Raw genomic sequence first — 57,671 nt, forward strand, 5'->3', positions numbered from 1 at the left:
AGATTTATTTGCCAGTGCTGTACTTTACTGTTTTGAGCAAGCCGATTGAGTTTATTGTAAAAAATTAAGCGATCGCTTTCTGCTACGAACACAGCAAAAGGTTTCCCGATTAAATATCGTTGAGGTACATTCAACATTTGTGCGATCGCCTGATTTGCTTCTAAAATGACTCCACTAGCATTGGTGACTATATAGGCGATCGGTGAAGAGTAAAATAAGTCATAGTAGTAATAATAGCGTGCATTGATTCGCTGATTCTGCCGGAAAAGCTCCTCCTCAACAACCTCTGCTGCTTCCAAACTCGTCTGCATCTCATCATAAATTAGTTGCAGTTCGTCAAGGGCAATCATGATTTCCTGCAAGGGTATTAACATCTGTTTTTGTTGCAGGGTTGCGATTTGCTGTTGGATCGCTTGAAAATATTGTTGAACCTGCTCGTCACTCATAAATTGTGCTTAGTGTAATGCTTATCTACTGGCTCTATACCAAGCTTCACTTCTAAGAGTTGCTATCTTGGAAAGCAGCATAGAAGTTCAGTAGAAACGGATAGTATCAATCTACAGTCTAGTAAATTTCAACAAGATCAACTATATTGAGATTGCTTTTTTTGACTTAGAAAGCAAAATTTGATCCCATTTCCCCAATTGGCACAAGCTGCAAGAAAGTTTTCCGTTTCTTTAATCGTTTGTTCATAGCAACTCTATCTAAGCTTTAGATTGTCACTCTCAGTTGAGAAATACAAGTTTTTATATTTTTGCTTTAATTTAATGTAATAACCGTATCAGTGTAAGTTTACTTACATAGAAGTATGCCTTTAATTAAAGTTCAAACATCGATTGACAAGCTAGAACAATCTCAAGTTCAAGCTTTACTTCAGAATCTTTCTTCAACTTTAGCAAAGCATTTGGGTAAACCTGAGTCTTATGTCATGACAGCATTAGAATCTGGAATACCAATGACTTTTGCAGGCACTTTAGAACCTGTTTGCTACATTGAAATTAAAAGTGTTGGTGCAATGAAGCCTGAGCAGACCCAAAAAATGAGTCAAGAGTTTTGTCAATATATTAATCAAATGTTGGGAGTAAATAAAAACCGAATCTATATCGAGTTCGCTGATGCAAAAGGTTATATGTGGGGTTGGAATAGTTCTACTTTTGGTTAAACTTATTCAACTTTTATAGGTGCAACTGGTCGAGTAAAGCGAACTTCAATGCGCCGTCTAGTAGCATCAGGGTTACGATTGACATTTGCAAAGTTACCATTTGGTAAAATTAACTGTGCTGCTGAATAAGCTCTAAAGTTTAAGCCTTGCAATCGGTTGCTCGTGCTTTGAATGTTACGTAGTACTTGAACAATAGCAAGTGCCCGCATCAAGCCTAAGTCAGCATTAGAACCTGCTTTCAGTTGATTCACAGCTATTGTTGCACTTGCGACTTTTTCTAAGTTTTGGTCAAGATTACTAGTAACACTTCCATTTCCTTGACCGTCAGTATGACCAATAATTTCTACTACATTAATTTTATACTGCTGCGTGTGTTGTTCAATTTGTGGAACAATCTTATATTTAACGGTTATAGGAGGACTGGTACTATAGTTGTTATCTGATAGAAGCTGTTTTTCTAAAAGCTTATTTAGACGATAGTTCTCGTGTTTTGTATCGCTGAGATGTTTCGTACAGTGAGCTAAGTTCTCTAAGAAAACTTGCATTTGTTGTTGATTTTTTGATTGATTGCTGATGCTTTTAATTAGGCGATCGCTTAAGTTTTTCAAGCCAACATTTACTACTTGGTTATACTTATTAAGAGACTCGGCTAAAGTTTTTAGTTCATTCTCTATACGTTCAAAACCATCTGCTTTATCTAGATTCTTCTGTTGAAGTTTATCAAGTATTTCTACAGCAGATTGTAGCTTTCCACTACCTTAATATAATTGCGGTATGATTTCATTCAAAGATTACTGATTACTCCAATGCAGTTCTAAAGCTTGAACTGTCTTTTGATTGTGATGACTAATCTGATCGGCTACATTTTGTATTTTATGATTAGAATTGACTACTTCAAATACTGCTGATTCAATTGTTGACACTGAGTTAGATAAAACTTTAGTTGAATGATTAAAGTTCCTTTGGATAATATATAAATCTTTCGTAGCATCGGCAAGAAGTTGAGCAAAATTACTGCGCTCAAATACCTGGGCTGTTTGTGCAAACTTAATTGTAGTTGTTTGAAAATCATCAACACTTTTTGCCAGAGTTCCAGATGATTCTTGAAATCCACTGTAGACACGACAAGCAAGTTCGTTAGCCTGTTTATTAACATCCACGATTTCTTGAATTTTAGCTCCAAGTGAAGATTCTACTGCATCACGTACTGTGGTACCAAATCTACCTAAAAAGTCTTTGAATTCAAAGACTAAACGATCTACCGCTTGATCTAATCGATAATTTCCTTGAATCTCAGGCAGATAAATATTATCTAAGTAATCTTCAATTGAATTAAACAGAAATTTAACTTGTATTTAACTACATATATAATCAAAATCACCTTGGAAAAACTTATATCAGATTTAACTTCAGTAGGATTACTGAAGTCATTCTTTGGGTAGCTTATTTGTAAAGATAAGTGTGTTTTAATATTTATTAAATAGCTATAATTAAGTTATATTGTTTTTCCACAAGTTTTAAGATTTCGTGGATGTCAAGCTTAATATTGGCTTAAAGAAATATTAAGAGTTGATTAGATTGTGAAAAACTTACAGATTTCTGGGGAAAACTTTGGGAAAATCTGTGGAAAACTATTTACTTTACTAGGAAAACTGATAGTGAGTAAAAATACTGTGTGAAAAACTATTCAGCTTTTCCACAAGTTTTCCACAGCAAATATGAGATGAAATTGAACCAGATAAAGGGTTGTTGAAGTTTTTCCACAGTTTCCACAGCACCTACTACTACTACATATAAAAATTAAAAATATCTTCAGTAGTCTTTATGCAACAGATACAGGCAGCAAATGCTACGATAGTGCTTCTGAGCTAAATGAAACTCAAGACGCATCTAAACCCTTTAGCAAACTCACAAATCTCCTGATGAAATTCGTTTGCAATCAAAGTGATATCAGCACAAACTTGTCACTCGTAAGCCGTGCAGTGCCATCACGTCCGACACATCCGATTTTAGCAAACGTACTGTTAACGGCAGATGCGCAAACAGGACAAGTTAGTCTTACTGCGTTCGATCTAAGCTTAGGTATTCGGACAAGCTTTTTGGCTGTAGTAGAAACAGGAGGAGAAATAACCCTTCCTGCTAAGCTTTTGAATGATATTATTTCGCGAATGCCACAAGGGGAACTTGCCATTGATGATGAAGGAGAAACCCCATTAGGTGCTACGATTACTTCTACTTCAGGAAAGTATCAAGTTAGGGGTATGGGGGTAGAAGAATTCCCTGAATTGCCAGTAATAGAAAATGGCGAAGCTATTCATTTGCCAGTAGAAGCATTGACTGAAGGACTACGAGGTTCTTTATTTGCAACAAGTGCTGATGAAACTAAGCAAATTTTGTCAGGACTGCATTTGAGTATAGAGCAAGAGACTTTAGAATTTGCGGCTACTGATGGACATCGCTTAGCAGTTGTGCAAACTATCAACGAAAATGCACCTATAGAGGCAGATACAGCGCAATTAGAGGTAACATTGCCAGCAAAAGCGTTGCGCGAACTAGAACGAATGCTAGGGATGCTGAATGATGGTGCGGTGTTGTCATTGCATTGCGATCGCGGACAAGTTGTTTTTGAATGGGAAAACCACCGTTTAACTAGCCGTACTTTAGAAGGACAATATCCAGCCTATCGTCAACTTATCCCCCGTCAATTTGAAATTCAAGTGTCACTCGAACGTAAGTTTTTACTCAGTGCGATCGAACGAATTGCGGTTTTAGCAGATCAGAAAAATAATATTGTGAAGTTTACGCTTGATAGCGCCAACCAAGAATTAGCTTTGTCGGTTGATGCACAAGATATTGGTAGTGGTAGAGAATCAATGCCTGCACAAATTTCAGGTGATAGCATTGATATTGCCTTTAATATTAAATACCTAGTTGATGGTTTGAAAGCACTTCCTAGTTCAGACATTCAAATGCAGATTAATACGCCAACAAGCCCAGTGATTTTGACGCCTTTAGGTGGTGTAAAGATGACTTATTTGATTATGCCAGTGCAGATTAGAACTTAAGCTTAAAATAAGTACTTTGACAATGAGCTACTGATTGCATGTTATTAAACAGCAGAAATAGCTACAAACTTTATTCTGCTGCGAGCAAAGGAAGCTTCTGAGCTGTTACAAGAAATACTCGTTCGACATTAGGAACATCACGAGGCGGTAACTTGCAGGTGTAACGTCCAAAGTGTGCGCCTTCATCTCCAGGTTGAATGACATTCGCTTTCCATCCATAGTTTGCTAGCAGTGCTTCTGGATTGTCGAATCCAGAACGCCAATATCCCCGAAAGTCACTGTCTGTAGCTGATTGTATTGCCCTAGTATTGATGACATCTAAACCAAGCCAACTTCCGGTTACAGCCAGTTGTGAAACTGTTGTTAGCATATCGACTTGATCTAAATTTAAGTACATTAATAAGCCTTCGATCAACCATATAGAAGGTATATTAGGACGATATCCTTGCAATAATGGTAAATGTGACCAAGGTTGAGTCAGATCTGCCGCGATCGCACATCTTTGGCAAGTAGATAATACGTCCTTCAATACAGCATTCTTATAACTGAGAACTTCAGACTGATCGAGTTCGTATACTTTAGTATTTACTAACCAAGGAAGCCGAAAAGCTCGCGTGTCCATTCCTGAGGCTAAAATGACAACTTGAGGTGTTTGTTTAGCTAACAGAAAATTATCAAAAAACCGCGTGCGAACAACAACATAAGGTCTTCCTTCTTCTTCTGGTTTAATTTTACGTTGTGCCAAAAAGGCGAATGCCTCAGCACTAACAAGTTGGGTTGCAAACGGATCGTTAAAAATGCGATCGCATCTTGCCGTTTCTTGCGATCGCATTGCTGCTGCCAGTCTTGCAGATAGTGATATAAATGCCTTTGAGTCAAGCTGTTGATATTGCGTCATTTTCTGCTCTGGCGTGATATTTACGTATGTGTATCTATTACAAATCACTACACGAAGTTCACACGCTTTTCCGATAGTTAACCTTATAAGTCAGTGCAATTGTGCGTAGCACAGTACCCGCAGCGATCAACTCAAGAAAATTACAGAGCCACAACTTTAGCTATTAAGCCTTTACACTATCAGCAAAACGAATTTTCAAGTAATCTTCCTCCATCTTTGCGCCTGCTGGCTGTAATGCTGCTAAAGCTTGCGGTAATACTAAGTTACGCCGATGATTACCGATAGTAATATTCAATTCATCTCCTGTTTTACTTAGTTGAATATTGTCTTTGGCAATTCCTGGTAAATAAAGTTCTAAGCTGTATTGATTGTTATCTTGAATAATGCGCACTGTAGTTTCTTTGTAATAAACTTGTGTCGGATCTTCGTCTTTGTAAAGTGTATCTTTGAGCCGCTCTAAAGCTGCTAAACCACATAATTCCTCAGAATATAAAGGTACCTCTTTTACAGGTAATGGACGGAAGTTTTCGTGAATTTCATAGCGATATTGCTGTTGATTTTCTTTCCATCTTTGAAAGAAAGGATCTTGAACTTCTTCAGGAATAATACGATTGGCAACAACTAAATCTGTTGCAACGTTGTACAAACTTAAATAAGCGTGGGCGCGTAGCGATTCCTTCAGCACCATCTTTTCAGGATTCGTCACTAAGCGTACCGAAGTTTGCATATTATCGGTTAAGACTTTTTCTAATGCTTCAATTTGTTCGTAGAACTCATACGGCGCATCCATCACTTCTTTATCTGGTAAAGAAAAACCTGCGATCGGTCGAAATAATGGCTCTACAAGTGGTCTTAATGCAACAGACATCTTTTGCAAAGGTTTGTAGAAACGTCGCATATACCAGCCGCTAACTTCCGGTAAACTCAATAAACGCAATGCTGTACCAGTTGGAGCCGAGTCGATAATTAAGACATCAAACTCGCCTTCGTCATAGTGGCGTTTCATACGCACCAAACCGAAAATTTCATCCATCCCAGGAAGAATTGCCAGTTCCTCAGCTTGAACTCCATCGAGTCCCCGCGCCTGTAAAACTTGAGTAATATAGCGCTTAACAGCTCCCCAGTTGCCTTCTAATTCTAATAATGCGTCTAATTCGGCTCCCCAGAGGTTTGGGCGGACTTGTCGCGGATCGTGTCCTAGTTCTAAGTCAAAACTATCGGCAAGTGAATGTGCTGGATCAGTACTTAAAACGAGTGTGCGATAGCCCAACTCTGCACAACGAAGTCCAGTAGCAGCAGCAACAGAGGTTTTTCCAACTCCTCCTTTGCCTGTCATTAAAATTACACGCATGAAAGCTTTTATCCTGTTTAAGCAATGTTTATATTTCTTTACTTTATCTATTCTTGGTAGGAAGATGCTGTTTTATGACGTCTAATCGCGAACATTTCCAGTAATCGACATGAGAAGTAATGATGTCTTGTTGATTGACACGTAACTCACTCCAACCAGGAATTGCAATGCGGGGTTTCCAGGGTACAGGAGTGTTCCAACTTAAAGTCCACTCAGTTTTAATCGTGTTTCCCTCACGGTGGATATCATGTAAGTCCATTTTGGGTGCAATGAACCACGTTTCAATAAACTTGATCATCGCTTGATATTTTTTAACACCACGAAATTCGTTTAAGGGATCTTTGAAGTACACGTCTTGGGCATAGAGGCTGTATGTTTGGTTAGCAGGAAATCTTTGATAATCTTGTTTGAGAATTTCAACAATGTCCATAAAGAAAATAGAAGAAGTGCGATCGCTTGTACTCACTTTAATAACTTCTTTGCTTTGCAACCTCTAGCTTTTTCTATAGAAGGAGCTGCGTATTGGTCATTTAAAATTTGAAAAGCAGGAAAAATAACTCGGTCTTAAGTCTTACTCAACTTCTTGCCATAAGCGTTCTAGCTGTCGTCGCCATGCTGCTAACGTTTGTTCACGCGATTGTGCGCCTTGTTCCATATCGCCTAAAATTCCTTCTTCATAAAAGCGATCGAGATTTTGAAGTGTGGCTTCGAGGGTTAATCCTTGCTGTTTTGCTGCAAGAATGATTTGACGCATGCGACTTTCGACTAATTGTGAAAACACATCATTAAGTCCGGCTTGGTGTAGTGCAACTAAACGCGCGATCGCATCTGCTAAATCAGTACGTACTAAACTTTCTACACTGTGCTGAAATACTCCCCAAACGACACCTTGTTGCAGAGCATAGCGCACCTCTTGAGTATCATCAAAATTAGCAGCTAAAAGTTGTTCCGTAAAAGGTTGTGCGGCTTCGGCTGACATGATTGGTAGCAAAACACGCAACCACGATTGATCGTCAGATAAAAGTACCAACAAACGAAACCCAGAAGTTTCAATTTGCCACGAACCAGGGGCGATCGCTTGTACAGTTGCTGGTTCAAAAATATCTGTAAGCGTACTTGCAATTTCTTCAGGTATCATAATCTTTAATGAAAAGAAACCCCCGACGATTGTCGAGGGATTTTGTAATCTATTTATCAGTTTGGCAGATAATGCTTTAAGCAAACCACTCTGGAACAGCTTCTTCTTTTGTATTAGTGTTCCGTGATGGTGTTTCGCGCGTGAACTTCATATGAACTGAGCGCGTTTGCTCGCCATCAGCTGCTACCGCCACAATTGGATAGTCGATTAAACCATCTTGGAAAGACATCTGGAAACGGAACGTGCCATCAGGATTCAACTTAATTGGACGTCCACCAATTGTTACTGTAGCATCGGGTTCCGTTGCACCATAAACAATCAACTCTGCATCTGCGATGAGCCAGAACTGACGCGGGCGCATCGGAATTGCCGAAGCTGAGAAACCAGCGCCCGACATACCAACACCTGACATACCAGCACCTGACATTGTTGGTACAGCCCACATCCCCATTCCCGAGGCAGTGACATAAGAGCTAATTGACTGTACGCCAACCATCTGAGCGGAACCTGGTACTTGCTGCATTGAGCCATAGAGTGAACCTGCTACTCTTTGTGCTTCAACACCTTGAGCCATACCAAAGATTTCGTCGTAGATCGGATTGCTGTCTTGTTGAACTCCAGCAGTTGCCATCCGCTTGGCTGGAGGTACAAGTTCAAAGACAGTCTGACCGCGCAGATCTTCTTCAAAGCTAACAGTAATGAAATGATCTTCAATCCAGTCGCTAGGGTAAACTGGCGGTACATGAACAGGTGCTGAACGTGCTAAAACTAACCAACGACCATCAGCACAACGATAACCAATATCGACAACATAGTCGCGATCGCTGACAGGAATCGGTAAATACCACTCTCGTGCTAACTCATCACAAGGATATTCTTGAATGCTGTGTGGACTTTGGTAATCTATGTCAATATCTGTAACGTCATAAATGCGCAGTGCTAGCTGTTGTCCGCCTTGTTTGCGCAAGTCTTCTTTATGATCGTTTGGGATATCCCAATAAGTATAAGCCCATTGGGGATCGCGAGGCAGTAGCACAATCCGACTTTCGCCATAACCATCGGGTAATTCGGCTAAACCTTCATCTACATCAGCTAAGGAGCCACCTGTGCGGTCATCTTGACCTAGTTCAAATTTAGCTGCTTCCACTGCTTCTTGTGCCTCCAGTGTACGAGTTGGAACAACAGAAACTTTTGTGCGCTCGATTTGTTGAATTGCCGCTAGCAGTTGCGCCTTCCGCATTCGGCTATAACGCGAGACACCATATTCACTGGCAACTCTTCTTAGCTGCCGTAAGGTCATCTCATCTAAAGGTGGGCGTTCTTTAGCCATGAATTTTGTCTCCGGTAATTTGAATCAACTATTCTGTTGCCGGACAAAAACTCCGTTCTGTCGGTGACATCCAGTGCCAAAATGACTGCAATCTTGTTTGACTGGTGAGGGCATCTGAATGTTTTGTTATGCATTTAGCTTCTTGAACGGCTCTTGTTGGTGCATCCTTGACAATCCTACGTATGCTAAAAAACAGCATTTTTTTGGGATCGTGGGGATCGCTTGTTACTAACTATTAAGCCGCAAATCCTCTTTAGGGATCAAGGGGTACTCAAGGCAGCTTTGAGTAATTCTACGCATTAATCAACCTTTCGGGGATCAAAATGTCATAATTTCATAACAATAGCAATAGAGCGCCCCTTTGTTTGTTATGAAAACTTGACAATTAAATTCAAGTGCTTAGGTTATCACTTTTCAACTTTTCTCAATTGGCGCATATAAAATAACTCACAGGAGTACTCAAGCTTTTATTTGTCTTTCCCCAATCTTTAGCCGTTCGTTACTATTTCACTAAATGAGAATTACACATCGTTTCTCTTCTGCGCCCCTACTTTTCTACTCCTCTGCTTTTGTACTTTAAATGGCATTGATTATCGCTGGAGAACGTAGTGGCGTTGGTAAAACGACAGTAACGCTGATGTTGCTTGCTTATCTAAGCCAGCGGCTACAGGTGCAATCTTTCAAGGTTGGACCTGATTACATTGACCCGATGTTTCATCAGTATGTAACAAAACGCCCCTGCCGCAATTTAGATTTGATATTGACTAATGATGCTTATGTAAAGCAGTCCTTCAAACATCACACTCAAGGTGTTGATTGTGCGCTGGTAGAAGGCGTTATGGGATTATTTGATGGTGCTACGGGTATTGATGACACAGCCAGTACGGCACACATTGCACGGTTATTAGAGTTACCAGTTTTACTTGTCATTGACTGTAGCCGGTTATCGCGATCTGTAGCGGCGATCGCTCACGGTTATCGTTCGTTCGATCCACGAGTCAAAATTGCGGGGGTTGTTCTAAATCGTGTTGGTAGCGATCGCCATTTGCAACTTCTTCAAGAAGCACTAGAGTCAATACAGTTACCAATTCTTGGTGTATTACGCCGTTCTGATGATCTAACAATTCCCGATCGTCACCTAGGTTTAGTTCCCACCGCAGAAATGACGCAACTCGATCAATTGATCGATAAATTTGCGCAACTTGGAGAAACCTGTTTTGACTGGGAACAGTTATTACCACTTTTAAAACGAGTGAATGGTTTTAGCGTAACGACAGAAGATGAAGAAAAGCTCGCAAGTGCTACCCATAGTATTTCACTCAGAATAGCAGTGGCACGCGATCGCGCTTTTAGTTTCTACTACCCAGATAACTTAGAGATTCTGGTACAACTGGGTGCAGAAATCGTTTATTGGAGTCCATTGACAGATCCTGACTTACCAGAAAACATCCAAGGATTATATTTCGGGGGCGGCTTTCCTGAAGTATTTGCCCAACAATTGACAGAAAATAAATCAGCACGGGTAGCAGTAAAAAAAGCAATTGAGCGAGGAATGCCTACTTATGCCGAATGTGGTGGGTTAATGTATTTGTCGCAGGCGATCGTCGATTTTGAATGTCAATCTTGGTCAATGGTAGACATCATTCCTGCAACAGCAATTATGGATTCTCGCTTAACACTCGGTTATCGCCGAGCAAATGTATTGCAAAGTCCACTGTTTAAGACTGGTACAGTAATCTGGGGACACGAGTTTCATCGATCGCGGCTCAATGAAATACCAACAGAGCCTTTATTTGAACTTCAAGGATACAATTCTTCAAGCTTAATGTTAGAAGGGTGGCAAGCGTATCAAGTTCATGCGTCTTATCTTCACCTTCATTTTGGTGGAAACATAGCAATTCCTCAACAGTTTCTACAACGCTGTCTTAAGTTTCGTGGATCTCAACTCAGCGAGCAAGATTAAAAATTACACATATCGCTCCCGTTCTTTTACCGCTTCAACGATTCGAGCGATCGCGTAGCGTCTCGAAGATTGGCTGGACCGTCACATATAATAAATTCATCTCAGGACGTTTGAGGTTTTGCTATGCTGCCCATCGACCTACAACACCTGCCCTCTAGTGATGAACTGCCCTGTTCTGACGATACGCCCGTGGATAACGTAGGCGTTTCGCCGTCGCGAAGCGAGGATCAAAACCTACTGCCCAATGTACTGCTGTTTCTGCTCAATGCTATTTGGGCAGATCGGATGGATTGGGACTTTACGGTGGACATGGCAGTGTATCACACCACTGGCATCAGCCCTAGAGTACCGGTTGTACCCGATGCATTTCTGAGCTTGGGAGTGGAGCGCAAGAAGGGAGGAAAGTCGCGTCGCAGCTATGTTGTGTGGGAAGAAGGTGTAGAGATGGTGTCGCACAAGCCAGGGGGAGAGTATGACGAGAAGATGAACATCTATACTCGTTTAGGGGTTCTGTACTATGTAATTTACAACCCAGAGTTTTGGCAACGGGACAAGCGCCAGCCGTTTGAAGTGTACAAGCTGGTGAATGGTGAATATGAGTTGCAAAGTGGTGAACCTTGTTGGATGCCAGAGGTGGAATTAGGAATTGGACGCTGCCAGATGATATTTGGCAATGTATTGCAGGAGCAGTTAGCGTGGTTTAATGTGAAGGGTGATCGCTACTTAAGTGAAGCTGAACAAGAACGGCAACAGCGAGAACTTGAACAACAACGAGCAGACACCGAGCGATAACAAAAAGAACGACTTGCTGCACGACTGCGAGCATTAGGTGAAGATCCCGATCGGCTATAAGGATTGGAGAATTAAAGGACAGACTAATCAATCGCCTCTTTGTTTCAAAGTTTTGAGAGCGATCGCCCCTGGTTGATTCAAATCAAAAGGCTCACTTACAAGCACTTATGCTACCAAATTGGAGCCAGATTCAAGGTGAAGCCAGGAAGCACATCTTCCCCCGAAAGCGTCTCAGGTGCTCGGCATACTTCAATCGCCTTACCCGAACGATAAACTTCAACTTGCTTCGCCTTGCGGTTCAACAGCCAGCCCAAACGCGCACCATTATCAATATATTCGTGCATCTTGGCTTGTGTTGTAGACAGCGAATCACTCGGAGACATCAACTCCACAACAAAATCGGGACAAAGCGGAATAAACTTCTCTTGCTGTTGGGGCGTGAGTGTGTTCCAGCGCTCCAAGGTTAACCAGGCTGCATCGGGTGAGCGATTGGCTCCATTGGGTAACTTGAATCCTCCAGAGGAGTCGAAAGCAACACCTGTACCATCTGCGTCTGTCCAATTAAACAATTGCTGAGTCAAACGCCCATTGCGCTGGCTGGTTCCACCTCCGGTGGGCGGCATAATAATCAGTTCTCCTTGAGCAGTGCGCTCAAACCGCAAATCTCGATTGCGCTGACAAAGCTGGTAGAATTGCTCATCGGTTAGGTCGATGACAGATTTAATGTCAACGGTGAGAGCGTTCATAAAATTTCAGCTAGGTTTGGTTTTTATTGTAATACGCTTCATAACAAAGGAACTGCTGCACAAATCTCCAAGAGTGATCGCACCTCACTGCCAAAAACTCAATCAAAGGCGTTCGCACTTTCCACAATAGTAATTGCACCTCACTTCGTTTACTCAACCAAAGGCGTTCGGCTTTGCCGTCTCGCAGAGAATCGCACGTGTAGCTTTCACGCAAATAGCATAAATAGTGACTTTTGCATATGAGGATGATTTTTCAGATCGCTACTTTGAAATAACAGTAGTAGGATTGCTAAATGAGCAGCGTATACTTTTTTATCAGCTTAAAGAGTATCACTAAAATATCTATAAAGTTCATCAACAAATTGATTAGCTGTCATTGGACCTACAACAGTACTAGCCCAACTCACTACATATACTTGGTTATTCTGCACAGCTTTTAATGTTGACCAAATCGGTTGTTGTAAAAACGATGACGATTCAAGCTTTCCAGAGTCTTCCACACGGAGTATGTCAACAAATAAAATATCGGCATCCCAATCAGGCAAAGCCTCAAGGCTTAATTCTAAGTAGCCTTTGAGATTTTTATAAGCAGGGATAAGCGGTATACCCGCATCGAGCATGATCTGACCGTATGGCACAAAATCCGATCCATAAACAGCAACGTTTGACCCATAAAGGTGAAGAACCGATACTGTTTTAGTCCTCAACTTTTCGGCTAGCTGTTGCTGAAACTTTTGAATTCGTTCATTATACTCAGCCAAAATTTCTTCAGCCCGATCGCTCCTGTCCAAGATTTCGGCTAAATATTTCAAGTTTTTTTTGAAATTGACTCCACTATCCGTATCTATCATTACCGTAGGTGCGATCATAGACAAGAGTGAATAGTATTGCTTTTGCCATATATGTCCCACAATTAAATCAGGTTTTAGACTGAGAATTTTTTCTAAAGACGGTTGTTCCCAATGACCCACAAGCGGAATATCAGCAACGAACTGATTGAGCGTATCCGACTTGATGCAGTAGGGGCAGGTGGCAGCACCCACTGGTTTTATGCCTATTGCTAATAACGGGTCGAGAAGATAACTACCATCTAGCACCAAAATGCGCTGGGGATGAAGTGGAATTTCCGCTTGTCCTAAAGCATGGCTGACAATTTTTGTTGCTGCTGATTTTTGTGCAGAGTCTGACTGCTCTGCTTGTTTAGCTGTTGAATTTATTCTGCCTGGCTGAAGCCACAGCGTCTTACTGTTGCAAGCAGCGATAGAGAAGACAAAAACTGCTGCTAAAAAGAGTAGAAATAGCTTGGCTTTACGGAACACTTTTTTCCTCATTGTGAAGCATTACAGAATTAATTCATATTCAGCCTGTATCTTTGAGTTCTAACTTGGAGAAGTTGTCCACTAAAATTCCCAACTCACCGAACCGACAATTGTAAAGGGTTCAGTTCTTTGAACAAGAGTTCTGCTGAAGGCAAACGCTGCCTCGTCTACATCAAACAAGTTACGGATATTAATCGCACCTCTGAAACGTCCCCTTCGATAGTAAAGTGCTGCATCAGTCCGTAAGTAATCACCTAGTTGAAACGAGTTATCTAAATCACCTTGCCGTTCACCGATATAAAACAGTCCTAAACCAAATCCTAAGCCCTCTAAAGCACCTTCTTGAATGGTATAAGTTGTCCAGAAACTTGCTTGATTTTCTGGTACATTTGCTAATCGATTGCCTTGAGGAAAGGTGTTATCTTTAGTAACTTCTGCATCGGTTAAGGCATAGGATAAAATTACGTTCCAACCAGGTAAGATTTCACCTGTCACATCGAACTCAATTCCCTGACTGCGCTGCTCTCCAGTTTGAATAGAACGAGTAGGGTCATCTGGATCGGGTGTAAGAACATTGGTTCTGGTCAAATGATAGGCAGCTATGGTTGCTGAAAGTCTGCTATCTAGAAAATCAGCTTTTACACCAACTTCGTATTGAGTTCCTCTTGATGGCTCGTAAATAACATCTGCATCCGTACTCGTGTTATCAAATCCAGAAAGAGGAGCAAACGATCGCGTGTAGCTAGCATAGAGCGCAACATCTTCACTAGGTTGATAGACCAAACCCGCACGAGGACTAAAGGCACCGTCATTGCGGGTTGGACGATCAATGACATCTCCTGGTGTGGTTAGATCTACTGCAAGATCAGTTGAAACCCAGTCGTAGCGACCGCCAATTAAAAGTTTGAGATTATCTAGAAGCGCAATCTGATCCTGAAGATAAACACCGTACGAGCGCCGTACCAACTTGAAATCGGAGAAGGTAGGGATTGTTGAGTAGCTAGGAGTTGGAATATCGTAATTTGGATTGCGAATGTCTAGAGGAGGTAGAGGCGTATCAGCATCGACATTATTGCCTTCATTACTGAAGCGGTTAAAATCAAACCCTGCTAAAACTTGATGGGAAATTGAGCCAGTCCCCAACTCTCCAACCAAGTCGATCTGCCCGAAGAAGTTATTTCTCTGATAATTATCTTTGGAGGCATCAAATCCACCAACAAAGCGATCGTCTTCTACTGTACTAGGAAATCCTGCCACATCATTTCTAAAATGAGTCAGGTTGATTGCAACATTGTTTCTGATTCGCCAGTCGTTATTTAATTCGTGTTCCAGACTGTATCCAAATCTGTCAACTCTAACATTCAGAAGGCTTAAACCAGGATAGTAGGGGGCAAAGTTTCGAGGAGGCAAACTACCATCGCTGAGAATTACAGTATTAGTGCCAGCAGCAGAAGGATTAGCATAAAGGTGAGTGTATTCATAGTACAGGTCTAACTCTGTTTGCTCTCCCAAATTAAAGGTAAGAGAGGGTGCGATCGTAGTTAATCTTGAGTCGGCAAAGCCTTGGAAATCACTCGAGCCTTGGTAGCTAGCAATGAAGCGATATAAAACAGAATCGTTATCTGTCAGCGGTCCTGATAAATCAATACTGGGTTGATATAACCCATAACTTCCTGCCTCAAATGTCGCATTATAATAGGGTTCATCTAAAGGCTGCCGCGTGATGACATTAATAATTCCACCAGGTTCCCCTGCTCCAAACAGAACTGAAGCAGGTCCTCTCAGCACTTCTATTTGCTCAATAGTTCCAATCGGTAAGAGGCTAAAAAAATCGTTATCAGGAAAGCCATTGCGGAAACTGGTAACTCCTGAAAACCCCTGGTCGAATCCTCTGATGATTCTGTTGTATGTAATTGATCCATTGCCATAAAGTCCGCCTCCACGAGCAACACCGCTAACGGTTTCCACTGCTTCATTCAGATTTCTCACATTTCGATCTTCCAACACCTCTCGCGGCACCACCTGGATCGATTGAGGAATGTCCCGCAGCGGCGTATCTGTTCGTGTTGCTGTAGAAGCACTCGACGGGTTGTAGCCCTCATCTTGCTCACCTGTCACCACAATTTCGATCGCATCCTCATCCGCTACAGTATTAGCATCCCCTAACGTCACCGCTAGCACTAATCCTTGAGCAGTTGTTGTCACCTCAGCCACAGGTGGCGCATCGGTTCCTGTAATCGTTACCTGTACTTGATTATTTGGCAAACTTGTTACACTCACCAGCGCAATTCCCTCAACTGGGTTTGCTTGAGAAAACGCTTGAGCGATCGCCGCACCTGCAACATCTACAATCAAATCATTGCCCACAATCCGAGTTTCCGGCACTTCAAAATTGCCATTTGCTGTTTCCAGCACTACCTGCAAGCCTGTCTCGGTTGCTTCCACACGCACATTCGTAATTTGCACTATCGATGCTTCGATTTGCGCGAGCCAGTCGGCAACGGTTGTCGCGGGTTGATTTTCAGTAAGCTGAGGTAAAGAAGATACCCGTTCTTTTGTGTTAACGTTCTCTGATGCATAAACTGCTGAAGTTAGCAATAGGGTAAAGGCGATCGCTCCCATTTCCACCACGCTTTGAATTAACCATAGAAACAAGCTGCCCTTCAAACTCCTACCTTGCCGAATGCTAACCATGCTCACACCAAAAGAGAATCTTTATCAAGAAGCCTAAGTTGCAAGATTACAGGATTTGTATGAGTGCCGCCATACGGTAGAGCGCCATTTTTTTATCCCAAAAACGTCATTCGATTTGGGTTCTAGATTTTGGATTATCCCCTGCCCCTTTGCTCCCCTGTTATACAATGAATCTAAAGCTAAGCAATCGGTAAACCCAAAGGCAAATGTGCAAAGCACACGCTGCGCGATCGCGGTTATCATCAGCAATCGAAAGTAAAGTACTAACAGAAGCAACGCATGAGTAGAACCAAAATTCTCGATCCCGCTGAAAGCTATACCTTTAGCAAATATGCAGAATTGTCCTTTGACACAGCCGATATACTGGCAGAATTTGGCGTGGTTTTCAACAATACTTCGCTGCAACTACCGCAGCAGCTGCCCATCAACCCAGAACCGTTGAAAACTGAACTGCAAGAAAATTTAGCATTAGTAGACCCCTCATCAGAAATTGCTCGACGCGAAGCATTAATCTTTCCTATCCTCAAAACTGTTTGTAAGTTTATCCAAGCACCACTCAAAATTGAATATCCAGTCCGAGTTAACTCTAGGCTCAAAGGCAGTTTTGATTATTTCATCCCCACGCCTCAAAACTTACTTGTAGTAGAAGCTAAAAATGCGGATTTAGCCAAGGGCTTTACCCAACTTGCGGTTGAACTGATTGCTCTCGACCAATGGACGGATTCACCAACTCCAACGCTCTACGGCACTGTCACAACGGGCGATACTTGGAAATTTGGGCAGTTTCAACGTCAAGAAAGAAAGATTGAGAAAGATATCAACACCTACGCCATTCCCAGTGACCTTAATCTCGTTCTTTCTTCCCTCTTTGGTATTACTATGAACATTCGTTAGACTTCTTGTATGAATCCTAAGCGAATAAATTCGCTACTAAACAAACATAGACGCGTAGCGGCTTCCCGCAGGGTAGTCTACCTTCGTGGACTACGGGTAAAGCATACCTTACCCCCACAAAACTATTGCTTATAGTGTGTGGAGGCACACTTCGTTTGGGTAGCCCCGACTTCAGTCGGAGGGCATCTACTTCCCCATCTGACATTGCTTTGGTGTCATGCCAAACTTGCGCTTGAATGCCTCAGTGAAATGTCCTAAGTGAGAATAGCCTACCGCATGAGCGACTTCCGACACTCGCATTTCTCGGCTGCGTAAAAGCTGTTCTGCTTGCTCCATGCGCAGATTGTGCAGGTAGCCAAACACGGGTGTACCGAATAGTTCGCGAAATCCTCGCTGGAGGGTGCGATCGCTCACTCCTACTCGTTGTGCCAACTCTGACAGCGATGGCGGATTCTCAAATTGTGTCGTCAAAATTTCTTTAGCGTAATGCAAACGCGCGATTGTTTCAGGCTTTAGCCTTGGTAAATTACGCAGCTTTTGCTCTGCTGTAATGAAGTCGAGGTGCATTGCTAATAACTCAAACACCTTTCCCTGAAGATACATCCGCTTCGCCGCACCTCGATAGGGTGCATTCAATAATTGTTGCGCCAGCGATCGCATTTTCAAAGTTACTGTTGGGTAAAGCGATATTTTCCAGTCATCTCCTTTAAACAGTAGCTTCCGAATGTCAGAATTGTATTGCTTATCTTCCTGCAAAAATGAGTTTAGCCATTCTGGCTCAATGTTTACACCGACAAAGGTTAAACGCTCTCCATCTCGGTATTTTTCAACATACGCTGGTGAAATTCCGCTACCCGAAAAATAGCCACACGTCCCGCCCAAATTAGGATGAACTGCCTCAAAATAAATGAATCCTGACAGCAAAATCACAATTTGGATATCATGCTCGTGAGCAGGGGCTTTTACTATCAAGTCGTGCTGGTATTCGCAATCATAGAAATTTAAACACAACCCTGGTGATAGCTCTATGTTGCGATTATAGCCGCGACCTATGCACTCTGGTATGCCTGTAATGTGCTCCAAATCTTCATACACCAAATTGTCAAGTTGGAGTTTGGGAGCCTGCTGATGTAATTCATCCCAGTTTGCTTGGTTGAGGATCAGTGTCATAGCGAGGCTAAGGCGCTAAGTTAGTAGATTATTACTAGATGAGAATTATTGTAATTAACTTTAGCACGCTCTAGCTCGCCAACTCCAAAGAATGCAGCTATGCTGAATGCGATTGCCATTTTAGTAATACGTATTATGACCTAAGTTTCTATCTCATCCAAATTGATAATTGCTGCTTGGTTTTTGATATCAGTTGCAGGCTTTGTATACCACCACGCCCATGCAATTAAAACCGCTTGAAACGGTAATCTTACAACCTGAAACCAAGGAGAATCAGGAATATTATCAATATGAATGTGATTTACAGCCATATTAATATTAGCAGGAAACACTGCAATAAAAAGTGCGATTAGTCCCCAAGCAGCAGCACGGCTAACTGTAGGAACAAGTAACCCAATTCCTCCTAAAATCTCAAAAAATCCACTAATATAAACTAGCTCTAAAGGATATGGTAAAAGAGATGGCACAATACTGACAAAAATATCAGGTAAGGCAAAGTGGAGTAGACCAACTATAATAATAGATACAGCCAAAATGACTCGTAGAAGCTCTTTGTTTTTACGAATTATTGCTAACATAAATTTAATCTGAACTTACCAAAATTCTCTTTTTTCTGTCCTCTGGTTAGTCTGTGTCTGGAGTGGTTCGTTCATGCTTGATAAGTTACAACTTAAATATGATAACTATCCAACTAATTGGCATCATCATTAGTTCTTGAACTAACCTTGAGTAAGATTTGATCGCTACTATCGAGCGGGTTGTAAAAAAATGAACCAGTTTGAGGTGGTAGTGTCGGATCAAACACAATTTCTGACAAACTCTTAACCACACCAGTAAGAGGAATTGCTAAAATTACTCCTAAGAATCCACCAAATTGTGCTCCTAATAGTAAAGATACAAAAATAATTACTGGAGATAAACCTGTCAGATTTCCCATAATTCGAGGAGCAACTAAATTATCTTTGATTTGTTGCAAAGCGACTGCTGTTGCTAAAACTTGCAATGCCAGCAACCAGTCAATAAATGCCACAACGATTGTTACTGTTGCAATTCCTAAAGTAGCCCCAATAAAGGGGATGACTTCCATAAAACCGATAAAAACAGCAAATAAAAGAAAGAACGGGACGTGTAACGCCCAAAAAGCAGGTGTCAGCGTTGCTGCCATAAATAAACCTAACAACAATTGACCAGAAACAAATCTCTGGAGGTTACGCTGAAGTGATTCTGTCAGTTTTTCACGAATTGTTGGTGCAAAAATGCGCGTTAACCCCTGCCACAATCGCTCTCCATCAATGAGCATATAAAATGAGATCACTAAAACAAAAATCAGGTCTAATACCCAGTTAAAAGTTCCTAGTACTAAACCAAAACCTTTGGTGGCGATCGCCTCACTCAAAGTTTGTGCCCGTGCCAGCAACTGTGATGCCAAGATCCGAACATCAAACGGTAAGTTGTGTTCTACACTCCAAGTTTGAAACATTGTCAACTGCTGTTGTGCAGAGCCTACCAGCGATGGTAAATTTACGACCAACTGCCGTGCTTGATTGAATACTGGTGGTACTAATGTCACAGCAGTGAGAACGACAACGACTCCAGCTAATAAGTAAACTAGAACTGCGGCAATACTTCGAGGTAAAAATGATTGCAAGGCTGCAACCGCATAGTTTAGTAAAAATGCAATCAACCCAGCAGTAATCAAAATGCTGAGTAGTTCTCCGATATATCTTAAGGCATTTAGCGTTACCCAACCTGTGATTAAAATCAGCAACCAGGTAATCAAAAATTGTTGCAGTGGCGAAAAGACACGATTCATTACTAAAGCTGTGTTCACAAGCTACTTTCCAAAATGTAGCAGTAAATAAACACTATAGTCAGCGTAAGTAGGCGGGCGTAATGATTGATCGTATATTTGTATACTGATTAATGGTTAATAGTTGCTTCACTGACTATTGACCGATAACAGCCTTTAAGTTACATTAACATGCTGGCGCGATTTATCAGTATCCACCTTTTTTCTTTCAGGTATCTGGTGTGAGTCCAGAAGTAACGGCTGTACTACAACGCTTGACAGAGCGTGGTAAAGTCCCTGAGGCATTGCGTCTAGCACATCTCATTGGCGCTGCTGTAGTCAAAGGAGAAAGCGGAATAATCGGCTTAAGCTTGATTTAGAAGGTTTTCCTACAGATGATTTAATTGCTAGAACTGTTATTGAGGTGCGCTAAGCGCGTTTGATTTGTGCAGCCAAATTTAAACATGAAATCAGAAGCCGTTCATGTATTTGTTTACGGAACACTGAAGCCTGGAGAGATCAATTATCAACGGTATTGTGCAGATAAGGTTTTGACAGTGAAACGGGCGATCGCATTTGGGAGGCTTTATCACCTTCCTGTCGGTTATCCTGCTATGACTCTTGGCGGCGATTGCGCGGAGCGCAGCGCCAAAGGCGATCGCGTTGAAGGCTTTGTCCTTTCGTTCCCTAATGTAGAAGTTTTAGATTATCTAGATTTACTAGAGGATTATCATCCTAGACGACCTATTGAGGAGAATGAGTACTATCGCCAGCAAATAGACACTTATAATTTAGACTTAACTTCTCTTAGTTCTGCTTGGGTTTACTTGATGACACCGAAACAAGTTAATACATTTGGTGGTCGGCGACTACCAAATGGTTGGTGGAGTAGTTGTTTACCATAATTCAATCACTCTTATTATTTGCTTACCTTATTCATGTCGGTAGTCGGCTTGATTAACAAAGTGCGGTTTTGGAGCAACTACTGCTGCTTTAGGGATTTCAACAACTGGACTATTCACCGCAACCATCAAAGTTTCGCTAGCTTCAGGTACTGGTTGCAGCCCAGCGATTTGAAGCGAAGGACGACCAGTAAATATACCCGATAAAGCGCCGACAAACATTGCAGCAACCGCTGTTCCTCCCCAAATCGCTACCCGCCGCGATCTTCGCTGTTCAATTCGAGTAAAGACTTGCTGGACTGTTTGTTCTACAGGCTGTTGTGGTGGTATTGGTAGGGTTCTTATACCTTGACGTAGCTTGAGTAATCTAGCGTATAAACGCTGAATTTCCGCATCGTTTGCTAGCCATTCTTCGACTTGCTGCCGTTCTGCTGCCGTTACCTCACCATCGAGAAAAGCACTTAATAACTCGAAGCGATCGCGCTGACATCTATCCATAGCACCCATTGGTTGATTAGTATAACCAGTGTGTATTGCTTGCGTACCCCTGTTGCGGGGTTGCTTACGTGGCAACTTTACCTCAGACGTCATTTTAACACTACTACCAAATGTGATTAGGGGAACACACTAAATATTCACGCCAGCTAATTGCTGCTTTTATTAATCTTCAAAGACACTGATGTTTTGGAAATCTCCTTTAGGACATAATCCTCCTCTACTTTTTTACCTATCTTTATAAAGTCAAGGATTGCTAACCATCTAAGTACTGTTGGAGCTGTGATTGTAGTCTAGAGCGTGCTCGCGCAATTCGAGACTTCACAGTGCCCAAAGAAACACCAGTAATCTCGGCAATGTCTTCGTAAGCCATACCTTCGATCTCCCGCAAGACGATTGTGGTGCGAAAGACTTCTGGTAAGTCCGCGATCGCTTCTTTGAGTTGTTCGTAGAACTCTCGTGTTGTTAACTCCTCATCAGGACTGGGGTGATCTCCTGCTATTTCCCAATCCATATCTCCATCTTCCACAGTACGAGGTGCATCTAATGACAACGGGCTAGCATTCCGCTTGCGTTTCCGTAGCTCGTCATAGAATAGGTTTGTAGCAATTCGACTCAGCCAGCCGCGAAATTTAACTGGGTCGTTTAAGCGCTTGATGTTGCGATAAACACGAATCCAAACTTCTTGGGCTAAATCTGCGCGATCTTGCCAGTCGGGAGCCAGATGATATAGAACTTTATCGACATGGGACTGATACCGACGCAGCAATTCAGCAAATGCATTTCGTTCTGGGCGTAACCCAGCTTGACAACGCAAAATTAAGTCGTAGTTAGATAAGTTATCGATTTGCACTGGTGTTTGAGGAACATTTGCCTCAACAGATGACCAGCTTACAGGAATTGATTGACTCATAAAAGCCACTGGCTCAACACATCCCTCACTATTAGACATCACTAATGCGGGGAAGTTCCCTACCTGAGTGCCAGATTTATCACTGGCTCATTAGAGGGGTCAGGGACGAGGAGTGTTAGCGTTAGCGAAGCGAGGCGAAGTCCGGAGTGAGTGAAAGAGTGGTTAGTGGGAGAGAGTAGGAGTGTGGGAGAGATTGAGAGATTTAATTGCTATTGTTCCCAACTACTCCAAATACCCGCCTACCCTACTACTCAACTCCCCTCCGACCTCTTCTTGGCTACCATGGAATTGAAGCAGCAGGTAAGGACGGTATTTTTGAGCGATTCGCAGCATTAACTAATCGCGTAGGTGTTTCTCCTATGCGATAACTCGGATAAGTCACAGTTTTATTTGGTAGGTTAACTCCCAAAAACAAATTAAGGCAAAATGTAACTGTGACCGCTAATACAAGTTTCTCTAGCATCACTTTTCCTCACGCCACACTATTCTTGCTGAATCACAAATTTTGATACTTGAGTTTGCAGTGCTAAACCAAGTACCAAAAAATATGACGGAACTCCTAAATATAATGTGCCTTTGTTAAAGCAAAAAATGCATAAAAAACTCGTGAAGCTTTGTTAAAGTTCTGTCTTAGAATCAAAGGACGAATCAGATTTTTCAGTAGCTATTTGTTCTTCGTAGTTAGGTGCATAAGCTTGAAGTAAGCTACTAACTTGTTTGAGAACTTCATTGCCAGTATTTTTACTAATAGCTTGTCGCTCAGGGAAGAACTCAGGTCGATCTAAACTACGAGCGATCGCAGCACTGACTTGCTCGCGAATTAAATCTTGTAGTTCTTCACTAGCACGCTGGCTTTGATATTTAGCACCTTCTTCTGTTGTGGCATACAAAGGAGGAAGGCGATTTAAAGCGTAAGCAGCAATATCACCTACATCGATGGTGTGTACACTTGTCACTTGAATTTCTGCTACCCGTGCGATCGCTTCTGTCAGTACCAATTCTTCCATCACGTTGATGAATTGCTTGCGTGGTACTGCTACAACTTCTCCTGTTAATAGCGCTCCCATTAATTTGTCGAGTGCCATGTAATCTTCAATGGAAAGTTCCGCTGCAGTGTCACAAATTCGACCAACTTCGGCCTCCATTGCTGGTGTTAGATAACCATCATGCAAAGCTTGTTCTACTATTTTCTGAATACTCATAACACTTTGAGACTCCACGGCGCTTGCTCACATAGATCGCAGTAACCCTAGTTTGATTTTTCCCCGCTCTACCAGCAAAATGATCAAGTTCAACCTGAATTAATTAAATCCTCGTTCGCGCCAAGGTACAGGATCGACCGATTCTCCATGAACGTATAGCCCCCAATGTAAGTGAGGACCTGTAACTGCACCTGTGGAGCCTACTGCACCAATGACTTGACCTGGTTTAACCATATCTCCCTCTTTAACATCAATTCTGCTTAGGTGTAAGAAAGCACTCGTCACACCTTGACCGTGGTCGATGCCAACAATATTGCCATGAATACGAAAGCCTTGAGATACTGTTCCTACCAAAGCAACACGTCCTGATGCTGGAGCAAAGACAGGCGAACCAACACCACCAGCATAGTCAACACCACGATGGTAATAGTCTTTGGCAAATTTGCCGTTGTAGTAGCGACGAACACCGTAAATTGCACTAATACGCCCTTTATTTGGCCTTGTAAATGGACCATTCCAGTATTTTTGTGGCGTTACCAGCTTTTTAAACTCTGCCACGCGGTCAAGTTCGTACTGTGTTGCGCTAGTTCCTGCTTTTCCTGGGGGAAGATTGATCCGCTGGATAGGGAATGAGCGATTCTTTACTTGTACTGCTAAATTACGTACCTGATCGCCAGCGTTGACTCGAATTTGACGTACTCCTGGTTGTTCTAGGGGCGTTGTCGGTAACATTGCCCGAAATCGATTTGGGGCAATTTCAAAGGTAGGGTAAGTTTTCTGATTGATTGTAACTGATGGCTCACCTGCTTCGCGATTTTGCTCAATCAAAAGTGTTAGTGTATCTCCCAAATGAGGATTGGTTGGTGATATCTGCACTTGCATAGCCTGACTTGGAGTTGCCACAACAAGCAATATTATGATGCTGCTGAGTAACAAGATGCTTTTAAAAAAACGTGAGTTTAGTTTCATCGTTGCTAAGTGGCGATCGCACACTTGGTATAGTCATTGCAGTCAAGAAAACCAATAATAACAATACCAACATAGAGTAGCTTATCTTTTTTGATTTTCACTGATATTACTTTTTTAAGTGAAAGTAAGTATAAAAATCACTGAAATCCCTTTTTATATATAAAGATTTTTTATAAGAAATGCCAAACGTTACACTAATAAAAAAACATGAAATATTTAATTAGCTTTTTATATTTTTATTAAGTTAATTTAAATACAAAGACTTAAATAATTTCTAGCTTAAGAGAGGGCATGAGCCGTTGTAAGTTTTTTAATGACTTTCCTTGCCAGGGAATTTCTTGAGAACCAATGACGATCATCTGACTATTTTTTTTCTTGCGGACATTAATTACAAATTTTGATAACATACTAATACCTGAACTGTTAAGAAACTCCAATTTCTGCAAGTTTAAGATTATGATAGATGGATCTTGATCTGTTACACTATTAAGGATCTGCTCAATCGGAGCATATTCTTCTGCTCCACTGAGACGAAGTGAACCTTGAAATATCACTGTAGCAGTAGAGACATCATAGAGAACACTATAACTTTTACCTTCTATTTTCATTACATCTAGTATTTTTTCATAGTTGATTAAGTAGTTTATACTATCAACTGCACCATAGTGGTGACAATTACCTGATGTGAGTTATCTTGACCTTCCTCAAATTTCCAACCTAGCTTGGTTGTATAGTCGTTAAGGATCGTTAGTAAACCCAATCCAGAGCAACTAGGTTCTTTGTCTGTACTTTTTTCTAGTTGACGAATATACAAATCATCTAAATCAGAGGTTTGTAATATGTTTATATATGATTGGAAAACTTCAAATTGTTGATAACTGATACTATTAGAAATGACAAAAATAATTCTGTCACTATGCAGATGTAATTGAATACTGATAGGAGCAGAATTTTCATAACTAAACTTCATGGAATTTTCTAATAACTCGTTAGCAATATAGCTAACAGCACTTTTTAGCTCAGTTTGCTTCTGGGCTATAATTGAACTATCATCATTGCCTGGAAAAAACGTAGTTAGGTAATTGGCAAGAAAATCAGCCGAAATTCCATTATTCCGCCATCTCTGCTGGAGTGAAGTAGAACTGGGTGAAAAGCCAACAATTAAATATTCTTGATTAAGAGGCAGACAGGTTATAAAATCTCCAATTATTTGAAACATGACTCATTTATAGTAATTATTTTTAGGATTAAGTGGTAAGCTATTTTTGTTTCAGAATTACTAAAGTGATATCATCATAGATTTTATGCGAACCAACATGCCGGCAGACATCATCAATAACAATTTGCCTAATTTCTTGAACTGATTTATACCAATTTTGCTTAACAACTTCACAAAGTCTTTCTAGTCCGTAGTGAACACCTAAAATATTTTCAGCTTCAGTAATACCATCGGTATATAGTACTACTACATCACCAGCTTCTAACTGAATTTGAGTTTGGGAAACAAAGCCTTCAATGCTTTCCTCCAGCCCTATTGGAAAGCCTAAATTTATAGTGTTAATGCATTCTAAAGTTCCATTAGAGCGGATGACAATAATTTCTTCGTGTTGCCCGCTTAAATTTAATTTACCGTTATGATAATCAACTAAAGAAAGAGTTAAATTCTTACTAGAATTCATGCGTTGAATATTATTATAAATTGTCCGATTGAGAACTTCTAGAAATTTTTTAGGGTCAGTTTCGTTGTTTTCCATAAGAGTTCTTACGGCGGTTTGCACCATGAGCATTAGAACTCCACTTTCTAACCCATGCCCAGTGACATCACCAATACCAATTTTGACTCGCCCATTAGTTTGTAAAACGTCGTAGTAGTCGCCGCCTACTTCGTCTGCTGGTTCCATATATCCAGCAATATCTAGTCCTTCAATTTGACTTAACTCGTGATCTTTAGGTAAGATCATTTGCTGTAATTTACGTGTAACTTCGAGTTCAGCACTCAAGCGAAGGTTTTCAGCTTTAAGTCGTTTATTAAGAAGAGTTATTTCTTGATTAGCACTGTTAAGTTGAGCTAAATATTCTACTTCGCGATCGCGCAAGCGTTTTTTTTCTAAGCAAGCCTCAATGCGGGCGCGTAGCAAGATTGAATTAAAAGGCTTTGTCAGGTAGTCTTCTGCTCCCATTTCAATGCATTTAACAACACTATCAATTTCATCTAAGGCTGAAATTGCGATCGCTGGGATGTGTCGAAATTGCTCGTGCAACCATTGTAATACCTCATATCCATTAACTTCTGGCATAAGGATATCGAGCAGAATCAGGTCATAGTTTGCTGTTTTAATCATTTGAATTGCTTGCAAACCGTTAGCAGCCGTTGTGACAGTATAACCTTGCGCTATGATGAGTCTAGAAAGTAAATCACGATTACTTTCGTTATCGTCAACAATTAAGATATGTCCTGAACGTTCTGCTGGCTTTTTCTGACGATCTTCTAAATAAATGGCATCTGTGATAAAATCTTTTTTAATAGATGTAGTTAACTCTAAATAAGAATTCTTCTGTGCAGTTTTAATATTCTGCAACTGGAAATAACGTTCAACTATATTAGTAATGTTATGAATTGTGCTTAGTAGTGATTGAGTAGCAGTATGAATTTTATCTACATCAGTTATCAGTTCTGTTGTAGCTTGTTTTAAGAGATGTTCGCAACAATCAATGACTATTTTTAAAAAAGGTTCTAGTTCTAGAGGTAAAATTTCACTTACTGTAACTATACTAAGATGTGAATTAGTAGGCAAATTAGCTGGATCGAGGTGTTTATTAATAAGTGTTAAAAGTTGAATGCCACAGCTAAAAATTTGTTTTAATTTAGAAATTATGAATGAGTCAGAGTCAGTTGCTATTTCTTCAAGCAACATTTCACTATAACCAATGATGGCATTAATTGGCGTGCGTAATTCATGTCGCAGATATGAAATTAAAGCCAGTTGTGTAGAGTTATCGTTCTCCATACTATTGATTTGCTTTCCTTAGAAGAACCTCAATTTTTTCTAGTAAACGTGGTAACTCGATTGGTTTAGTATCGTACTCGTCGCATCCAGCGGTAAGTGCTTTCTCGCGATCGCCTGACATTGCATGTGCAGTCAAAGCAATGACTGGAATATTTTGAGTTTGAGGATTCACTTTTAGTTGTCGAGTTGCCTCCCAGCCGTCAATGACTGGTAAACTCATATCCATCAAGATGATGTCAGGATTTTCTGAAGAAGTCATTGATAAGCCTTGAGCACCATCAACAGCAAATACGATATCGTAACCTTTACGAGTTAACCGCCGAGAAAGCATATCTCGATTCATGTCATTGTCTTCGACTATCAGAATTTTGGTCATCGATTTCACCTAAAGCTTTGAGTATGACTGATTCATAATTCTCGAATGCACTCCTGCTGCTGCTCAAGAAACTCCCGACTTAATTACTAGCTATGCCACTATGACTGAGTAGTTATCAAAGTTTTTTGAAGATTGACTGCTTGTGACAATAGATAATGAACTTCTTTGAGTAAGGCTTGGCGATCGTAAGAACCTTTTTCAAAGACTTTGTAAACATGCTGTTGCAATCTTTGTTGTTCTTCTGTCACTTCTTTAGCAGTAATAACAATGACGGGAATTGATGCCCACTGCGGAGTTTGACGGAGAATATGAATAAATTCAAAGCCATCCATTTCTGGCATCATTAAATCAGTAATAATTAGTCCTGGAGTATTCACTTGGAGCAGTTCTAATGCTTTACGCCCGTTTTCGGCTTGAATAACTTGCCAGCCTTCTTTTTCAAGTTGACGACCGATCATCTGGCTGGTGACTTTATTATCTTCTACCATCATCACAGCCTTAAAAGATTGTGCTGCATGGTATTTATGCAACATTGCCATCAAACGCTCGCGATCAACAGGTTTAAGAAGATAATCAGAAGCGCCCAGACTATAGCCTAAATTTTTGTCATCGACAATAGTTGTCATAATGACTGGAATATTAGCGACTTGAGGATCGGCTTTCAGCGAGGCTAACACTGTCCAACCATCCATACCAGGCATCATTACATCAAGAATAATTGCATCAGGTCTTATTTCTTTAGCTAGTGATAAGCCAGTAGCGCCACTACTTGCGGCGATCGTCTGAAAACCCTCTTTATTGAGGTAGCGTTGGATCAAGTCTTTAATGGTTTGATCGTCATCAATCACAAGGATGGTGGTTAATTGGCAAGAAGAAGATTCCGCGATCGCAATTTTTTCAGTCGCTGCATCGCTAAAAGATTCAGGAATTTTAGTTGGTAACTCGATGATAAAGGTAGAGCCTTCACTTGGTGTACTACTTACGCTGATATCACCTTCCATTAGCTGACAAAATCTTTTAGTAATTGCTAGTCCTAAACCAGTTCCACCATATTTACGCGTTGTCGAAGCATCTGCTTGCGTAAAAGCTTGAAAGATTTTTTGTTGTTGTTCTAGAGTTAAGCCAATACCTGTATCTTTGACTTGAAAGCGAATCCAACCTTGGTTATCTTTTGTGTAGCGATTAACTGTCAGGACGATTTTGCCTTTCTCTGTAAATTTACAAGCATTACTGAGAAGATTAAATAAACTTTGACGCACCTTTGTGAGATCGGCATACATTGTACCTGCGCATTCAGGACAATTGACAATTAGAGCATTGTGATTTTTTTCAGCCAAAGGAGCGATCGTATTGATAACTTCATTAACAAGTGTCGTGATTTCAAAAGTTTCTTGATAAAGTTCCATCCGACCAGCCTCAATTTTAGACAAGTCAAGAATGTCGTTAATCAGGGACAATAAATGTTTACCTGCATTATGAATTTTGCGCAAGTCTGGGATAAATTCTTCTTGCTCCAAATCTTGTGCTTCTTCTTGCAACATTTCGCTGTAGCCAATGATTGCATTTAAGGGAGTCCGCAATTCATGGCTCATATTTGCTAAGAATTCACTTTTAGAACGATTAGCAGCATCAGCAGTTTCTTTAGCTTCTTTCAGTTCAGCAGTTCTTTCTTCAACCCGCAATTCTAGTTCTTCGTTAGTCTTTGCTAGCTTCTGAAAAGATTCTCGTAACTGCTGTGCCATTTTGTTAAATAGGTAGGCTAAATGACCTAATTCATCTTGCCGAGATACATCTAGCTCAACGTTTAATTCACCTGCTGTAATAGTTTCAGTTGCCTCCATCATGTGAGTCAAGGGTTCAGAAATCTGCCGGCGTAAAATTAGAAAAATGATCGCAATTTCAATGGCTAGTGAGATAAGTCCTAAAAAAAGAATGAGCCGAGCACTAGAGAAGGCTTGCTGTTGAAGGAGACTTTTAGGATAAACTGTGACTAAATACCAATTAGGACCATCAATTTTAGTCACGGCTAAGTATTGATTATCCCTGTAATCATCAACAATGACTTGATTAGCTTGCTTATGCTTTACTAGTTTAAAAATATTATGTAAGTTAGTATTACCTGAATGCGAAATGTTAAATTTTCCTTCTCCATCTTGAATTTCTTGCATAAAGTCAGGATGTGCTATCAAACGCCCATCTTCGCGAAAGATTATATTGTATGTTCCTTTTAAAGCATCTTGAATCGCGCGATCGCGTAATTCATCAATCAGAATATCGTGTCCAATTGTTGCAATGTGCTTACCATTTATATCTACTGGTGTAACGCAGGAAGCCATCCATCGCTTTGCAACTTTGTCGTAATATATACCAGACCAAACAGTTTGACGCTCTGGATTTTGGATTTTGTTAGTAATATAAAAAGACTCATCATCAGTAACTCGAAATGATTTATCTGAAGGAGCACTCTGTGTCCAAGCATAACTAGGCATATAAATAGCAATTCCGTTTTCTGGAATTTGCATATAAGTGTTCACAAAGCGGTTGCGCCATGCAGGACCATAAGCACTAAGTAGCTCAAAGTAAGCAACCACACGACGGCGTATGTCAGCGTCGATATGAACATTGCTACCTAAGAACACTCCAGGAATCTTCTGTAGTTCAAAATTTTCAGGACGGTTGCGAGTAGTGCCATCAGGCATTTTGATAAATAGCTGTTCAAACTTGCTTTGAGGATCTTGTGTTTTCTCCTGAAATGTTTCCAAAAGAGCTTGTTTGAGTATGACGTGATTATCTTCTGCCAAGCTAAAAATAGCTTCTTCTCTTTGTGCTCGCGAGAGAGCATACTTTTCAATTTGTGTTAGAGTCTGTGCTGTAATACGCGAAATCAACTGAAAGTATCCTACCCCAGTTGAGGCAACAATGACTGCGCCAATACTAAGTGCTGTTTTGATGAGAGTTTTGCGCGTTAATGAGCCTGTATACTTACTTTGATGAGAACTATCCCTCCCAGATGCACAAACAGGGGTTTTTACTTTATTTATCCGATTTGCGTTCATTCACTAACTCTTGGACTTGCTTGGGTGTTGTTTGGAGCAATCTACTAAGCCTGCTAACCTAGCAATTAGGTTCAATTCAGTTAGAAGTCATAGAATCTCATCAGGGCAAGCTTAGTCGTACGTTATTAGTTTGCCCAAACCTTATTGCTAAACTCACCCTGATGAATAATCTGAGAGTAATAATTTTTATTGAATTTTCGTCAGTCTATCTAGACTGAGATCAAGCCTCCTGAGTGAGTAGTTAAGAGTTGCGACTTGAGGGAACCACGATACTTGAGTAAGTGTGAAAAGTTATTAAGCAGTAACTCATCATCTACAGGAGGACACGTTAGATTGCTAGCAAAAGTGTTTAAGGTTTCTTGTGAATCAAAGTAAAACGCTCCCAATAGTTTTTGAACTAAGTACTGATTAGCAAAAAGACCTGCTAAGGGGGTTATGGTATTGTCTGAGGTCTGAGCAGCAAGCTTGAGTAGCTGAGAATACCAAGTAGTGTAAGAGTCTAAGTAAATTGAGTGACCCATCTTATTCAGCCATTTAATAAGTTGCTTCCACTCGATTGGTTCTGGATTGACTAGATGAAAAGCTTGAGTACAGGGTTCTTGCTTCTGTGACAGTAAAACAATTGCTTGACTGACATAATCTACTGGTACAAGATTCAACATTGCGTCTATGTCAGGAGCAACTCCCATCTCCAGACAACCCTTAAGCATTAAGGTAATGAATCCATCAGTTAGGCAAATGCCTGTTTTGCTATCTCCAACAATATTACTTGGTCGGTAGATGGAAATAGGTAAGCCTCTAGAAGCAGCTTCCATCAATAATTTCTCAGCCATGTACTTAGTTTGGGCATAGCCGTTACCAAGAGAAGTTGTTGGACCTGCAACATCTTCTTCTTTGATTGTTCTGAGCGTAGGGCTGCTAGTGGCAGAAAAAACGTCGATTGTTGAAATAAAATGTACTGGTTTAGTTTTAGTTTGGCTTGCTAAGCGTAAAATCTCTTGAGTACCTAAAACGTTAGCAGCTTTCAAAGCTGAGTAAGGATATGCTACGTTAACCCAAGCTCCACAATGGTAGATTAAATCAATTTTTTCTGCTAGTCGAGCAAACTGTTCAGGTTTGATGCCTAGATAAGGCTGACTCAAATCACCTAGAACAGGTATAATTCTTGTACTTAAGCGATCGCTCCAGAGTCCGTAACGCTTTAAAGCATTTTGAATTTTTGCCCGAACTTCCTCAATGCTACTGGCGCGAACAAGACAGTAGATGTCTGCACGAGTTTGCTGCAATAACTCATAAAGCAGATAAGCACCTAGAGTACCAGTAGCACCCGTTAGAAAAATTTCGGGAATAGGTTCAGTTAAGATATTTTCAGGATAAATAGCAGAATCTAGCTCTACTTCTGTTTCCTCATTATTAGTTAATTGAGCAACATCTGCATGACAAAGTGACTCAATATTTTGAGCCATTCCCGCGATAGTTGGCATTTCTAAAAAACTTGCAAGGGGTAGCTTGATGTGAAAAATTTCATTAACCTGATGAACAAGTTGAATTGCCAGCAGGGAATGCCCGCCTAGTTCGCAGAAGTTGTCATAGATACTGGGTTGATCTACTCCAAGTAGTTGACTCCAAAGCTCAGCTAATTGTGTTTCTCTAGAGTTACGGGGTGCCACATAAATTCCCTGTTCCATACAAGTCCACTTAGGGATAGGTAGTGCACGACGATCAATCTTGCCGTTGAGAGTGAGTGGTAATTCTTCCAAAAAGACAAATGCTGCAGGAATCATAAAGTCAGGCAACTCCAGCTTAAGAAAATCACGCAAATCGCGGATCATCAAATTTTGTCGTATTGGTTCTGAGGTAGAATTCGGAACTACATAGGCAACTAATCGTTTGTCGTTTGTAGAAACCTCACGGGCAACTACTACTATCTGACTTACTTTGGGATGTTTTACTAAGACTGACTCAATCTCTCCTAATTCAATACGAAAGCCGCGAATTTTAACCTGGTGATCGATACGTCCTAAGTATTTGAGATTACCGTCAGGTAAACGAATTGCTAAATCTCCAGTTTTGTAGAGTCGCGAACCTGGCTCGTTGCTGAAAGGATTGGGAATAAATTTCTCATCGGTCAAATCTGGACGATTGAGATAGCCTCTAGCTAAACCTGCCCCAGCAATATAAATTTCACCCTCCATTCCATCTGATACAGGTTTGAGTTGGGAGTCTAGCAGACAAATTTGAGTGTTGGAAATTGGACGACCGATTGAAGGAGTTTCGGTGGCACCTTTTTGCATTAAAGCAACTGTGGAGTAGGTAGTGTCTTCAGAGGGACCATAAAGGTTACATACTTGATGAACATGATCTAGCTGATAAAGTTGCTGTACTAAGCTATTTTGTAGCGGCTCTCCAGCAAGGTTGATCGTCTCAACAGAGGCAGGAATTCCCTTCATCCGAAGTAAGGTAGCGATCGCTGAAGGTACTGTATTAATTAAAGTGACTTTTTGTGCTGCTGGTAGATCTGGTAATTGCAAGGCATTTTGTGCCAAGATTACCGTTCCTCCACAACTTAAAGTAACAAACAATTCAAAAATTGATAGGTCAAAGCAAAGTGAAGTAGAAGCTAACACTCCTTGTAGCTGCTTAGCGCTAAACCATTCTTGTGCCCAATCTATGAAAGCTACTGTGTTACGATGTTCAATTGCTACTCCTTTTGGTTTACCTGTCGAACCTGATGTGTAAATGACATATGCAAGGTTGTGAGATTCGACCCCACTAAAAGGGTTATTTTCACTTTGTTGGGCAATTTTTTCCCAATCTGCGTCTATGTAGAGCGAATGTCCTTGATGTAAAGGAAGCGAGCGTGCTAATTTTTGTTGTGTCAGTAAAATAGGAATCTGAGTATCTTCAATAGTAAATGCTAGGCGATCTTTAGGATATGCAGGATCGAGAGGAACGTAGGCACCACCAGATTTGAGAATACCGAGTAGGGCAATAATCATCTCTATAGAGCGTTCAACGCAAACTCCTACTAAAACATCTGGTTTGACTCCTAATGATTTGAGGTAGTGAGCTAGTTGATTTGCTTTTTCGTTGAGTTCGCGGTAAGTTAATTGTTGATCTTGAAAAATAACAGCGATCGCATCGGGTGTTTTTGCTACTTGAATTTCTACGAGTTCGTGGATTAAAACGCCTTGATTAGAAAATGAGTTGTTTGACATTGTAATTTGCTTATTAATGTAAATAGTTAAATAGCTAGTAGAAATCTAGCCTCGAGTCAGGCTAAAGCTGTGTGTCGTAAAAAGACACAATAAGGTGATATGAAACCGATCAATCCTTAAGGTGTAAGGTTAGTAGGTAACGTCTGCAAGAACAAAGCGATCGCGTCCTTGAGTTTTTGCTTGATACAGTGCTTTATCTGCTTTTGCCATCAATGCAACAGGTTCGCTGTCTGATGTCGGAATTGTGCTCGCAATTCCCAAACTCATCGTCACATAATCACTGATTACTGAGCCAGCATGGACAAGCTGAGAGTTTCTTAGTTGCATTTGAATCTTTTGGGCTACTTTAATTGCACCTTCAGCCTCAGTGTTGGGTAAGATGACTGCAAACTCTTCTCCGCCATACCGAGCAACTAAATCTCCAGGGCGCTCAAGCGTAGCACTAATGATTTGAGCTACTTGTTTTAAACAACGATCGCCTGCCTGATGGCCATAGTGGTCATTGTATGATTTAAAGTAGTCAACATCGCAGAAAATTAAGGTTAAGGGTTGTTTTTCCCTTGCCATGCGCCACCATTCTTGAGCGATCGCTTGATCAAATTGGCGACGATTCGCTATTTGCGTTAAACTATCAACGCAACTGAGGTTTTGCAGTCTTCTATTGACTTCTTGTAATGCAACTTCTGCTTTCAGGCGATCGCTAATTTCTCTATGTAATTCTAATTCTACAACGTCTGAATGTTCATTAGTCGTCTCTAATAAAATTTCTAAATCGGTCTTTTCCTGCTTTAACTCTTCTAACTCTTGCTTAAGTCTTTCAATATGAATTAGTAACTGCTCCCGAGAGAATTGCTCTTCTAAGTTACGTTGAAATTTTGTTTTTTTATGATGGTTTCGAACCAACAACTCAGACTCCATGAATGCCTCTAGCCCCTGGCATTCTAAAGCTTTGGAAAATAAAAAGCCTTGACCATAAGTACACTTTAAAACTTTTAATTGAGCATATTGATGTGTGGTCTCTATTCCTTCTGCAACTACTTCCATATCCAAGTTTAATGCCAAATTTACAATTGCTTTAACAATCTCCAGCTTTTGTCTACTTTCATTCATCTTTTGAATAAAAGATCTATCCAGTTTTAAAGTATTGATTGGAAAATTATATAAATAGCTCAAGGATGAATATCCTGTACCAAAGTCATCCATAGAAAACTGAATATTTAATGCTTTTAGCTCCTCAATAACATTGACTGCAGTGTTAATATTTCTGATTAAACTACTTTCAGTAATTTCGAGCTTTAAGCAACATGGCTCTAGTTGTGTCTCCTGCAAAACTTGTTTTACCTGATCGAGAAGATCAGTCTTTAGGAGTTGTTTGCCAGAAATGTTGACACTAATTGTTTCTAAAGAAGCGTTAGGAAACTTTAATTGCCAAGCCCGCATTTGATAACAAGCTTCTCTTAGTACCCAATAGCCCAAAGATATAATTAGTCCTGTATCTTCTGCTAGAGAGATAAATTCAGAAGGATATATTAGCCCGCGCTGTGGATGTTGCCAGCGTATAAGTGCCTCAAATCCGACAATTTGTCTAGTTTCTAGTAAGACAATTGGTTGGTAGTATAATCGAAACTCCCGGCGCTCAATTGCCCGCCGTAAATCGTTTTCTAGCTTCAATACCTCTACTGTGCCGTCGTGCATAGCTAGGTTAAATATTTGGTAAGACGATCTACTGAGTTTCTTGGCATAATGCATAGCTATGTCAGCATCTCGTAACATCTCCTCTGGTTGCTGATAGTCTTCTTTACTCATAGCAATGCCAATACATACATTCACAAAAACTTCACGCCCTTTTATATAAAAAGGTAAAACAAGTTCTTTATAAATGCGATCGGCAATTTGTTGTATATGGCTAACATCTTTAATATTGTCGAGTAAAATCGCAAACTCTCCGCTTCCAAGATGAACAACTATATCTTTGTGGCGCGTGTAAGTTTCTAATCTGCGAGCAAGTGCAATAATAAGTTGATCTTCTATTCCATAAGCTAGATTGCTATCAACTACTTGGAATTGTTCTAAATCTAGTAACAAAATAGCAAAAATATAATTGATATTTTGTTTGGTAAAATTAGTTTTCTGAGCTATTTTTCTTAATAAGTACTTACGGTCTGGCAACATTGTCAACTGATCGGATAACTCTTCATTTGATATTTTATGCACTTGCTTAATTTGACTAATACTTGAGAGTTTTATCCTAGTCAAGAAGTTTATGTTGTTAATAGAAAGAGTGCTGATAACTCTTGCCCAGATTTTATTGAGTTTTTTATATTGGTAAACTAAAATATCTACTACATTATTATTTCTTTTAAATAAGCTAATAACTGGTAAGTTAAAATTGAAAAGTGGTTGAGGAGTTAAAAACAAGAAAAATGGCTCTTGCAACCACTGCTTATAATTCATATTGACATGGCAATTCCCAATATTTAATTTGCTAATGCTACGAAATATGGGTTGTTCATTTTTTTGTGTACTTAGAATTGTCTTTATACCGTTTGAAGCTTTTTCCAATTTTAGTTGGTTAGCTTTCTCGATAATTTCAATCATAAAATTACACCATAAACTCAGAACGCATTTCGCAGTAACCAATTTATAGCAAGGTTAAATTATTGATGAAAACCGTGAAAATATTGTCAGTGTTGGATTTTAGAAAAAAGCTTTTTTCTTTAGAGATATACTGAAAATTGTTGAAGTTTGATAAAAATACGGAGAAAGTGAGTTTAGAGTTGAGTTGAGTAATTGCTATATACTCAGTTAAGCTGACGCACTGGCTTTTAACTTAAAAAACCTTTATGGTGAAATTTATAGCTTTTATATAGTTCTGTTGAAGACTTGTGCAAGAAGATTTTCGGTTAATAGTTGATTTGGTGTTAGTTCTCGCGGTTGCAGCTGGTGGTGGGCTATTAGCTGCACTGTTGCGCCAACCAGTTCTCCTTGGTTATTTGCTTGGTGGTATGGTGGTTGGTCCTGCTGGACTAGGATTAATCAAGGAATTAATTCAAGTAGAAACGCTGGCGCAGTTTGGTGTTGCCTTTTTATTGTTTGCTTTGGGCGTTGAATTTTCTTTTGCAGAACTCAAAAAAGTCCAGGCGATCAGTTTAGGTGGTGGAGGCTTGCAAATTGCCCTCACTATTTTAGTAACAGCACTCGTATCGTTATTAGTAGGTTGGGTAAATTCTCCAGCACAAGGCGTATTCTTAGGTGCAATTTTATCTTTGTCTTCTACAGCAGTTGTACTCAAATGCTTGATGGAACGCAATGAAACCGAAACTTCACACGGGCAAGTGATGCTGGGAATTTTGGTAGTTCAAGACTTAGCATTAGGGTTAATGCTTGCGGTGTTACCTGCGTTGGATCAACCGGCTGAAACAATTGGTATGGCAGTGTTGACGGCTTTGTTACGCATTGGATTATTTGCTGCAGGAGCTATAGCCGCGGGAATTTGGTTGATTCCACCTTTGTTGAAACTTTTGGCACGTACCGAAAGCCGCGAGTTGTTTTTACTTGGTGTTGTAGCTTTGTGTTTGGGTATTGCACTACTAACTGAACACTTGGGTTTATCGATTGAAATGGGGGCGTTTGTTGCTGGATTGATGATTTCGGAGGTAGAGTACGCCGATCAAACGTTGACTTATGTAGAACCGCTGCGAGATATCTTTGCGACATTATTTTTTGTAGCAATTGGCATGTTGATTGATCCTGTGTTTTTGTGGCAAAACCTAGAGTTGATTTTGGGGTTAGTAGCGCTGGTTTGGGTTGGTAAATTTTTGATTGTGACTCCATTAGTTAAAGCTTTTGGTTATTCAATAAAAACCGCGTTGCTGGCTGGTTTAGGTTTGGCTCAAATTGGGGAATTTTCATTTGTGTTAGCGAGTGAAGGGCAATCACTAGGGCTAGTTTCCCGCAGGGTATATTTACTAATTTTGGGAACAACTGCAGTCACGCTGGTTCTAACACCGTTTGTATTGCGGCTAGTTCCTTTATTTTTTAATTGGGCAGAATCGTTACCTTGGCTTAAGCCTTATTTGGACGCGGCTGATGTACCAAAAGAGGTTTCTCCAGAATTACCGATACAGGATCATTTGGTTGTTTGTGGTTATGGACAAATGGGACGTAACTTAGTTCGCTTAATGCAAGAACGCGGACTTTCTGTAGTAGTAGTAGATCAGTCGGAAAGTAAAATTCAACAGTTGCGTGAAGCTGGAGTGCCTTACGTGTATGGTAATGCCAGTAGTTTGCGAGTGTTAGAAACTGCTGGGGTGGATCGCGCGCGATCGCTAGCAATTGCTTTACGAGATCCGATGAGTACACGTTTGTGTCTTAAACGTGCGTTGGAACTATCTCCTGAACTTGATACGGTAGTCTGTGCCAATAAAAATCAAGATATTGAACTACTGTATCAACTGGGCGCAAGAGAAGTTGTACAACCTGAATTTGAAGCAAGTATCGAACTTTCCACACATTTATTAGCGCAAGTCGGCTTGGCGCTACCAGTAATTCAACAAGAAATGCAGCAAATCCGATCGCATCATTATCTCGAATTGCGCCCTGAGCGATCGCCTGCACAAGTTTCGCGGGAGTTGCAGTTAGCAGCTAAAGATATGAATAGTCGCTGGTATCGCTTACCTAAGACATCTCCGCTTGCTGGTATGACGTTAGAAGAAGTAAATTTACGATATCTTACTGGTGTCAGTTTGATTGCAATTCGTCGGGCGAAAGGTGAAGAAGTTGATTATCCTGATGCTACAACCGTTTTACAGACAGGCGATCGCTTATTACTCGTTGGAACTGCTGAGGAACTCGCGGCGTTTGATGAATTGGCTAAAGGTGAAGTGGCAATTCATGATGAAAATATGTTGTGTCACTGGATTATGCTTGGAGTTAATAGCCCAGTGATTAATCAAACTTTGGCACAGTTAGATGTTTTCACTCGTTGTAGCGTGCAGGTACAAGCAATTCGACGCGATGGTAAATTCTTTTGGTTTCCTGATGTGAATATGAGCTTGCAAGCAGGCGATTTACTGTTATTATGCGGAGCTTACCCAGCTTTGAATCAACTTCAGGATTGGCTATCAACGCAAGGTGTACAGGGTGTTTTTCCTATATTGTCGTAAGTGTTTCTACTTGAACATTGCGGGTGGGTAATTGGTAATTAACTGGACTTGATATAGTTAGGATTTATGAATTAGGCTGACAGTATTAATAAATTTCTGTAAAACTGGAGAAGAGTCTTGTTTTCGCCAGGCTAAAGCAATTTCAATTTCTGGCGTCGGTTCTTGGAGCATTTTGTAAACAACACCTGATCTTTGTAAATTTTGGAGTGAAGCGGGTACAAGGGCTATACCTATACCTCCAGCTACTAAGCTAATTGTTGTTTGCAGTTGTGTCGCTTCTTGGAGAACATTTGGTATGAAATTTGTCTGTTGAAAAAAGCGGAGAATTTGGTTGTATAATCCTCCTCCCAAGTGATGTGGAGGCATAATAAATGGTTCTTGAGTGAGTGCTTTGATAGATACTTCTGGTAGTACTGCTAGGGGGTGAGTTGCTGCGATCGCTAAAATAAGGCTTTCTTGTAAAACAGTTATAGTACTGAGGGCTTCACTTTCAATTGGTAAATAAAGAATTCCGACATCAATTTGGTTGTGGTGCAGGCGATCGCATTGTTGGCGGGTTGTTAATTCTTGCAAATCTAACTCTACATCTGGGCATTGCTCGCGAAAGACACGTAAAATTTTTGGCAATATACTATATGTCGCTGAGCTATTAAAACCAATTACCAATCGACCAATTTCACCACGACTGGCTTTTTGGACTGCAATCACTGCTTGATCGACTTGTTGTAGTGCTAGCCGCGACTTTTCTAAAAACACTTTTCCTGGTGTTGTTAATTCTACTCTGCGCTTGGTTCGCTCAAAAAGTTTGACTCCTAACTCTATTTCTAAATCTCGGATTTGCTGACTTAATGGTGGTTGGGCAATATGCAATCGTTCTGCTGCACGGCTAAAATTTAGTTCTTCTGCAACTGTAATGAAGTAACGCAGGTGTCGCAGTTCCATTTGGGTAATGGGTAATGGGTGTTTGATTTATATATTTTGAGTATAAATAAACTGCTAAAAATATATTGGACATCTAGTAATTGCTTCTCTACAGTGAGTAGTAGGCGTACTCAGGAAGCTGAAAATGGATGAAATTGATATAAAAATTCGCTTGGCAACAATTGAAGATCTAGAGTTAATTCTTGGGTTTATTTCACAAAAAGCAAAATTTGACAGGTATCCCCATTCTCTAGAAATCACGATTGATAAGTTAAGGCAAACTTTATTCGCTCAACCTCCACTTGCACAAGTGTTGTTAGCCCAAGTCGATGATGTTGCAGTTGGATTTGCGCTATTTTCCTATGCTTACTCCAGTTTTTTAGCACAGCTGACGCTTTGGGTAGGCGATTTGTATGTACAGCCACTGATGCGCGGTAAGGGAATTGGTACAGCGTTGTTGCAACGTTTGGCGCAAATCGCACAAGAGGCAAATTGTGGCAGGTTAGAATGGACTGTTGCGGATGGCAATACCCGTGCGATCGCTTTTTATCAAAAACACGGTACGCAAGTTTTAAATGTCCGGCTGTGTCGAATCGAGCGATCTACAATTTTGCAACTAGCAGGTAAACGGACAGACAAAAGATTTACTGCTTTTTACAAGTAATATCAAATCCAGTTGATTAGTGATGATAAAAATGGTGAGTAAAGTGACTAATGACTAGTAACTAACCACTAATAACAGCGTAACAATACCGATATTCTGGTTATCTAAGCGGAGATGATATAAATAAGTAACATAAAATATGCACAAAGTAAAAATTAGCTATAAGGAAAATCATGATATTGATTGCCTCAGCATTCTTAATTTATATCAAGCGAATCACTGGTCTTCAGCTAACAAACCTGAGCAACTCTACAACGCATTAATGCACTCCCAACTGCTAATTTCTGCGTGGGATAAAAGTAAGCTAGTAGGTTTAGGCAATGCTATCTCTGATAACTTTTTAGTCGTTTACTATCCTCACTTACTTGTGTTGCCAGAGTACCAGAAACAAGGTATAGGCAGACAAATTATGAAGATTTTAACGTCTCGTTATCAAGGTTTTCATCAACATATTCTCCTTGCAGACCAACAGGCAATTGAATTCTATAAAAAGTGTGGCTTTAAGCGCGCCGGAAAAACTGAGCCGATGTGGATATATGCTGAACAAGAGGATTAGTTTCCTTTAAACCACTACTATCAACTAGTTTATTGGTTTGAGATAGGCGATCGCACCTCTCCAAACGAGGATAGTTTGATTATTTGCATCAACAAGACTTAAACAGTTTTGATCTTGCCAGCTAATTTTACCAATGACTAGATCGCCAGTGACAAGTTTCAACTCGACGCGGTTTGCTTGTTTAATTAATGTTTGAACTTGACGAATGCTAGGTAATGCTGGATCGAATTCGCTAGGCATAAATTTGGTTTTCTCGTTGGGAAAGGGGTAATGGGTAATGGGTAATGGGTAATGGGTAATGGAAAAAAGATATTTAGCAGTTACCAGTTACCAATGACCAGTTACCAATCTTTAGGTTACATTTATTTTCACTTACTGACATAAAATCCTATGACGATTGAATTTGCTAAATATCACGGACTTGGAAACGATTTTATTTTGATTGACAATCGTTTGTCATCACAGCCTGTTGTTACACCTGAACAAGCAATTAAGTTATGCGATCGACACTTTGGAATTGGTGCAGATGGCGTCATTTTTGCACTACCAGGACAGAATGGTACTGACTACACAATGCGGATTTTTAATTCTGATGGTTCAGAACCAGAAATGTGTGGTAATGGCATTCGTTGTTTAGCGGCGTTTGTCGCAGAAATAGACGGGGATCAGCAAGAAAATAGCCAAAAACGCATTCATACGCTGGCTGGCACTATTACACCGCAAATTATGCCTGATGGTCAAGTCAAAGTTGATATGGGCGTCCCTCGGTTACTTGCAAGTGAAATTCCGACGACTTTGTGTTCAGAAGGCGTGAAGGTTGTTGACAAACTGCTAGAAGTTGCCGGACAAAGTTGGAATGTTACGTGTGTCAGTATGGGGAATCCGCACTGTATTACGTTTGTGGAAGATGTCGCAGCAATTCCATTAGAAAACATTGGTCCGCAATTTGAGCATCACGCTGTCTTTCCGCAACGGACAAATACAGAATTTATTGAAGTGGTGCGCCGCGACTACTTGAAGATGCGTGTCTGGGAACGCGGCGCAGGGGCTACTTTGGCGTGTGGTACAGGTGCTTGTGCGGCTTTAGTTGCCGGTGTATTGACAGGAAGATGCGATCGCATTGCGACAGTCGAACTTCCAGGGGGTTGCTTGCAAATCGAATGGTCCGAAATCGATCAGCGGCTATTGATGACAGGACCTGCTGAAAGAGTATTTACAGGTGTTGTAGAAATTTAAGCATAGAGGTTCTAAACAAGATACAACACAAACCGCTGTCCCAACGCACTTTATAACCCTGACCTCTGACCCCTGTTATACTTAACGGACTCTACAAGATTTACGCTCGCTTTCTAGCTGCGGTTCTTGCCAAGACAAAGCAAAATGACTGACACCTTGAAGTCGTGGTGCATAGGCGCGGAGTGCTTGCATTTGGGCTTCTAAGGATGGGCGATTGCTAATAGGTTTACCCCAAACTCCTGCGATCGCTGGAATTACCTGAGTTCCAGATGGTGCGTACTGCAAAACTCGCTGTACTAAAGCAGCAATACAACTTGTATTATTGCAAGCTGCGTAAGACATGGGATGCCATTCTAAAGTTGTTGGAAAGCGGTCCCAAGGCTGCAAACGCGAGTCATAACCTTGACGACCGACTGATTGGTTGCCATCAGGGAAAAACACTGCACCTGCTTTCATTCCTTGTCGCTGTACAGGCCAAGCTGCAATTGCTAAAAAGTCGATAATGCCTTGAATTGCATGAGCAACACTAAGTTGCCATAACTCCCACTGTAATTGGGGCTGTCTTTGTGCCGCAGTTGGTGGTTTGTTTGGTGGTTGTGGTGCTGGGGGAGGGGTGCGTCCTTGCCACAAGGGTTCGCCTTCTTGCGGATACAGCTTGTCGATGGCTTCAATATCTCCTGCAGTAATATATCCTTTACTCACAAAGCGCTGAATTAAGTTCAGTCCTTTGTAGTTTAGTGCCCGACGATTTAAAGCTTGTTGAGCAGCTTCGCTATGAATCCATAAATCTTGTACTCTATTGACAACAGATCCAGCACCTGAGCCTCTAGGATAGCGCACATAGTCAAAGAGAACTCCATCAGGGCGACGCCGTATGACTTCTAGAATAAGCTGATAATAATCTCTTTTGGCTTGCAAGTTATAAGGATCAATAAATACCTGACTGGCGTTATCAACCACATACAAACTTGTATCTCCTTTACTGTTACGTGCTAGCACCGATTGGCGGTCTGGGCGCTGCCCGTAGGAGTAGCCGAAATTCATCATGAACATCCAAGCGTAGACCTTCAACCCGCGATCGCGTCCCTTTTGAATGGCTTGAGCTAGCAAATCTGTCCTTTCACTACCAGGGGTCCTAACTACAGAAGGCCAAACGGTAGGATTTGCGGCTGTGGGTAGCAAAACTTGACCGTCGTAGAATACTTCAATATACACCTGGTTATAGCCACGATTAACAACGCGATCCATGACTTTATCGAGTACTCCAGGCTGAAGATCGCAGGGATATAACCGCAACCATACTGCTTGAGTTTGAGGCCAAGTGCGGTTGCGACAATCGCGTAAAATTTGAGCGTGTTGATTTACAAGTGCTCTATAGCGGTTCTGAGCTTCTGTGTTGCCCTGCAGTGCAGATTGACGTAAGGTTTCTTTTTCTTGTGTTGCTGCTGCTGTTAGCTGGCAATACGCCGTTGTTTGTGCCTTAGCTGGAGGAGGGCTACCAAAATTAGTACTTACTAAGCTACCTGTTAACACGGTGGCAAGCAAGCGTTGCCAAGCAAAGCAAGAACGGGCAAATCTCAAACGATGGTTGGACATTACCGCAAACACAACATAACTACGAACAATGAATCTGGTAGCAAGGCTAATCATTAACTTATAAGTGACAGCCTCAACTAGCGTTGTTCAAAAAAACAGCGCTTTAGCTTTATGTAACAGTTGCACTAGAACAACGTACCAGGACACACTAATAATTCACTAGTGAGAACTTTGGGTTACATAAGTCTTGACTAGTGTTAGGACTACAAAAGTTCTCATTCGGTTTCCTTAACGCTCTAATTTCTTAAGTGTGGCAAATGAAGAAACCGCTTCAAATATTAAATCAACTGCTCAAATCATTACACCTAATAGTTTTTGTACATTGCGATCGCATGATGTCCAGCCAGATTGCCTGACTATCTGTAAGTTGCTAGTTGTATTAGTACACAACATTAACCGTAAATATCTCCTGTCTAAAAGCGTTAGGAGAGTAAAATCTCAAACTAACCTTATGTGTTAGTTAGCCACTCACTACTCTCCCACTAGCTACTATAGAAGGAGATATCGCTAACTACGAGTTTAGCTGTTTCGGTTCAGCGCCATTTCTACTTGTTTGAATTCTTGCTCTAACCGTTTTTTGAGCTTTGCTGGTACTGGGCGATTGGGATAAGAGCTATAGTGTCCTGCCAAGGAGTTTAATGCGGTTCGCATTGTGGTGAAGGAACTTAAACTAGCAACAGCACCATCACGTTGGTAACGGGCAGCAAATTCATTAATTTTTTGACGTGCTTCTGTTTGCGCCTCAGCTTTTTCAGGAGCATCATCTGGTAAATCGAGGGCGTTTCTCAATGTGTTTACCACAGATAGTGTATCTTGGCGATAATCTCCACTCAGACCATCTGAGAAAGCAGTGCTAGAACAGCCCATCAAGCCAATGACAACAACCAACGCGAGGGCGAGTAGACGTGACCAATAGCGCTTCATAAGCATTTAAGTGAGAAAAGACAGAAATTAACGTCCATCCTATCTCGGATTGGTACTGCGGGGATCATGTAATTTGGGTAGTAGAGTAGTAGGGAGACTAAGAGAGTTATGAATGTTGAATGTTGAGTGTTGAGTTAAGAATGCCATCAAAGTCTTCTCATAACTCATAATTCAAAACTCAAAACTCAAAACTCTATTACCTACACTCCCACACTCCTACTAGCCACTAACCACTTCCTCTTCTTTAGTCAGCAGGCAATATAAAGTATCGCGTTGTGCATGGGGTCTTTTGATGGAACTAATTGCGGTATGTAGAGTTTCTACTTCCATACACGTACCACCGATCGCACCTGCCATTGTGGTAATGTGTTCTTCCATTAAAGTACCGCCAATATCGTTGCAACCCCACTTTAAAGCTTTTATTGCTCCTGTTAGCCCTAGTTTGACCCAGCTTGGTTGATGGTTAGATATTGCCTGTCCTAAAAAGATCCTTGCTACTGCTGTCAGTAATAGTGCATCAGCAAGTACTGGTTGATCTCTGCCAACTCTACGGCGTAGAGGTTTGGGGGCTTCTTGACCGACAAATGGTAGCAAAATGAATTCAGTTATGGTGGCAGAGTAATTTCTATCGTATGCGGTTTGTTGTAGCGATCGCAATTGTTGCAGGTGATGAATCTGCTGTTGTGGTGTTTCAATGTGTCCAGAAAGCATTGTACTGGTTGTTGGTACACCTAATTGATGGGCTGTACTGACAATTTCTAGCCAAGTGGCTGTGTTAATTTTTTCAGGACACAAAATCCGCCTGACTCGATCGTCTAAGATTTCAGCAGCGGTTCCTGGCATTGAACCGACTCCAGCATCGCGTAAAGCAACAATGACTGAGGCATAGCTAATATCATCTTCTCGCGCAATAAATTCTACTTCTTGGGGAGAAAATGCGTGTAAGTGCAATTGAGGGAACTGTGCTTTGATGATTTTTACTACTTCCAGGTAATATGGCAGAGAGCGCCCGCTAATTTTCGCTTGCGGGTTTAATCCTCCTTGCATACAAATTTCTGTTGCACCGCGCTGTACCGCATCACTCGTTTTTTCAAGAATTTGTGCCCAGTTTAGCCAGTAGGCTTCTTCTTCTCCAGCATCGCGCCGAAATGCACAGAAACTACAGTGCTGCTCGCAAATATTAGTAAAATTAATATTACGATTGATGACATATGTTACAGTGTCACCTGCTTGCAAGCGGCGGAGTTGATCTGCTGTATCCTGAATTGCTGCGATCGCTTCGATATCGGTCTGCTGTAACAATATTACTCCCTCTTGGGAGGATAGCTCGTATCCGGTTAAGGCACGCTCAAGAATCTTTTCAACAGCTTTAGTAGTCACAGAGCATTGGATAATTAAGTGCACTTTCTCAATTGTGTCAGTAAATGAAGCAAGACAGGACAGGATGCCTACCCCGCATTTATACATACAGATAGTGAAAATCTATGAGTTATGAATTTAAAACTCAATCCAAAGACTAAATATCAAGATATATTACTGCTGTTGGTATGGACTGCGATCGCTGTTGGTTTGCGGTTAACGCTACTAGCAAGTAAACCACCTTGGACAGATGAATTCTCAACGTTAGTCTTTAGCTTGGGCAATAGTTTTCTTGGCGTTCCTTTAAATCAGGCGATCGCGCTTGATACACTACTGCAACCGTTGCAACATAATCCAGAGCGTGGAGTTATACAAGTCGTCCACAACTTGGTGACAGAAAGCAATCATCCACCACTGTACTTTGCAGTAGCTCATTTATGGATGAATTTTTGGTCGCCACAGTCAACTGACTTAGTCTCGGTATGGACAGCGCGATCGCTTCCGGCTTTACTCGGTGCAGCATCGGTTCCTGCAATTTATGGGTTGGGTTGGCTGACTTTTCGTTCTCGTTTAATCGGTCATTTATCAGCAGCAATGATGGCGGTTTCGCCCTATGGAATATTTTTAGCGCAAGAAGCCCGACATTACACGCTGGCAATTCTATGGGTCATTGCTTCCTTTGGTTGTTTGGTTGTTGCAATTCGACGTCTTGAGTACCGTAAACCAATTCCGAGTTGGTTAGTCGTTGTTTGGATTGCTGCAAATTTTTTAGGGATCGCAACGCACTATTTTTTTGTGTTGACTCTTGGTGCTGAAGCTGCTGTTCTATGTGTGTTGTGGTTACGTCATTATACATCTCGCACTGAATACCCTAGGTCTGGTTCTTGGTGGCAAATTTTGATGGTTGCAGTAGGAACATTTCTCGGTGGCTTAGTGTGGCTACCTGTGTTTTTCCAAAACAATTATGGCAGCGATCTCACCGATTGGATTCAAAACGGCACGAAAGGATTATTAGCATTACTTAACCCAATTTTTCAAGCTCTGGCTGCTTGGCTGACAATGATATCTTTACTACCAGTAGAAGCTCCACAACTACCGATTGTGATTGCTTCTGGTTTTGTCATGCTGATTTTCTTTTTGTGGGCACTGCCTCAGTTGTATCGTGGGATCAAAGTAAAGCTCACGCAACCTAAAACACGCTTAATGACTTGGGTTTTTGTGGGGATTGCGTGTAGTGCGATCGCATTGTTCTTTTTCTTTACTTATGTTTTTGGTATTGATCTCACTCGTGGCGCGCGCTATAATTTTGTCTATTTTCCTGCAGTTATAATTTTAGTGGGAGCAAGTCTTGCAGTTTGTTGGCAGACTCCTCATCAACAAGGAAAACGTGCTGTTGCCTTAATTTGGCTAATGGGATTACTCAGCGCGATCACAGTAGTTTGTAATTTAGGTTATCAAAAATACTACCGCCCTGACTTGATGGTAGAAATTATTCAAAACAATACATTGCACTCACCAATGTTGATTGCTACAACTCATAAAACTCATGTGCAAATTGGCGAAATGATGGGTATAGGTAGAGAATTTAAACTTGCTGGAGTTAATACGCCGCGATTCTTGTTAGCGCGTGAAACAAATGAAGCCACTGCGACTTTACAACAAACTTTAAATAATTTTCCCCGACCGCTAGACTTGTGGTTGATCAATTTTCATGCGCCAGTGCAAGTAGATAGCTGTATTGCTGAACCTCAAGCTTTGCCATACGTTAATGGTTACAACTACCAGCTATATCGCTGTAATTGAGAGGTAGTTGGGTAGGCGGGTATTTGGGAGACTAAGAGAGTTATGAGTCATGAAGAGTCTTTTAATTCAAAACTCTTTATTTCTACTTAAGTACTTCTGGAATACTCACAGAGGATAAACCGGCGATCGCGCGTAAATTTTGACAACGGATGAGTTCGATAAAAGTTAAGCTAGGACGTTTTTCAAGTTTGGCGACGGCTTCTATTGCAGTTAACAAATGTTCTGCTGCTTCAGTTTCAATGTAGCTGCGCCTTTGGGCAATTTGAATGGCGGCTTTGTCTGCTTCGATTTCTAGTTGCGTACTGCGATTGTTGCGCCAGATGCGATTAAGTGCGATCGCACTCAAACCTCCTGCAACCAAAACTCCGACAGCATCTTGCTGTACGAATTCAATTGTTGCGCCTATTAGTCCTGTAATGACAACACCTTGATAAATATCTGGCTTTAACCACTTGACTTGGAGAAGCCAAGATACAGTTCGTAACAGCAGCAGATCTCTTTGTGGCTGCGAAAGACGGCGCCATAAGTCAAAATTGATATATATCAAACGCTGCTGATTCCAAGGTAAGGGAAACGAGCTATAAATTACTGCTGCTTGCTCTGGTTTATTCACAATTTTAGTCATCATGCGACCAGAAGCTGGCATGATTTCTACGAGGCGGCGAATTTCAATAGCTGGCTCCATTGACTTTAGTTCAGTAATAATACAACAAATGGGTAATAGAAAAGCACTTAGCCTTCTTCTGTTAGCATTTAACCCAAAAAAAGCTAATAGCCAATAGCTAATCGCTATTTAATGACCAATTACCAGTTACCAATTACCAACTCAAATACTTCTACTCTATATACATTATTACTCTGTGTTTAAACAGATAATAGTAAGAAGCAGTTGAAATAAGGATTCCTGCATGGATGCATTTGCTCCTGTTCCTCCCGAATGGACTAATAAGGCAATTCACGCTTATGAGTTTTGTTGTCCTACTTGTCGTGCTTCGAGTCGAGAAGCGGAAAATGTTTGGCTTAATCGGCGATCGCCTGTGATGACAGATAATTATCGCCGCAAGTGGCAAGAATTTTATCAGTGTCGTTGCGGTTGTGTGTGGTGGGCTTGGAGTAGCGATCGCCCGCCTTCGGAGTTCTCTTCATCGGAACTGTCAACGTAACCCAAAAAAATAATTGGGGCGATCTCATCAAGATCGCCCCGACTTCAGTTACTTAATACTAATCATCCTTTTAGAAGGAGAAAGTAGTACGAAGGGTTCCGACATAAATTGTGTCATTAGCGTTGTTATGCTCTGGATTGAAGATCACTAACACACCAGGAGTGATAGCAACGTTCTCGGTAAGCTGTAGACGATATACTCCTTCTAAGTGATATGAAGTATCTGGGTCTTCAACAAGGGCACTATCTGTAACCTTTGGTGGCTGACCAAAGATAATACCCAACTGATTACCTTCTCTACCAAAATCTTGTAATGCTAATGTAGCAGCCCAGTAGAACATATCTGCATCAGCTGCAGGACCTACTAAACTATCTGCAGTACTATAGCCTACCCAACCGGAGAGGTTCAATGACTGACCTAGTTGTAAGCTAGCTTGCGCTCCGTAATGGTTAGCTTCTGTAGCAACATCCTCCCCAAAAGGCGCGTTTGCATTAGCACTTCCTGTGGAACCAAATAGATCAATTCCACTTGCCGTGTTTTGATAAGAACGAGCGTATGTAGCACCGATTGTAAATGCATCGCTAATGCGGAAACCAATTTGACCTAACGCAGTATAAGCACCATTAAAGAGTCCTACACCACCTTCGCCAGGGTCTGCAGCATTAGGTGCAGCAAAAACTCCAGTTACAGTCAGTGGACCTTCTGGATTAAGACTGACTGATATTCCAGCACCGCTACCTGTGCGGTAGATAGGGCTAAATCGACCGTAACGAGATATTGCACCACGACCACTGCTTTCAAGAGATGGGTTGAAGCTATATAGCGCGTTATCTAATCCGACATCACTAAAGTTCAATTGAACTAAAGCAGCATCACCGACGGGAAAACGGTAGTAGAAGTCTTCTAGTTCGACATCGTTACCAGTGTTGGTATCAAAGCCTAGACGGGTCATGCTAGTACCCGTTTCACCACTGTTGTTGTCTAAATTCGCAGCTTGCAAACGAACTCTCAAGCGATCGTCACCACCAAAACTGGTGTCAAAGTTCAACCGCGCCCGACCCCCAAGAACAGTATTGTACTCTAAGTCTTCTCCACCAACTGCTGCGTCGCCGAAAACATCAGATATTGCAAAAATCACTTCTCCGTTGAGGACGGTTGTTGTGGAGAACTGATTTGCTTCGAGTTCTGCGGTTTGCGCTTCTAGGGCATCAACTCGACCGCGGAGTGTAGCAATTTCTGCTGCAAATTCTTCTTGTAAACGTTGGAGAGTCGCTAAGTCTTCTCTTGTAACTTGGTCTGCTGTGGCTGTTGCAATTAGTTCATTGACGCGATCTAAACACGCATTCAAACCAGCTGCAAATTCGTAGCGGGTCAAAGCACGATTACCGCGATAGGTTCCGTCAGGATAACCAGCAATACAACCGTAGCGCTCAACGAGTGATTGTAGTGCTTGAAATGCCCAATCTGTTGGCTGAACGTCAGATAACTGAGATACTGATGTTACCTGAGCTAGTGAATTTGCGGGAACTTGACTAACTAAGGTTGGAGCTTGGCTTGTAACAATTTGAGGAGCTGGTTCTACAGCCGCAGCTTGGTCAGTGGTTGCAGTCGGAACAACTACATCTACTACTGGAGTTTCAGTAGCTTGAACGCGGTTGCCTAGAAGCAAGGTTGCTCCTAAAATGACTGGACTGAGCCTCAAAGCGTTCCAGAAAAATTTTGTCATTGTTTGTCTCACTCACACCGATATTATGAACAGATTCAGACTTTAGGTATATCTGCTGTCAACACTAAGATTATACAAGGTGATCTCGCTAAAAAATCAATAGTAATATCTCGGATTTTCATGAGATCTTTAATTTAAGCGATCGCCTTTCAAAAGCAAGTATTTGTTACCCAGAATACACTGGTAAACATTGGACATTCTTGGCTTGTGTTTAGAAAATAGAATAACAAGTTTGTTGAGCTTACAAAAGTGCTATTTGACTAAACATAAAATTATGCGTCTTTGGTGACGAAGTAACATTCCTTCCTCTTCAAAGTGCTGTAACAATCGAGTGACTGAAACTCTTGTTGTGTTAATGACTTCTGCCATTTCCTGGTGAGTAATAGCTAAATCAATCAAGCGACCTTGCTCTACTTCTCGACCAAACTTCTCAGAGAGCCAGATCAAAAAGTGCCACAGTCTCATAGAAACTGGTTTTCGATGTACGATACTCAGAAGCTCTTCAGATTGCTGGATGTGAAGTAACATAGAATCTACTGCTTGATGCCATAAGCCTGCTGGCAAAAGACTCATTTCCACACTTGTTAGGCACTCTATCTGGTATGGATTTACCCGCGATAATGGGTAGCCTACAACATCATCTGCGCCCCAGTATCCTAATGTTATGAGTGTGCCTTGTTCGCTCCAAGTAAAAGTACGTACGGCTCCGCGTTCTATTTTCCACAAAAGGTCTTGGCGGGGTGGAATAAGCTCTTTGCGGCTAAATATCCGCTGGAGTGGAGAGGGGAGTGGTGTGTTTGGAGCGGAGATAGTCATGGATATAACCGTTGTTTTTGGTGTTAGTGTGGTTATTTTTTGTATCTATTACTTTTCACTTATTTGAGAGTAAATTCTGCATTTGATTGGCTGCAAATTTAGAAAATGACAGATATTTTTTGCTAGATATTATGCCAATGAAACTTAGTTTTATATCTCCCATTCACAGGTAAAATTACCACTCCTGCAATGGTGCAAATCAACGGATAAACTGTGTAGCACTTGCGTTTCATTATGTTCAGCTTAAGTGCAATTTCAAAAGAAAGTGTCTTGGAGTTTTTATTGTGAGTTTAATACTGATAGTAAAGCTATAAGTTTAAGAACAGGTAAGCCTTTGTTAAAGATTGTGTTGTTGTATACAGCACACAACATATTCAGTAATAGTTTTGCTGAATTAGTTTGAGTAAATCAAGGATATAGGAGAAAAAGATGACGACAAGTTTGTACAAAAATAATCTTATTCTCTTGTGCTTTAACTTCATGCTTACAACTCTTGCAATCGAAAAATTATAAACGCCATTCCCAGCGGAATGTAATGTAGCGGAGAAGCGAGATGTTTAGCAAGGCTCAACATGATAGTTTGGCGTTGCTGAATCCAGTATGATTTTGCCTCCAACCCCCAATTCTGGAGGCGACGAACCAATTAAAGTCCCCCAAATTTGGGGGATTTAGGGGGTAGCAAATAGTTTGTGATTTCCAAAATTCATTCCTCTTTCAGCAACGCCGACAGTTTAAATACTTTTGCAAGAAGTCTCTTGTTTGCCCTAGGTAGAACCCCACATTGAGTATTAACCTACTTTCTATCTATGAAGCTTGTAGAGCGAAATAGTTGAGATTAGGCTCTGTGTCCTGTGACGATGTATGCTACTCTTTGACCAATATTCGTTGCGTGATCTGCCATTCGTTCTATGTGGCGGATAACAAGTGCTAAAAGCAAGATTGGTTCTACTACTCCTTTAATGTCGCGCTCGGTTGCCAAAGTTTGGTAGAGTGTTTGGTAGGCATCATCGACAAAATCATCGAGCCGTTTGACTGTTTTTCCAGCATCAGCATCGAGATCGGCTAGTGCAACTAAGCTAGTTGCTAGCATGGCTTGGGCGTGATGAGACATTTCCTCAATTTGAGGAACACAACGATGAGGCGGATAGGGAAAAAGTTTGATGGCTATTTCGGCTAAGTCCTCTGCATAGTCGCCAATGCGTTCTAAGTCGCGGACGAGTTGCATAAACGCACTTAACAAGCGCAAATCTTGTGCTACTGGTGATTCTGAGGTGAGTAGAGTAGCACACTCTATCTCAATTTGTTTGTAGAAGCGATCAATTTGTTTATCGAGGAGAGGTAGTTGTTTAGCTACTTCTAAGTCACGTGCAAACAATGCTTGATGACTAAGCCTAAAGGAATTTTCGACTAAAGCTCCCATCCTCAAAACGTCACGTTCTAAGCTTTTGAGGCGACGTTCAAAATGGCGGCGCTCAGAACTAGAGTTAATGTTCACATTTGATAATGTTGCACTATATAGAGATTGGCTACTGTTGTCTCAATGTTAGTGCTAATTTTGAGGATTTGCTAATACCCCTGGAAGCAAAACTTGTAACCAAGCACCACTTTGGGGATGATTCATTGCTTTTATGGTACCGCCGTGAGCTAAGACAATTTGCCGCGCGATCGCTAAACCTAAACCAGAACCTGCACTTATAGAACAACTAGGATGAGTTAACGGTTGTCGAGTGCGTGAGGGATCTCCTCGGTAAAGTCGATCAAACACATGGGGTAAATCAGTGCTAGGAAAACCTGAACCAGAATCAATAATATCAATTTGTACTTGATCTGCTGCGATTAAACTGAGTTTGACTTCAATTTTTCCTTCAGGAGGACTGTACTTAATGCTGTTATCAAAGATGTTCAAGAACAGGCGATAAAGACGCGATTCATCGGCTTTGAGCCACACAGCTTCGAGTCCAGAATAGCTCAATTGCATCTTTTTATTTTGGGCTAAAGGTTCGAGGCTTTCCCATACAGTATTGATAAGCGATCGCAGTTCTAAGCTTTGGCGATTTAATTTACTATTTGTTTCGAGTTGATTGAGTTCTAACCATTCTTGAACTAATTTAATTAAGCGATCAATTTCAGGAAGAATGCGTTCAGCCCAGCGTTGCAGTGGTGGTTCTAACTGTTGCTCTAAAGTTTCAGCAATGAGACGAATTGAGGTTAGCGGCGTTTTTAATTCGTGGGCTAAATCGGAAAGTGTGCGATCGCGGGAAGCTGCTATGTCTACCAACGGTTGACGATTTTCAATAAATACACTAACTCTCCCTTCAGGTAAAGGATAGCTATAAGCTCGTAAAGTACGCGGTTGAGCCTCTCCGAGTGAAACAGCATTTGTGAAAGTTGGATGGAATACCCATTCTATTGCTTGTGGTTGTTGGCGATCGCGTGTTTGCTCAATGAGATGATCTAGTTCATACGAGCGTACAAGTTCTAAAAGTAACCTATATTGTCCTGCTTTCCACCTTTGGATGTTTAATAATTGCTGTGCCTGTGGGTTACAACACAATAATTGGTTCTCCTCATCTACTTGTAGATGACCTACAGGTGCAACTTCTAAGAGGTATTCACATAAATCAATTTTTGCTTGGAGTTGAGTGTTGTCTTCTTTTTGTTTGACAATTGCCCTTTGTAATAAATTGATCGACGGTAGCGCAATTTCTGTGGCTTCAGAGGGAAGCCTGCGCAATACTTGCTGTAGTCTTTTCTGGAATTGGGTATATTGCCAAAACCAAATTCCAAGTCCTACAGCTAGCCCCAAAAAGAATTCCAACAACGCCATTAAGAGCCACGAGCTTTTGCATGCTATCAGCTACTAGCTTATCTATTTTGGCTAAGAAGGGATCAATTTGAGGGTTCGGAGGTCGGGGATCAGGGGACGGAGAGTCGTGAAGTGTTGAGCCTAAGAGAGTTATAAATGTTGAGTGTTGAGTGTTAAGTTAAGAATGCCCTCAAGATCTTCTCATAACTCAAAATTCAAAATTCAAAACTATTCACTAGCCCCTCACCCCTCAACGCCAGTTTGACGCCACTTGCTACAATGGGGGACACCCCCAAGGGCGCAGTGGCTCCTCCTCACCCCTTATCTTCCTACCCAAATCGGTAGCCGAAGCCGCGTACAGTAATGATGTATTCGGGATGGCTGGGATCTTTTTCTAATTTTTCCCGTAGCCAACGAATGTGAACATCGACCGTTTTACTATCTCCGACAAAATCTGCACCCCAAACTTGATCGAGTAATTGCTCGCGCGACCAAACTCGGCGGGGATATGTGATAAATAGTTCGAGTAAACGAAACTCTTTAGGTGAAAGATTCACTTCTTCACCACGCACAGTAACGCGACACTCTTGAGAATAGAGCGTGACATCTTTGAACTGAAGCAGTGGCAATTGAGGTAAGCTGTTGAAGCGTTGGCGACGCAACAAAGCCCGACAACGAGCCACGAGTTCCCGCATACTAAAGGGCTTGCTGATATAGTCGTCGGCTCCGACTTCTAAACCTAATACGCGATCTGTTTCGCTACCTTTTGCACTCAGGATGAGGATAGGTATTTGGTTTCCTTGATGACGCAGTAAGCGACAGACATCTAGACCATTAATTTGAGGTAGCATTAAGTCCAAAATTAATAGGTCAAAAGGTACTTCGCCTTGAGTTGCATCGCTATTTTGCAACAAAGATAACGCATTTCTGCCATCTGCAGCAGTTGCGATCGCATAACCTTCAGCCTCTAACGCGAGAACAAGCATTTCGCGGATTAGCTCTTCGTCCTCTACAACTAAGATGCGGCTCATTTGCCCAATTTCTGCCCTCGGAGGACACTTGGCTGGTTCAAGAGTAAACATCAATCAAAAATTTCGCGAGTAGGCTGCATAACTATTATCTACCTCTAATGGTATAGATGTTTGCCTTACTTATGAAATTATCAGAAATTAAGAGATAAATTTATTTTAATATTTATGTAAACAATGGGTAGTTAAAACTGCATCTACACAAACAAAATTTATCTTCACAGGTTTCTATATGAAGTCTGGCGGTTAAAAACCGCGACTACACAGACAAAACCCGTCTTCACGGGTTTCTATAACTTGTAGCTTGCTTCTGCAGGTGGGGTGAGTTGGTTAAGCTGCGAATAAATTTGCCAAGCTGATTATTGGTAAGAAAAAGAGAGACTGGGTTTTCGCAGTGCTGGAACAATTCTTTCACTAGCCATTCTCGCACCTGATAAATTACGAGCTACAGGTCCGACTTGCAGTGCGGCTAATCCTCCGGTAATGAACAATTCGGAACCTACCCAGCGTAAGTGAGAATCTAAAACGGGTAAACCTTTGGCGGTAGGAATCGGATACTGTTCAATGATTTGTGTGAGTAAGGGTTCGGCGGTGATGTCGGTTTTTGTCCCTGTAGCAAGCCAAATGCGATCGCACTCATGTTTACTGTTATCGTCACAAGAAACCTGCCAAGAGTTAGATTGCCATGTAGCGCAGGATACTTGACATTTTTCTATTAATTTAATCTGCGTATGATGTTGGGCACGGCGTAGTTGTGTCATAATTGCTGGTGTCATGGAACCACCATTTCTCGCATTGTGAATTAATTCGGCGCGGGTTTGCCAATCAGATTCTGCCCAAAAGTTTTTTAGATATTTTGGTCCTAGCCAGCCAGGATCGGCATCAAATAATTTTTCTTGCAGGTTGCGGCGTGACATTAAGATAACTTTGGCACCACGGGCGATCGCGCCTAAAGCTAAATGTCCACTTGTTAAGCCACCGCCGATGATGAGGATTGTTTCTCCGTGTAGCTGTAAATGACGGAGATCGACATGACAAGAATGGCAAAGTTTTTCTGGTGGATATGGTGATGCAATTTGTTGCACCCAATCGGGAATTTGAGGCGTTCCGCCACCAGTTGCGAGAATAACTCGTCGCGCGACAATTGATTGATCGTTGTGCAACCACAGACGAAATCGCGATCGCAAGTTTTGTTTAATTGGTTCAATGCGGATGACTTTAGCAGTGACAATGTGCTGCTGCAATGACCAACGGCGAATTAATTCTTGACAAAAATCTTGAAATAATAAGGTTCCTGGTAAATCGTATGGAGGATAGAGTTCGTGCGATCGCGATTGGGCAAATTGCCTTAAAGCAAAAGGGTTGGGATCGGGATGATGTACCGCAGGCGATCTTAAATGCGGAATCTCAAATGCAGCAAATTGATTTTGCCATTGTTGCATCCAGGTTCCACTGGGA

General features: G+C 41.2%; 51 protein-coding genes and 1 pseudogene (2 of these 52 running past the window's edge). 13 read left to right on the forward strand and 39 right to left on the reverse strand.

Going from position 1 to position 57,671, the window contains the following annotated elements; translation table 11 throughout:
* A protein-coding gene (locus tag CSQ79_RS12635; protein ID WP_099701533.1) for a response regulator crosses the window boundary here: on the reverse strand, positions 1-446 show its start. Its footprint begins 583 nt before the window's first position; the window shows 446 of its 1,029 coding nt (coding positions 1-446); its start codon is at positions 444-446; its stop codon lies beyond the left edge, outside the window.
* 362 nt (positions 447-808) lie between these two features.
* On the opposite strand from CSQ79_RS12635, the gene CSQ79_RS12640 reads away from it, so the two are divergent.
* Positions 809-1,162, forward strand: coding sequence for a phenylpyruvate tautomerase MIF-related protein (locus tag CSQ79_RS12640; RefSeq protein WP_099701534.1), 354 nt, complete (start codon positions 809-811; stop codon positions 1,160-1,162).
* Between the two features lie 2 nt (positions 1,163-1,164).
* On the opposite strand, the gene CSQ79_RS12645 is transcribed toward CSQ79_RS12640, so the two are convergent.
* Both CSQ79_RS12645 and CSQ79_RS12650 read right to left on the reverse strand, forming a co-directional pair.
* Positions 1,165-1,770, reverse strand: coding sequence for an OmpA family protein (locus tag CSQ79_RS12645; protein WP_289501085.1), 606 nt, complete (start codon positions 1,768-1,770; stop codon positions 1,165-1,167).
* Between the two features lie 183 nt (positions 1,771-1,953).
* Positions 1,954-2,322 (reverse strand): hypothetical protein, encoded by a 369-nt coding sequence (locus CSQ79_RS12650; RefSeq protein WP_099701535.1) that lies wholly within the window; start codon positions 2,320-2,322, stop codon positions 1,954-1,956.
* A gap of 762 nt (positions 2,323-3,084) precedes the next feature.
* Between CSQ79_RS12650 and dnaN the strand changes: the two genes are divergently transcribed.
* A complete protein-coding gene (gene dnaN / locus CSQ79_RS12655; protein WP_099701536.1) occupies positions 3,085-4,227 on the forward strand; it encodes a DNA polymerase III subunit beta in 1,143 nt (380 codons plus the stop codon).
* A 70-nt stretch (positions 4,228-4,297) separates the two neighbouring features.
* Here the strand turns inward: dnaN and CSQ79_RS12660 are convergent, their stop codons facing one another.
* The 6 genes from CSQ79_RS12660 to CSQ79_RS27730 all read right to left on the reverse strand — a co-directional run bounded on the left by CSQ79_RS12660 (position 4,298) and on the right by CSQ79_RS27730 (position 9,143).
* Positions 4,298-5,125, reverse strand: coding sequence for an SAM-dependent methyltransferase (locus tag CSQ79_RS12660; RefSeq protein ID WP_099701537.1), 828 nt, complete (start codon positions 5,123-5,125; stop codon positions 4,298-4,300).
* Positions 5,126-5,288: 163 nt separating this feature from the next.
* Positions 5,289-6,476: a TRC40/GET3/ArsA family transport-energizing ATPase gene (locus CSQ79_RS12665; RefSeq protein ID WP_099701538.1), complete on the reverse strand. Its 1,188-nt coding sequence runs from the start codon at positions 6,474-6,476 to the stop codon at positions 5,289-5,291.
* Between the two features lie 43 nt (positions 6,477-6,519).
* A complete protein-coding gene (locus tag CSQ79_RS12670; protein WP_099701730.1) occupies positions 6,520-6,906 on the reverse strand; it encodes a C6orf136 family protein in 387 nt (128 codons plus the stop codon).
* A gap of 141 nt (positions 6,907-7,047) precedes the next feature.
* Positions 7,048-7,614: a hypothetical protein gene (locus tag CSQ79_RS12675; protein WP_099701731.1), complete on the reverse strand. Its 567-nt coding sequence runs from the start codon at positions 7,612-7,614 to the stop codon at positions 7,048-7,050.
* 76 nt (positions 7,615-7,690) lie between these two features.
* Positions 7,691-8,944: a DUF4912 domain-containing protein gene (locus tag CSQ79_RS12680; protein WP_099701539.1), complete on the reverse strand. Its 1,254-nt coding sequence runs from the start codon at positions 8,942-8,944 to the stop codon at positions 7,691-7,693.
* A 28-nt stretch (positions 8,945-8,972) separates the two neighbouring features.
* Positions 8,973-9,143, reverse strand: a complete 171-nt coding sequence (locus CSQ79_RS27730; RefSeq protein ID WP_289501086.1) for a hypothetical protein — start codon at positions 9,141-9,143, stop codon at positions 8,973-8,975.
* 381 nt (positions 9,144-9,524) lie between these two features.
* Here CSQ79_RS27730 and CSQ79_RS12685 point away from each other — a divergent pair, with 381 nt between their 5' ends.
* Complete coding sequence (locus CSQ79_RS12685; protein WP_099701540.1) at positions 9,525-10,907, forward strand: cobyrinic acid a,c-diamide synthase CobB; 1,383 nt, start codon at positions 9,525-9,527, stop codon at positions 10,905-10,907.
* Between the two features lie 123 nt (positions 10,908-11,030).
* Positions 11,031-11,699 carry a Uma2 family endonuclease gene (locus tag CSQ79_RS12690; RefSeq protein WP_099701541.1) on the forward strand — a complete coding sequence of 223 codons (669 nt, stop codon included), beginning with the start codon at positions 11,031-11,033 and terminating at the stop codon, positions 11,697-11,699.
* Positions 11,700-11,869: 170 nt separating this feature from the next.
* On the opposite strand, the gene CSQ79_RS12695 is transcribed toward CSQ79_RS12690, so the two are convergent.
* The 3 genes from CSQ79_RS12695 to CSQ79_RS12705 all read right to left on the reverse strand — a co-directional run bounded on the left by CSQ79_RS12695 (position 11,870) and on the right by CSQ79_RS12705 (position 16,458).
* The gene (locus CSQ79_RS12695) at positions 11,870-12,445 is read right to left on the reverse strand and encodes a Uma2 family endonuclease (RefSeq protein WP_099701542.1); all 576 of its coding nucleotides are present in this window, start codon (positions 12,443-12,445) and stop codon (positions 11,870-11,872) included.
* A 320-nt stretch (positions 12,446-12,765) separates the two neighbouring features.
* Entirely contained in the window at positions 12,766-13,776 is a 1,011-nt protein-coding gene (locus CSQ79_RS12700; RefSeq protein ID WP_099701543.1) for an ABC transporter substrate-binding protein, read from the reverse strand.
* A 69-nt stretch (positions 13,777-13,845) separates the two neighbouring features.
* A complete protein-coding gene (locus tag CSQ79_RS12705) occupies positions 13,846-16,458 on the reverse strand; it encodes a TonB-dependent siderophore receptor (protein WP_099701544.1) in 2,613 nt (870 codons plus the stop codon).
* A gap of 279 nt (positions 16,459-16,737) precedes the next feature.
* Between CSQ79_RS12705 and CSQ79_RS12710 the strand changes: the two genes are divergently transcribed.
* The gene (locus CSQ79_RS12710; protein ID WP_099701545.1) at positions 16,738-17,352 is read left to right on the forward strand and encodes a hypothetical protein; all 615 of its coding nucleotides are present in this window, start codon (positions 16,738-16,740) and stop codon (positions 17,350-17,352) included.
* A gap of 186 nt (positions 17,353-17,538) precedes the next feature.
* Here the strand turns inward: CSQ79_RS12710 and CSQ79_RS12715 are convergent, their stop codons facing one another.
* The 3 genes from CSQ79_RS12715 to CSQ79_RS12725 all read right to left on the reverse strand — a co-directional run bounded on the left by CSQ79_RS12715 (position 17,539) and on the right by CSQ79_RS12725 (position 20,335).
* Positions 17,539-18,522: a helix-turn-helix transcriptional regulator gene (locus CSQ79_RS12715; protein ID WP_099701546.1), complete on the reverse strand. Its 984-nt coding sequence runs from the start codon at positions 18,520-18,522 to the stop codon at positions 17,539-17,541.
* Between the two features lie 140 nt (positions 18,523-18,662).
* Complete coding sequence (locus CSQ79_RS12720) at positions 18,663-19,100, reverse strand: DoxX family protein (RefSeq protein ID WP_099701547.1); 438 nt, start codon at positions 19,098-19,100, stop codon at positions 18,663-18,665.
* 113 nt (positions 19,101-19,213) lie between these two features.
* On the reverse strand, positions 19,214-20,335 hold the full coding sequence (locus CSQ79_RS12725; RefSeq protein ID WP_099701548.1) for an AI-2E family transporter: 1,122 nt from the start codon (positions 20,333-20,335) through the stop codon (positions 19,214-19,216).
* 170 nt (positions 20,336-20,505) lie between these two features.
* Between CSQ79_RS12725 and CSQ79_RS12730 the strand changes: the two are divergent.
* Both CSQ79_RS12730 and CSQ79_RS12735 read left to right on the forward strand, forming a co-directional pair.
* Positions 20,506-20,691 (forward strand): annotated as a pseudogene (locus CSQ79_RS12730) (endonuclease dU); the annotation flags it as partial.
* 84 nt (positions 20,692-20,775) lie between these two features.
* Positions 20,776-21,216, forward strand: a complete 441-nt coding sequence (locus tag CSQ79_RS12735; RefSeq protein ID WP_099701549.1) for a gamma-glutamylcyclotransferase family protein — start codon at positions 20,776-20,778, stop codon at positions 21,214-21,216.
* A gap of 27 nt (positions 21,217-21,243) precedes the next feature.
* On the opposite strand, the gene CSQ79_RS12740 is transcribed toward CSQ79_RS12735, so the two are convergent.
* The 12 genes from CSQ79_RS12740 to CSQ79_RS12795 all read right to left on the reverse strand — a co-directional run bounded on the left by CSQ79_RS12740 (position 21,244) and on the right by CSQ79_RS12795 (position 36,664).
* The gene (locus tag CSQ79_RS12740) at positions 21,244-21,804 is read right to left on the reverse strand and encodes an anti-sigma factor family protein (RefSeq protein WP_099701550.1); all 561 of its coding nucleotides are present in this window, start codon (positions 21,802-21,804) and stop codon (positions 21,244-21,246) included.
* A gap of 160 nt (positions 21,805-21,964) precedes the next feature.
* On the reverse strand, positions 21,965-22,621 hold the full coding sequence (locus CSQ79_RS12745; protein WP_099701732.1) for an RNA polymerase sigma factor SigG: 657 nt from the start codon (positions 22,619-22,621) through the stop codon (positions 21,965-21,967).
* Positions 22,622-22,898: 277 nt separating this feature from the next.
* A complete protein-coding gene (locus tag CSQ79_RS28895) occupies positions 22,899-23,084 on the reverse strand; it encodes a QAALIT motif small membrane protein (RefSeq protein WP_099701551.1) in 186 nt (61 codons plus the stop codon).
* 154 nt (positions 23,085-23,238) lie between these two features.
* The gene (locus CSQ79_RS12755; RefSeq protein ID WP_099701552.1) at positions 23,239-23,823 is read right to left on the reverse strand and encodes a late competence development ComFB family protein; all 585 of its coding nucleotides are present in this window, start codon (positions 23,821-23,823) and stop codon (positions 23,239-23,241) included.
* Positions 23,824-23,922: 99 nt separating this feature from the next.
* A complete protein-coding gene (locus tag CSQ79_RS12760) occupies positions 23,923-24,792 on the reverse strand; it encodes a M23 family metallopeptidase (RefSeq protein WP_099701553.1) in 870 nt (289 codons plus the stop codon).
* A gap of 263 nt (positions 24,793-25,055) precedes the next feature.
* Positions 25,056-25,400 (reverse strand): slr1659 superfamily regulator, encoded by a 345-nt coding sequence (locus tag CSQ79_RS12765; RefSeq protein WP_099701554.1) that lies wholly within the window; start codon positions 25,398-25,400, stop codon positions 25,056-25,058.
* Positions 25,401-25,435: 35 nt separating this feature from the next.
* Positions 25,436-26,011 (reverse strand): slr1658 family protein, encoded by a 576-nt coding sequence (locus CSQ79_RS12770; protein WP_099701555.1) that lies wholly within the window; start codon positions 26,009-26,011, stop codon positions 25,436-25,438.
* A gap of 40 nt (positions 26,012-26,051) precedes the next feature.
* On the reverse strand, positions 26,052-27,800 hold the full coding sequence (locus CSQ79_RS12775) for a SpoIIE family protein phosphatase (RefSeq protein WP_099701556.1): 1,749 nt from the start codon (positions 27,798-27,800) through the stop codon (positions 26,052-26,054).
* 1 nt (position 27,801) lies between these two features.
* Positions 27,802-28,176 (reverse strand): response regulator, encoded by a 375-nt coding sequence (locus CSQ79_RS12780; RefSeq protein WP_099701557.1) that lies wholly within the window; start codon positions 28,174-28,176, stop codon positions 27,802-27,804.
* 98 nt (positions 28,177-28,274) lie between these two features.
* Positions 28,275-31,232 carry a response regulator gene (locus CSQ79_RS12785; RefSeq protein WP_099701558.1) on the reverse strand — a complete coding sequence of 986 codons (2,958 nt, stop codon included), beginning with the start codon at positions 31,230-31,232 and terminating at the stop codon, positions 28,275-28,277.
* 209 nt (positions 31,233-31,441) lie between these two features.
* Complete coding sequence (locus tag CSQ79_RS12790; RefSeq protein WP_099701559.1) at positions 31,442-34,450, reverse strand: amino acid adenylation domain-containing protein; 3,009 nt, start codon at positions 34,448-34,450, stop codon at positions 31,442-31,444.
* A gap of 129 nt (positions 34,451-34,579) precedes the next feature.
* On the reverse strand, positions 34,580-36,664 hold the full coding sequence (locus CSQ79_RS12795) for a diguanylate cyclase domain-containing protein (RefSeq protein WP_289501089.1): 2,085 nt from the start codon (positions 36,662-36,664) through the stop codon (positions 34,580-34,582).
* A gap of 671 nt (positions 36,665-37,335) precedes the next feature.
* Here CSQ79_RS12795 and CSQ79_RS12800 point away from each other — a divergent pair.
* Positions 37,336-39,615: a cation:proton antiporter domain-containing protein gene (locus CSQ79_RS12800; protein ID WP_099701561.1), complete on the forward strand. Its 2,280-nt coding sequence runs from the start codon at positions 37,336-37,338 to the stop codon at positions 39,613-39,615.
* 57 nt (positions 39,616-39,672) lie between these two features.
* Here the strand turns inward: CSQ79_RS12800 and CSQ79_RS12805 are convergent, their stop codons facing one another.
* The gene (locus tag CSQ79_RS12805; protein WP_099701562.1) at positions 39,673-40,557 is read right to left on the reverse strand and encodes a LysR substrate-binding domain-containing protein; all 885 of its coding nucleotides are present in this window, start codon (positions 40,555-40,557) and stop codon (positions 39,673-39,675) included.
* A gap of 124 nt (positions 40,558-40,681) precedes the next feature.
* On the opposite strand from CSQ79_RS12805, the gene CSQ79_RS12810 reads away from it, so the two are divergent.
* The gene (locus tag CSQ79_RS12810) at positions 40,682-41,200 is read left to right on the forward strand and encodes a GNAT family N-acetyltransferase (RefSeq protein ID WP_099701563.1); all 519 of its coding nucleotides are present in this window, start codon (positions 40,682-40,684) and stop codon (positions 41,198-41,200) included.
* A gap of 139 nt (positions 41,201-41,339) precedes the next feature.
* Entirely contained in the window at positions 41,340-41,756 is a 417-nt protein-coding gene (locus CSQ79_RS12815; protein WP_099701564.1) for a GNAT family N-acetyltransferase, read from the forward strand.
* Between the two features lie 24 nt (positions 41,757-41,780).
* Here the strand turns inward: CSQ79_RS12815 and CSQ79_RS12820 are convergent, their stop codons facing one another.
* Positions 41,781-41,996 (reverse strand): Hfq-related RNA-binding protein, encoded by a 216-nt coding sequence (locus tag CSQ79_RS12820; protein WP_099701565.1) that lies wholly within the window; start codon positions 41,994-41,996, stop codon positions 41,781-41,783.
* A 150-nt stretch (positions 41,997-42,146) separates the two neighbouring features.
* Here CSQ79_RS12820 and dapF point away from each other — a divergent pair, with 150 nt between their 5' ends.
* Positions 42,147-42,992 carry a diaminopimelate epimerase gene (dapF, locus tag CSQ79_RS12825; RefSeq protein WP_099701566.1) on the forward strand — a complete coding sequence of 282 codons (846 nt, stop codon included), beginning with the start codon at positions 42,147-42,149 and terminating at the stop codon, positions 42,990-42,992.
* A gap of 81 nt (positions 42,993-43,073) precedes the next feature.
* Here dapF and CSQ79_RS12830 read toward each other — a convergent pair whose 3' ends face one another.
* From CSQ79_RS12830 to cofH, 3 genes are all read right to left on the reverse strand, one after another.
* A complete protein-coding gene (locus tag CSQ79_RS12830; protein WP_099701733.1) occupies positions 43,074-44,588 on the reverse strand; it encodes a family 10 glycosylhydrolase in 1,515 nt (504 codons plus the stop codon).
* A gap of 519 nt (positions 44,589-45,107) precedes the next feature.
* Entirely contained in the window at positions 45,108-45,512 is a 405-nt protein-coding gene (gene psb27, locus CSQ79_RS12835; RefSeq protein WP_099701567.1) for a photosystem II protein Psb27, read from the reverse strand.
* 219 nt (positions 45,513-45,731) lie between these two features.
* Positions 45,732-46,892, reverse strand: coding sequence for a 7,8-didemethyl-8-hydroxy-5-deazariboflavin synthase subunit CofH (gene cofH / locus CSQ79_RS12840; RefSeq protein WP_289501091.1), 1,161 nt, complete (start codon positions 46,890-46,892; stop codon positions 45,732-45,734).
* Between the two features lie 111 nt (positions 46,893-47,003).
* Between cofH and CSQ79_RS12845 the strand changes: the two genes are divergently transcribed.
* Positions 47,004-48,674 (forward strand): glycosyltransferase family 39 protein, encoded by a 1,671-nt coding sequence (locus tag CSQ79_RS12845; RefSeq protein WP_099701569.1) that lies wholly within the window; start codon positions 47,004-47,006, stop codon positions 48,672-48,674.
* Positions 48,675-48,756: 82 nt separating this feature from the next.
* Here CSQ79_RS12845 and CSQ79_RS12850 read toward each other — a convergent pair whose 3' ends face one another.
* Positions 48,757-49,359 (reverse strand): DUF3318 domain-containing protein, encoded by a 603-nt coding sequence (locus tag CSQ79_RS12850; RefSeq protein WP_099701570.1) that lies wholly within the window; start codon positions 49,357-49,359, stop codon positions 48,757-48,759.
* A gap of 223 nt (positions 49,360-49,582) precedes the next feature.
* On the opposite strand from CSQ79_RS12850, the gene CSQ79_RS12855 reads away from it, so the two are divergent.
* Complete coding sequence (locus CSQ79_RS12855; RefSeq protein WP_099701571.1) at positions 49,583-49,837, forward strand: hypothetical protein; 255 nt, start codon at positions 49,583-49,585, stop codon at positions 49,835-49,837.
* 70 nt (positions 49,838-49,907) lie between these two features.
* Here CSQ79_RS12855 and CSQ79_RS12860 read toward each other — a convergent pair whose 3' ends face one another.
* The 6 genes from CSQ79_RS12860 to CSQ79_RS12885 form a co-directional block, all read right to left on the reverse strand.
* Positions 49,908-51,563, reverse strand: coding sequence for an iron uptake porin (locus CSQ79_RS12860; RefSeq protein ID WP_099701572.1), 1,656 nt, complete (start codon positions 51,561-51,563; stop codon positions 49,908-49,910).
* Positions 51,564-51,815: 252 nt separating this feature from the next.
* Positions 51,816-52,379, reverse strand: coding sequence for a Crp/Fnr family transcriptional regulator (locus tag CSQ79_RS12865; protein ID WP_099701573.1), 564 nt, complete (start codon positions 52,377-52,379; stop codon positions 51,816-51,818).
* An 835-nt stretch (positions 52,380-53,214) separates the two neighbouring features.
* The gene (gene phoU / locus CSQ79_RS12870) at positions 53,215-53,874 is read right to left on the reverse strand and encodes a phosphate signaling complex protein PhoU (protein WP_099701574.1); all 660 of its coding nucleotides are present in this window, start codon (positions 53,872-53,874) and stop codon (positions 53,215-53,217) included.
* 54 nt (positions 53,875-53,928) lie between these two features.
* Entirely contained in the window at positions 53,929-55,206 is a 1,278-nt protein-coding gene (locus CSQ79_RS12875; protein WP_099701575.1) for a sensor histidine kinase, read from the reverse strand.
* A gap of 308 nt (positions 55,207-55,514) precedes the next feature.
* Positions 55,515-56,267: a response regulator transcription factor gene (locus CSQ79_RS12880; RefSeq protein ID WP_099701576.1), complete on the reverse strand. Its 753-nt coding sequence runs from the start codon at positions 56,265-56,267 to the stop codon at positions 55,515-55,517.
* A 305-nt stretch (positions 56,268-56,572) separates the two neighbouring features.
* Positions 56,573-57,671, reverse strand: partial view of an FAD/NAD(P)-binding protein gene (locus tag CSQ79_RS12885; RefSeq protein WP_099701577.1) — the 3' portion only. Its footprint extends 128 nt past the window's final position; 1,099 of the gene's 1,227 nt are visible here — the last part of the coding sequence; the start codon falls outside the window, past its right edge — the gene reads right to left on this strand; its stop codon occupies positions 56,573-56,575.

The organism is Gloeocapsopsis sp. IPPAS B-1203 (assembly GCF_002749975.1).
GTDB lineage: Bacteria > Cyanobacteriota > Cyanobacteriia > Cyanobacteriales > Chroococcidiopsidaceae > Gloeocapsopsis.

Bases quoted from the DNA above. Each gene is read 5' to 3' on its own strand.
- CSQ79_RS12785 (WP_099701558.1), bottom strand. From the start codon at position 31,232: ATGAACGCAAATCGGATAAATAAAGTAAAAACCCCTGTTTGTGCATCT.
- CSQ79_RS12865 (WP_099701573.1), bottom strand. From the start codon at position 52,379: ATGACTATCTCCGCTCCAAACACACCACTCCCCTCTCCACTCCAGCGG.
- CSQ79_RS12765 (WP_099701554.1), bottom strand. From the start codon at position 25,400: ATGAAAATAGAAGGTAAAAGTTATAGTGTTCTCTATGATGTCTCTACT.
- CSQ79_RS12675 (WP_099701731.1), bottom strand. From the start codon at position 7,614: ATGATACCTGAAGAAATTGCAAGTACGCTTACAGATATTTTTGAACCA.
- CSQ79_RS12770 (WP_099701555.1), bottom strand. From the start codon at position 26,011: ATGTTTCAAATAATTGGAGATTTTATAACCTGTCTGCCTCTTAATCAA.
- CSQ79_RS12845 (WP_099701569.1), top strand. From the start codon at position 47,004: ATGAATTTAAAACTCAATCCAAAGACTAAATATCAAGATATATTACTG.
- CSQ79_RS12735 (WP_099701549.1), top strand. From the start codon at position 20,776: ATGAAATCAGAAGCCGTTCATGTATTTGTTTACGGAACACTGAAGCCT.
- CSQ79_RS12755 (WP_099701552.1), bottom strand. From the start codon at position 23,823: ATGAGTATTCAGAAAATAGTAGAACAAGCTTTGCATGATGGTTATCTA.
- CSQ79_RS12775 (WP_099701556.1), bottom strand. From the start codon at position 27,800: ATGGAGAACGATAACTCTACACAACTGGCTTTAATTTCATATCTGCGA.
- CSQ79_RS12680 (WP_099701539.1), bottom strand. From the start codon at position 8,944: ATGGCTAAAGAACGCCCACCTTTAGATGAGATGACCTTACGGCAGCTA.
- CSQ79_RS12660 (WP_099701537.1), bottom strand. From the start codon at position 5,125: ATGACGCAATATCAACAGCTTGACTCAAAGGCATTTATATCACTATCT.
- CSQ79_RS12850 (WP_099701570.1), bottom strand. From the start codon at position 49,359: ATGGAGCCAGCTATTGAAATTCGCCGCCTCGTAGAAATCATGCCAGCT.
- CSQ79_RS12855 (WP_099701571.1), top strand. From the start codon at position 49,583: ATGGATGCATTTGCTCCTGTTCCTCCCGAATGGACTAATAAGGCAATT.
- CSQ79_RS12740 (WP_099701550.1), bottom strand. From the start codon at position 21,804: ATGACGTCTGAGGTAAAGTTGCCACGTAAGCAACCCCGCAACAGGGGT.
- CSQ79_RS12830 (WP_099701733.1), bottom strand. From the start codon at position 44,588: ATGTCCAACCATCGTTTGAGATTTGCCCGTTCTTGCTTTGCTTGGCAA.
- CSQ79_RS12790 (WP_099701559.1), bottom strand. From the start codon at position 34,450: ATGTCAAACAACTCATTTTCTAATCAAGGCGTTTTAATCCACGAACTC.
- CSQ79_RS12705 (WP_099701544.1), bottom strand. From the start codon at position 16,458: ATGGTTAGCATTCGGCAAGGTAGGAGTTTGAAGGGCAGCTTGTTTCTA.
- psb27 (WP_099701567.1), bottom strand. From the start codon at position 45,512: ATGAAGCGCTATTGGTCACGTCTACTCGCCCTCGCGTTGGTTGTTGTC.
- CSQ79_RS12880 (WP_099701576.1), bottom strand. From the start codon at position 56,267: ATGTTTACTCTTGAACCAGCCAAGTGTCCTCCGAGGGCAGAAATTGGG.
- dapF (WP_099701566.1), top strand. From the start codon at position 42,147: ATGACGATTGAATTTGCTAAATATCACGGACTTGGAAACGATTTTATT.
- dnaN (WP_099701536.1), top strand. From the start codon at position 3,085: ATGAAATTCGTTTGCAATCAAAGTGATATCAGCACAAACTTGTCACTC.
- CSQ79_RS12690 (WP_099701541.1), top strand. From the start codon at position 11,031: ATGCTGCCCATCGACCTACAACACCTGCCCTCTAGTGATGAACTGCCC.
- CSQ79_RS12710 (WP_099701545.1), top strand. From the start codon at position 16,738: ATGAGTAGAACCAAAATTCTCGATCCCGCTGAAAGCTATACCTTTAGC.
- CSQ79_RS12640 (WP_099701534.1), top strand. From the start codon at position 809: ATGCCTTTAATTAAAGTTCAAACATCGATTGACAAGCTAGAACAATCT.
- CSQ79_RS12810 (WP_099701563.1), top strand. From the start codon at position 40,682: ATGGATGAAATTGATATAAAAATTCGCTTGGCAACAATTGAAGATCTA.
- CSQ79_RS12665 (WP_099701538.1), bottom strand. From the start codon at position 6,476: ATGCGTGTAATTTTAATGACAGGCAAAGGAGGAGTTGGAAAAACCTCT.
- CSQ79_RS12685 (WP_099701540.1), top strand. From the start codon at position 9,525: ATGGCATTGATTATCGCTGGAGAACGTAGTGGCGTTGGTAAAACGACA.
- CSQ79_RS12815 (WP_099701564.1), top strand. From the start codon at position 41,340: ATGCACAAAGTAAAAATTAGCTATAAGGAAAATCATGATATTGATTGC.
- CSQ79_RS12670 (WP_099701730.1), bottom strand. From the start codon at position 6,906: ATGGACATTGTTGAAATTCTCAAACAAGATTATCAAAGATTTCCTGCT.
- CSQ79_RS12805 (WP_099701562.1), bottom strand. From the start codon at position 40,557: ATGGAACTGCGACACCTGCGTTACTTCATTACAGTTGCAGAAGAACTA.
- CSQ79_RS12725 (WP_099701548.1), bottom strand. From the start codon at position 20,335: ATGAATCGTGTCTTTTCGCCACTGCAACAATTTTTGATTACCTGGTTG.
- CSQ79_RS27730 (WP_289501086.1), bottom strand. From the start codon at position 9,143: ATGCTGTTTTTTAGCATACGTAGGATTGTCAAGGATGCACCAACAAGA.
- CSQ79_RS12695 (WP_099701542.1), bottom strand. From the start codon at position 12,445: ATGAACGCTCTCACCGTTGACATTAAATCTGTCATCGACCTAACCGAT.
- CSQ79_RS12715 (WP_099701546.1), bottom strand. From the start codon at position 18,522: ATGACACTGATCCTCAACCAAGCAAACTGGGATGAATTACATCAGCAG.
- CSQ79_RS12860 (WP_099701572.1), bottom strand. From the start codon at position 51,563: ATGACAAAATTTTTCTGGAACGCTTTGAGGCTCAGTCCAGTCATTTTA.
- CSQ79_RS12820 (WP_099701565.1), bottom strand. From the start codon at position 41,996: ATGCCTAGCGAATTCGATCCAGCATTACCTAGCATTCGTCAAGTTCAA.
- CSQ79_RS12760 (WP_099701553.1), bottom strand. From the start codon at position 24,792: ATGAAACTAAACTCACGTTTTTTTAAAAGCATCTTGTTACTCAGCAGC.
- CSQ79_RS12780 (WP_099701557.1), bottom strand. From the start codon at position 28,176: ATGACCAAAATTCTGATAGTCGAAGACAATGACATGAATCGAGATATG.
- CSQ79_RS12875 (WP_099701575.1), bottom strand. From the start codon at position 55,206: ATGGCGTTGTTGGAATTCTTTTTGGGGCTAGCTGTAGGACTTGGAATT.
- CSQ79_RS12700 (WP_099701543.1), bottom strand. From the start codon at position 13,776: ATGAGGAAAAAAGTGTTCCGTAAAGCCAAGCTATTTCTACTCTTTTTA.
- CSQ79_RS12745 (WP_099701732.1), bottom strand. From the start codon at position 22,621: ATGAGTCAATCAATTCCTGTAAGCTGGTCATCTGTTGAGGCAAATGTT.
- CSQ79_RS28895 (WP_099701551.1), bottom strand. From the start codon at position 23,084: ATGCTAGAGAAACTTGTATTAGCGGTCACAGTTACATTTTGCCTTAAT.
- CSQ79_RS12720 (WP_099701547.1), bottom strand. From the start codon at position 19,100: ATGTTAGCAATAATTCGTAAAAACAAAGAGCTTCTACGAGTCATTTTG.